Below are 55,583 nucleotides of genomic sequence, written 5' to 3'. Positions count from 1 at the left end.
ATTCCTGGTCATATAAAGACCGCGACATAAGTCGCGGTCTGGGGAAACGGAAAAACCGGTTCGATTAGGCCTTTTGAGCGGCCGCGATTTGGGCTGCAACTTCAGCAGCGAAATCGGTCTCTTGCTTCTCGATGCCTTCGCCCACTTCGAAACGGGTGAAGGAGACAACGTCAGCGCCTTCTTTCTTCAGCAGCTCGGCAACGGTCATGGAAGGATCTTTCACGAACGGTTGACCAGTCAGGGAAACCTCACCGGTGAACTTCTTCATGCGGCCTTCAACCATCTTCTCGGCGATCTCTTTCGGCTTGCCGGAGTTGATGGCGATGTCGATCTGGATTTCGCGCTCTTTGGCAACGACTTCAGCAGACACGTCTTCAGGCTTGACGAATTGCGGGCTGTTGGCAGCAACGTGCATGGCCAGATCTTTGGCCAGCTCGGCAGAACCACCGGTCAGCTTGGTGATAACACCAATGCGGGAACCGTGAACGTAGGTACCCAGGTTGTCACCTTCAACCAGCATCACGCGACGCAGGTTCATGTTCTCACCGATCTTGGCGATCAGGTTGGTGATGGTCAGCTCGACGGATTCGCCGTTACCGAAGTCAGCGGCTTTCAGCGCGTCAACGTCAGCAATTTTCTGGGTCGCAGCGATGTCAGCGATCTTCTGGCCCATTGCCATGAAGCTGGCATCTTTGGCGACGAAGTCGGTTTCGCTGTTCAGCTCGATCATGACGGCAACGTTGCCTTCGGTGCGAGCAAAGATAACGCCTTCAGCGGCGATACGGCCCGCTTTCTTGGCGGCTTTGGCCTGACCGGATTTGCGCATGTTCTCAATTGCCAGCTCGATATCACCAGCAGCTTCTTCCAGTGCTTTTTTGCAATCCATCATGCCAGCGGCAGTGCGCTCGCGCAGTTCTTTTACCAGGGCGGCAGTAACGTTAGCCATGTCCAGTATCCTCGGTCTTGAATTGACAAGAAACAGGGGCCACAAGGGCCCCTGCTAACCAATTACATCAGCTTGGTTAATAAGGGCTTTACAGTCCTTATCAATTACTCAGCTTCAACGAAGCCATCTTGTTCAGCTTGAACAACGATGTCCTGTTCGCGAGCTTCCAGTACGGTGTCAGCAGCAGCATTCAGGTACAGCTGTACGGCACGGATAGCGTCGTCGTTACCCGGGATGACATAGTCAACGCCGTCCGGGTTGGAGTTGGTATCAACGATGGAAACTACCGGGATACCCAGGTTATTGGCTTCTTTGATAGCGATGTGCTCGTGGTCGGCATCGACAACGAACAGAACGTCAGGCAGGCCGCCCATGTTCTTGATACCACCCAGGCTCTTCTCCAGCTTTTCCATTTCGCGAGTACGCATCAGCGCCTCTTTCTTGGTCAGCTTTTCGAAGGTACCGTCTTGGCTCTGGGTTTCCAGATCTTTCAGGCGCTTGATAGACTGACGAACGGTTTTCCAGTTAGTCAGCATACCGCCCAGCCAGCGGTGGTTTACATAGAACTGGTCGCAACGCTCAGCGGCTTCTTTTACGGCTTCAGACGCGGCACGCTTGGTACCTACGAACAGTACCTTGCCTTTCTTGGCAGCTACGGAGCTGATGAAGTTCATGGCATCGTCAAACAACGGAACGGTTTTTTCCAGGTTGATGATGTGAACCTTGCTGCGGGCACCGAAGATGTAGGATTTCATTTTCGGGTTCCAGTAACGAGTCTGGTGACCGAAGTGAACGCCGGCTTGCAGCATGTCGCGCATAGAAACTTTAGCCATTTTATACCTCTGTATGGGGTTAGGCCTCCACACATCCCATATAACCGACCCGTTAAGGCACCCCGGTATATGTGTCGATGTGTGTGTGTTATTGATTAAGGGTGATGAAATGGTGGACGCAAGTTCCCCATTCCGGCGCGCTTTATACCATAACTTTGTTCAGGACACCACCGGCCGACACCCTAAACAGGTGTAAATATGGATCCCGCCAGAGGATGCTGCGACGCTGTTTTGACGTTGTGATGACAATCACACTGGAAGTACGCAGGGGTTGCGGATAAAATTTTGCCCTGATTGCAAACGCATCTATTTTTCATTACCTGTCCTGCCTGCCCTCGCAGGCCCAGCGGCAGGCCGCAAGAGAGATCCCATGTCCATTAAAATCAAGACACCGGAAGAGATTGAAAAGATGCGCGTTGCCGGCCAATTGGCCGCCGATGTGCTGGTCATGATTGCGCCCCATGTCAAAGCTGGCGTCACCACTGACGAACTGAACACCCTCTGCCACAACTATATTGTCGACGTACAACAGGCGGTTCCGGCTCCGCTGAACTACCACGGCTTCCCCAAATCCATCTGCACCTCGGTGAACGATGTGATCTGCCACGGTATCCCGAACCACAAGAAGCTGCGCGATGGCGATATCATCAACCTGGATATCACCGTCATCAAGGATGGCTACCACGGCGATACCTCGGCCATGTTCATCGTGGGTGAAACCACCCCGCTGCGCCGCCAGCTCTGCAAAGTTGCGCAAGAGAGCCTCTACGCCGCCATCAAGAAGGTGCGTCCGGGTGCCTGCATCACCGAGATTGGTGCCGTTATTCAGCCCATCGTCGAGAAGGCCGGTTTCTCCGTAGTGCGTGACTACTGCGGTCACGGCATCGGTGCCGAGTTCCACGAAGAGCCGCAGATCCTGCACTACCGCAACAGCGGCAAGCAGGAGCTGAAACCGGGCATGTGCTTCACCATCGAGCCCATGGTCAACAGCAAGAAGTATCACTGCAAGGTCAATCCGAAGGATGGCTGGACCGTGACCACCAAGGATGGCGGCGACTCCGCCCAGTGGGAGCACACTCTGCTGGTGACCGAAGATGGCTGCGAGGTGCTCACCCTGCGCCCCGATGACACTATCGACCGCTTCATCAAACACAGCTAACATCGAACCCCGGCCCTGACATCCCAAAGCGCCGGGGTTTTTACTTCCCGTTTCAGCCATTTGCCTGCCACTTGCGTGTGAGATGCCATGGACGCCAGCCTGCTTTCCCCCCATTTGTTACCCGATGATCAGCTCACCCGCGACAACTGCAAAGAGTACCTGAGCCGCTTTCTCGGCTGGCTGCACGCCCGGTTCGATGCCGGTGACAACATCATCGAGCTGGTCGCCACCCGCTCCGAGTACATGGATCAGCTGCTCTGCCGGCTGTGGCAAAAGTTCGGCTTCGACAAGAGCGATCTCACCCTGATCGCGGTGGGGGGCTACGGCCGCGGCGAGCTGCACCCCCACTCCGATATCGACCTGCTACTCCTCTATGACGGCGACGAGCTTGATGAAGTGCTGGGGCTGCGGATCGGCGAGTTCATCACCTTGCTGTGGGATCTCAAGCTGGAGGTGGGTCAGGCGGTGCGCAACGTGGCGGAGTGTCTCGAGCAGGGGCGCGCCGATATCACGGTGGCCACCAACCTGATCGAGGCCCGCTACATCACAGGTCGCAAAGAGGGCTTCCGGCAACTCAAGGAGGCGACTGGTCCCCAGCACTTCTGGCCAAGCGAGCAGTTCTTCAAGGCCAAGCGTGAAGAGCAGGCCCTGCGCCATCAGCAGTTTCTCGGCACCGCCTACAAGCTGGAGCCCGATCTCAAGAGCAATCCGGGCGGTCTGCGGGATATTCAGACCCTCGCCTGGGTCGCCCGCCGCCACTTTGGCGCCACCACACTGTTCGAGATGACCAGCCACGGCTTTCTCAACCGCGCCGAGTACCGCGAGCTGCTCGACTGCCAGAACTTCCTCTGGAAGGTGCGCTTTGCCCTGCACATGGCCATCAACAAGGGGGATAACCGGCTGTTGTTCGATCGCCAGCGCACCGTGGCCCAGATGTTGGGGTTCGAAGGGGAAGGCAACACCCCGGTCGAGCAGATGATGAAGCGCTTCTACCAGACGGTGCGGCGAGTCTCCGAGCTCAACGAGATGCTGCTGCAGCTGTTTGACGAGGCGATCCTCGGCAACACCGCCATGGATGTGCGCCGCCTCTCCGACGAGTTCCAGCTCCGTGGCCGCCTCATCGATGCGGTGGATGCGGAGCTGTTTACCCGTGAACCGGCCGCTATCTTGCGCCTCTTCTATCAGATGGCCCAGCATCCCGAGATAGCGGGTATCCACTCGGCCACCCTGCGCCAGCTGCGCGAAGCGCGCCGCAAACTCAACTGCTGGTTGCAGGACTTGCCCGACTGCCGTCGCCTGTTTATGGCGCTGCTGCGCCACCCCAACGGCATCGGCCTGCCGCTCACCCTGATGCACAAATACGGCATTCTGGCGGCCTATCTGCCCCAGTGGAACCTGATCGTCGGCCAGATGCAGTTCGACATGTTCCACGCCTACACGGTGGATGAGCACACCCACCGGCTGCTCAAGAACATTCATCAGTTCCCCAATCCGGCCAGTCGCCAGAGCCACCCGCTCTGCCACGAGGTGTTCACCCGGCTGCGCAAACCGGAGCTGCTCAGTATCGCCGCCCTGTTCCACGACATCGCCAAGGGGCGGCGCGGCGATCACTCGGAACTCGGCGCCGTCGACGCGCTGGAGTTCTGCCAGCTGCATGGTCTGGATCGCTACGAGAGTCGACTGGTCGCCTGGCTGGTGCGCCACCATCTGCTGATGTCGGTCACCGCCCAGCGCCGCGATATCTATGACCCCGACGTGGTCACCGATTTTGCCCAGAAGGTGCGCGACGAGCAGCATCTTGACCTGCTCTACTGCCTCACGGTGGCCGATATCTGCGCAACCAACGACACCCTGTGGAACGACTGGAAGGGCACCCTGCTGCGGGAGCTCTACTTCGCGACCCAGAAGGCGCTGCGCCAGGGGCTGGAAAACCCGCCCGACATGCGGCTGCGCATTCGCGAAAACCAGCGTCAGGCCAAACAATTCCTGGCACAGCGGGATGTGCCGGAAGAGGCGATCAACCAGCTCTGGGCCGATTTCAAGGCCGACTACTTCCTGCGCCACAGCCCGGAGCAGATCGCCTGGCACTGCCGCCACATCATCGAGCATGGCGACAACCCGGCGCCGCTGGTGATCATCGGCAAACACCCGACCCGCGGTGGCAGTGAGGTGTTTATCTACTGCCGCGATACTCCGAATCTGTTTGCCACCGTGGCCTCGGCGCTGGATCAGAAGAACCTCAACATCCACGACGCCCAGATCATGAACTCGCGCAGCAACTTCGTGCTCGATACCTTCGTGGTGCTGGAGCCGAGCGGCGAACCCATCAGCCCCAACCGCACCGCCACCATCAAGAAGGCGCTGGAGAAGGCGCTGCAGGAGCCGGGCAAGCTGGTGCTGCGCAACAAGCCGCTGTCGCGGCGCCACCGCCAGTTCAGCGTGCCGACCCGGGTAGTCTTCCTGCCTCATAAAGGGGAGAGCCGTCACACCCTGATGGAGCTGACCGCCCTCGATACTCCCGGCCTGCTGGCCCGGATCGGCGCGGTATTCCAGCAGTGCGGGCTGTCGCTGCACGCTGCAAAAATCGCTACTTTCGGCGAGCGGGTAGAGGACTTTTTCAGCCTGACCAGCCTCGATGGCGAGCCATTGACCGCCGTGCAGCAACAACAGCTGGAAGAGCGACTGGTGCACCAGCTCAATCCCCAGCAGTCGGTGCTGGATTAAGTGAAGCGTGATTCGAAAGAGGCTGTTTATCTGGCGTTTTTTGCCATGCCAAACAACTGGTTGGCGCACTCCGGATGAAGAAATAGCCGCTGGCCGGAAGAATTCCGGCCAACCCCTTAAAAACAGTCAGAAAAGTGTGATACAACAAACAGAATTTTTTAAAGGAAACCTGTCATGACCGAGTTGCAACAGATCATTGAAGCGGCCTTCGAGCGCCGCGACACCATTACTCCGGGCTCCGTGGATAGCGCCACCAAGTCCGCCATCCTGCAAGCCATCGACCTGCTGGACTCCGGCAAGGCGCGGGTTGCCGAGAAGATCGCCGGTGAGTGGGTTGTCCATCAGTGGTTGAAGAAAGCGGTACTGCTCTACTTCCGCATCAACGACAACGGCATCATCAAGGGCGACGATGCCCAGTACTACGACAAGGTTCCCCTCAAGTTCTCCAACTACACCGCCGAGCAGTTCAAGGAAGCGGGTGTGCGCGTGGTGCCGCCGGCAACGGCCCGCAAAGGCTCCTTTATCGCCCCCAACACCGTGCTGATGCCCTCCTATGTCAACATCGGCGCCTTCGTTGATGAAGGCACCATGGTCGATACCTGGGCCACCGTCGGCTCTTGCGCCCAGATCGGTAAAAACGTCCATCTCTCCGGCGGCGTCGGCATCGGCGGCGTACTGGAGCCGCTGCAGGCCAACCCGACCATCATCGAAGACAACTGCTTTATCGGTGCCCGCTCCGAAGTGGTTGAAGGGGTCATCGTCGAAGAAGGTTCCGTCATCTCCATGGGCGTCTTCATCGGCCAGTCCACCCGCATCTATGACCGTGAAACCGGCGAGATCCACTACGGCCGCGTACCGGCTGGCTCCGTGGTCGTTTCCGGCTCACTGCCCTCCAAGTGCGGCAAGTACAGCCTCTACGCAGCGGTGATCGTCAAGAAGGTCGATGCCAAGACCCGCGCCAAAGTCGGCATCAACGCCCTGCTGCGCTCCATCGACGAGTAATCAGCATTGCTTGATGAAAAGGGCGCCTGATGGCGCCCTTTTGATTTTGGCGCCCCTGTCACAGGCAAGCCATGAGGCATCGGTTAAGATAGATGGGACAGGATCGTTTCAAACCGAGGAAGCCCGATGTACGAGAATCTGAAGAGCCTGGGGATCCAGGATCCCGCCTCCGTCGACAGCTATACCCTGCGCCAGGAGGCCAACCACGACATCCTCAAGATCTACTTCAAGAAGCAGAAGGGCGAGTTCTTCGCCAAGAGTGTCAAATTCAAGTATCCCCGCCAGCGCAAAACCATGCTGGTCGACTCCGGTACCCATGAGTACAAGGATGTCACCGAGATCAACGCCAACCTCAAGTATGTTGTGGATGAGCTCGACAACCTGACCCAGGGCGTCCATCTGCAGGCCGACCCGGACATCAAGCAGAAGATCCTGCGCGACCTGCGCCATCTGGAAAAAGTGGTGCAGAACAAGATCAGCGAAATCGAGCGGGATCTGGAGAAACTCTAATCCCATTCCACTCAACAAAAGAGCGCCCAAGTGGCGCTCTTTTTTATTGGCTGGCGTTATCTGGCGATGGCGTGCGACAAGGTGAGCAAGGCACATCACCTTGTGCTGCTGGGTCACCATTGGGCACACCCCGTTACACATCGCCCCTTGGGCTGCCCCACTCATGCAGTAACCCGCCCCAGGTCGACTCGCACTCTCCTGAATACAAATAGCAAGAGGGAGGCTTTCGCCTCCCTCTTCAAACACGCTGATATTCAGGCAACAGGATTAGTTGCTCTTCATCCAGATGTCCATGTCGGTTTTCAGGTTGTCAGACTTGGTACCGAAGATGGCTTGTACGCCGGAACCAGCCACTACCACACCGGCAGCACCCAGTTTCTTCAGACCAGCCTGGTCAACTTTGGCAACATCTTTCACGCCAACACGCAGACGGGTGATGCAGGCATCCAGAGAAGCGATGTTCTCTTTACCACCGAAGGCGGCAACCAGAGCAGCGGACATCTCGTCTTTGCCGTGGCCAACAGTCTCTTCAGCAGTCTCGTCTTCACGACCCGGGGTTTTCAGGTTCATGGCACGGATTACGAAGCTGAACACTACGTAGTAGATAGCAGCGTAAACCAGACCCAGACCTACCAGCAGCAGCATGTTGTCGGCACGCGGTGATTGCACCACGAAGTCGATGAAGCCGTTGGAGAAGGTGTGACCGTGTACGATACCCAGAGAGTTGGTCAGCACATAAGCCAGACCAGCCAGTACAGCGTGGATTGCGTACAGAACCGGAGCGATGAACAGGAAGGAGAATTCAATCGGCTCGGTGATACCGGTCAGGAAAGAGGTCAGGGCAGCAGAGGCCATGATACCAACGATCTTGGCGCGGTTTTCCGGCTTGGCAGCGTGAGCAATGGCGAACGCAGCAGCAGGCAGACCGAACATTTTGAACAGGTAGCCACCAGCCAGCTGGCCGAAGCCGTTACCGGCAGCGCGGGACGCGTCATCAGCAGTCAGGAAGCAGGTCATGATACCGTGAACAGTCTCACCGGCGCCGTTGACGCAGGTACCAGCCTGATAGAAGAACGGTACGTTCCAGATGTGGTGCAGACCGAACGGGATCAGGGAGCGCTCAACCACGCCGTAGATACCGAAGGCCAGTACCGGGTTCTGGTTGGCAGCCCAGTCAGAGAAGGCACCGATGGCGCCACCTACTGGCGGCCAAATCACAGACAGGATCACACCCAGACCGATGGAAAGGAAACCGGTGATGATGGGTACGGCACGCTTGCCGGCGAAGAAGCCCAGATACTCTGGCAGCTGGATCTTGTAGAAACGGTTGAACGCCCAGGCAGCGATACCACCGGCCAGGATACCACCCAGCACGCCGGTTTCGATGGTTTCAACACCCATCACAGGAGCCATGACCTTCAGGGTAGCGGTCATGATGCCGTAGCCAACGATGGCTGACAGACCGGACACACCGTCGTTATTGGTAAAGCCGAGGGCCACACCCACTGCGAACAGCAGAGCCATCTGACCAAATACGGAACCACCAGCTTGCTCCATCAGTTGGGAGACAATTTCTGGCAACCAGCTGAAGTGGGCTGCACCCACCCCCAGCAGAATACCTGCGACTGGCAAGACTGATACTGGCAGCATCAGCGCCTTACCAACCTTTTGCAGATTAGAGAAAGCATTTTTGAACATTGTGTGCGCTCCTGAATGGATTGTCTTCCCTGAACGATCTATCTGGATGAAATAACCACTGATTCATCCAGATATCTTCGAGTCGGGCTTGTTTATTTTGACCATCAGAATATAACCCAGCGAGTCGTAAATTGCTGCTTTCGAAGAGGTCGGAATATTGAATTTGGAGGGAAGATCACAACTTGATTGGAGGCGGGGAAATCACATTAATATTAAATAATAATCTGCATTATCACTCTATTACAAAGATATATAAATTGCAGTTTCACATTGTATTTTAATAATGCCATATGCATCACCTAGAAACTAAATGTAACACAACGTAACCACATCGTTTTTATTTATTTCAGTTTACCGATTAAAAAGGCCTCCAACAAGGGAGGCCTTAATAAATATATCTGACCAGCAAAGGCTGGCATTACTCTATTTTTGCGAGCGTTTTACCGCATCGACGAACACCGCTTTAGCCTTGGTTGAACCGGCACGCTCGGCCTCGTTAACCAGCTTCATTGCCTTGTCGATATCGCCCGCCTTGACCGCTTTTTCGATCTGGCTCTGATAGAAGGCTTCGGTTTCACTCAGCATGGCCGGGGCGGGTTTGGCCGCGACAGTGGCTGTTGCAGTCGTCGTGACGGCTGCGGTCGCTATCCCGGCGACCTGCTGGCCTTGGCTCATGGCAACCTTGTCGGCATATTCGGGTTTGAATACCGCTTCAAGGCCGCTCCCCTGGGCCATATCTTTCACTTTGATCTGTACCAAACCCCACGGGGAGTGCGGGATCACCGGATCCTTGATGTCTGGCTCGACGGTACCATTAGCCCGGGCGAAGGCTTTTGATGGGTGCAGGATTGTGGTACTGCCAGAGAGCTGATCCGCTGGTGTATAGACGATCATGTATGTTTCGCTGGCCGGGTTGCCAGGCATGCTGCGGTCAACAAAGACACGCCCTTCGATGCGGTCGTTATCAAGCAAATGAGCAGGCTGATAACTGAATACCGACTCACCCAGTACGCGAGTCACCTTGAACTCGGCATCCAGCATAATGACCTTGGGCACCATCACGGTTTTGCTCACCTGTGATGCCAGGCTGATCGCCAGATTGCCGGTGTTGGTTGGCAGACGATAAGCCGCAAAGTAACTCATCCCCTCATCAAACCGAAAAGTGGGTTGCTTGCCATCAATGGCCAGCAAGGTCTCACCCTCAGGCAAGGAGGCATAGCTGAAATCTTTAAACGCCACACAGCAGCTTGAGGCCTTGGCCAGCGCTTGCTTGGCTTGATCTGCATCATTCAAGATCGAACCATGTTCTTGCAGAGGAACAACCATGTTTCCGGCACAACCGGTTAATAGCGCAGTGATTACGGCTGCAATAGACATCTTTACCCGTTTCATTTTTCTTATCTCCATAATCCGGTGGCCGTGATCCGGCGAAACAAAACTGCCCCCATAAGGGGGCAGTCACTAACTTAACTTAAACTTTTGCTTACCACCAAGCTTCTGCTTGAACACCAACTTGGTAGGTGTCTTTGGAGGTATTGCCTTCGAAGACTTTCTTGTCTTCGTCGTTAGCCAGGTAGGAGGCGAACACACGGATTTCCGGACGGGCCCAGAAGCTGGAGCCGGCAGACCAGGCTTGAGCCAGAGTCAGCTTGTAGCCAGCATCTTTGTCTTCGCTGCCATTGGTGGACTTGTTGTTGTCCTTGAAGTAGCCGCCTTCAAAGATGGTTTTGTTGAAGTCATCCCACTTGTACATCGGACGGATAACAGCAGACATGGTTTCGTACTTGTCGTTGCCATCCCACATTTCGTTGCCTACACCGTAGACCAGTTGGTGACCCATCTCCCAGGAGTTGCCCATCGGAACAACGCCCCAGTTGATGATACGGAAACCATCAGCACCATCTTTGGCTTCAGCACCGTACCAGGAACCATCACCGTAGAAAGCCATGTTTTTGGAATAGCCTTCGGTACCGTATTGCAGCACAGTCTTGTTAAAACCACCCAACACGCCTTGAGTCAGCTCAGCTGTCAACATGACACCATTTTTCGGGTCTTTTTTCAGCGCTTTCTGATCATTGGTTTCATTAACCAGTGCGTAATCTACACCCAATTCCAGAGAAGCTTCATTCCACAACGGGATGCCGGCATAACGCAGGTCCAGGGTGTTGACATTCAGATCTTCGTTCTTGGTATAAGTAGACTCTTCGATGTAATTACCAGTCTTATTACCATTGGCATCCAAAACATCTTTCTTGGTTACGCCGGTTTTGGTGTACTCACCGAATACATCTTTTGCACTGCGGTCGTTGCGAACCCAAGCGAAGGAGATCTTGCCAGGACCGGCCTGGATGCCTTCGATACCAGCGCCAGCGCCGGAGATGTTCCAGTAGTAGAAGTCGGAAATGTGGATGTCATGGCGTTGATAGTAACGCTTACCAGCCCACAGGGTTGCTTCAGGTGCAAAGTTCAGCAGGCCTTTAGCTTGTACGTTGAACTGACGCAGAGCGAAGTCGGAATCGCCATTGCACTGCTTGGCATCAAAGTTACAAACGGTACCGGTACCTTCCCAGTCATTGGAACCGTTGGAGGTCATGGCAAACATGGAGTCAACATAGAAAGTCTTGCCATCTTTGTTGAAGACTTCCTGACCCAGTTGTACTTCACCGTAGGTATCATTCTCGTTACCCAGACGGCCAACTTTATTGACGTTGTATTTCACCATGTCCCCGTCGCCGGAAACACCAACACCGGAACGCATATAACCGTGGAAATCTACGGCAAAGGCGGCTTGGGAAGCCAGGGCGGCAGTAACAGCTGCAGCAATCGGGAGCCACTTCATTTTCATTGTCATATTCCTTATTTCCCGCTGTGAGGAGTGTGATCCTGAATATTCAACTTCTTATCACCACGTAATCCTGTTGGTGATAACCGAGGTCGATTATAGGGAGCGTATTTCACGACAAATATGAAGCGACTCACAAAATGGCGACAAATCGCTCGGCAAGCAGCAAGCGCAACACAAGAAGACAAAAATACATAACAAACAGCAATAAAAAACCAAAAATAAGACAAAAAAAGCAAATACAACAAACTTGAAACCGTTATCAACAATTAATTCGCGATAGAACCAAAGTCGTTATTTTGCGTTCAGATGACAAAAACATGACTGAGATCGCTTTCAAGATTGAACTTTTATTTTGATGACGAGTCTGCGGGTCGCTTGAAACCATTACGACGCTGGCATGTAAAAAAGAGGAAATATCCCTCCGTTACAAAGAGAAATATGCTGGTTGCATGAGATGGTATTTGTGCAAATAACAATCCCCTGCCGGTTAAGGATCAGGGGATTGATATGGCTCTATTTCAGAGAATATTCAGGGCTGAATATCCCACTTTTGCAGCCAGGTGAGTGCCACCCGTTCGGGTTCATCGTGCACGGTGGCATCCAGCTCCAGCGGGGGAATCACTCGCGTGGCCCCCAGCTCTTGCAGCAGTCCGTCCAGCCGACGGCCCGCGCCACAAAAATGGTCATAGCTGCTGTCACCCATGGCAATCAGGGCATAACGCAGCCCCTTGAGCCAGGGTGCCTTGTCAGCCAGCTCGCTGGCAAAGGGCTGCAGATTGGGAGGAATATCCCCCTGCCCTGTGGTGGCACTGACCAGCAATAAAAAACGGCCGGGGTCGATGTCCGCCAGCCGTGCTTCTTCGTGCAAAGAACAGTGATGCCCCTTGCGTTCCAACTCATCTGCCAAGGTCTCGGCCACCAGCATGGCTGCGCCGTAGACACTCCCAACCACGATATCGATCTGCGCCATTCTCCCCTCCCTGCTTTAGTCACTTTTTTGAGCAACGCTCGTGAGCAACTCTATCAGCAAGCTGGCGTCAGATGCCACCCGTTCAGGGCCGAGGATCAGGCGCTTAGTAATCGCTCTCGCTGGCGGGCCAGCCCAGCTCGGCAAACAGGCGCAACACATCCTGACCGAGCGGCGCCTGGATCCGCATCGGCACCTTGAGCACCGGATGGGTAAAGCTCAGGGTGCGGGCCACCAGCAGCAGCCGTTCGCAGCCAAAGTGCTCGCGAAAGAAGCGGTTGTGACGGCCATCCCCGTGGGTGGTATCCCCGACGATGGGGTGGAACAGGTGATCCATATGGCGGCGCAGCTGATGCTTGCGGCCGGTCTTCGGGAACAATCTGACCAGACTGTAACGACTGGTGGGGTGCTTCTTGGAGACCGCGTGGGGCAGCTCGACCTGATGCAGGCGACGGAAGGTGGTGACGGCATCCTGCGCCGGACGATCCGGGTTGCTCATGGCATCGGCAATCTTGTCCAGCTGCTCCTTGAGGGGGTAGTCGATCACCCCCTGCTCGGGCGCCCAGCCCCGCACCAGCGCCAGATACTCCTTGTGCACCTGACGTTGGGTAAAGGCTTCGGTCAGTGCGCGGGCAATCACCGGATCGAGGGCAAACAGCAGCACGCCAGAGGTGGGCCGATCGAGGCGATGCACCGGATAGACATGGCGACCGCCGATGAGATCCCGGGTCATCTGCATGGCGAAGCGGGTCTCGGCCTTGTCGAGCCAACTGCGGTGCACCAGCAGACCGGACGGCTTGTTGACCGCCACCAGCCACTCATCCTGATAGAGCAGGGTCAGCTTCAGCTCACTCTCTTCTCGGGTTTGCTCTGGCATCATTGTTCGATCACTTTGCCGGAGAGCAGCAGGTCGAAGCGGGCGATCAGCCGCAGCAGGGCCGCCACCTCGGCCAGCTCCTCTTTGTAGACTTCGCTGGCCATGGGATAGAGGGAGACGCTGGTGGGCAACGGCGCCTGCAACATCACCAGCTGCTCCATGCGCGGTATCAGCACGAACTGCAGCCACTGATCAAAGCTCAGGGTATCGACACAAAAAGGCAGGGTGCTTGCCAGGGCTTCGTCACCGGGATGGTCAGCTTGCCAGCGCTCGAGGCGCTGCAACTCGGCGGTGAGTTCCCCCAACAGGCCAGCTACCAGCAAATATTGATTCATCTCGCTCTCTTCCTCATTGCCACAGATTGATCCGCTGATCCGACAGGGTCAGCCAGGATGCCGATAAATTCCGTCGCGCAGCACCGGCAGTTCAGCCGGGTCGTCGACATACACGGCAGCCAGCGCGGCCTGCCGCCGTTAAAAAAGGGCGATACTATACACCTCCCCCCGCATGGCTGCCATGTTGATATCTGCCGCAACGCGTGTCTGCTGCCACTGGCTATCCTCGGCAAGGGCCTTATAATCGGCCCGCATCACCATTAGCCGGATCTCACCATGTCTGCGACGCCTACTGCCATCAATACCTTGACCGAATTTCTGACTCAGGCTGGCACCCAGTTCCAGCTGTTTGACATGGGCCGCCAGGTGCGGCCACTGGCAAGCGATACCTTTGTCCGCATCGAACAGCAGCAGGAGCCCTACCCCTGGCCGCTGCAACAGCACGCCTGGCTGGGCGTTCACTTCTTCCAGCCGAGCGAGTCTCGCCACTACCTCTGGTTCCTCAAATTTGCCCTCGATGAGCGCGGCCTGCTGATGTCAAACGGTCCCAAGCTGTTCATGGATCAGGTGGTGGAGACCCTGGGCTACAAGCTCACCGGCGATCTGGATGAGGAAAAAGCCCAGCGCTTGGCTGACAATCCCTACACCTTCCGCCCGGCGGAGGCCAAAATGGCCAGTCTGCACGCCAAGCTGGCGCGCCAGCTGGAGCAGCCCCCTTCCGCCTATTACGATGCCCTCTGCCACTATCTGGCCGCCCCCAACAACACCGGTTGGCAGACGCTGGGGCTGCAGGGCTTTGCCGATCTGGCCGAACGGCTGCATGATGAGCGCAATCTGGCGCTGGTTTGCAAGGCGCTGCCCAAACTGCCGCAAGAGCCGCTCTACGCCCTCTGCCAGAGCCTTGAAAACGCCCCGCTGCCACCGGCAGTACAAGGGGCCTTGCTCGAGCGGATCGGCAAGGAGCAGGAGTGCGCCGCCCCCAACCCTGAGACCCTGGCCTACCTCTGCCGCGCCATGGCCTCCTGCCCCGGCAGCGCGCTGCGCAGCAACAAGCTGCTGACCCTGCTGCAAACCCAGCCGAGCCCGGCACTGCTGCTCGCCATCGCTGGCCGACTCTGGCCCGATCTGAAGGATGCCAGACTGCTCGGCGACTATCTGGAACAGCTCGCCCTGCAACCGACCCAGTTCTTCAATCAGGTTTTTGCCGAGTTGGTCACTTTACCGGCCCTGCGCAATGATATGCTGGCCAGACTGCGCGACCCCGACCGCAGCGAGGCGCTGGGCAAAGCCATCGGCCGTCTGTTTGCCTCGGCCTGATCCCTCGCCTCACCCTCACGCCACGAGACAACACGGCGGGAAATAGAAAAGGAGATCGGGAGTGCCGAGCAGGACTCCCGGTTATCGACATCACGATAAGGAAGCCCGCCTATGGGAGAGATGCTCGGAATTCTGTTGCTGATTGCCGTTGCCGGCCTGTTCTGGCTGCAACGCCAACAGGCAGAAGTGGCTTGGCAATATATGCGCCGCTACTGCCAGCACCATGATCTGCAACTGCTGTCGCTGGCTCGCCATCGGCGGGAGCTGGCGCGTCATCCCCTGCGGCTGCTGACCCACTATCAGTTTGAATTCTCCAGCGACGGCGAGAGCCACTATCAGGGCACCCTCAAGATGCAGGGGCTGCACGTCGTGGGCGTCGATCTGCCACCCCATCGCATGCCTGCCATCTGAATATCGCCATCTAACGCTTGTCATCTGACTGTCCCTGCCACGGCAGGGACACTGATCTCTCCCCCCTGTACCTGATACAACCTGACCGCTCAATCGTGACGGGATCGGACCTTGGCCTCCGGGGGCCACTGGGGGCGATAGCGCGCCGCTGATGAGGAGCCCCAGCTCGGTATAAGTTAAAATGTGGGCATTTGGCCAAACACCATAAATTATATTTATAGTGACCTGCAGACCTGCCAGACACCGCTCTCACCTGCTATCCAGCCTCAATCGCACCGCTTCCCCGCTGACGATAAAACCCCGACCGGACAAGGGGAGATGCCTGTCTATAATCTCAGGGATACGTAAAGGGAGAGACGAGATGGAACCCCTTGTCCACGATCTGCCAGCCCTGTTTGCCCAACTCGGAATGGCCAACGATGAGCTGAGCCTGCACCGCTTTGTGCACGACCATCACCTCGACAATGAAACCCTGTTGCCGGAGGCCAGTTTCTGGAGCGCCACCCAGGCCAGCTTTTTGCGCGACGCCCTGTGGCACGACTCCGACTGGTGCGAGGCGATCGACCTGCTCGATGTGATGTTGCGCCAGCCCCGCTGAGCTGCCCGCCCCTTTCCTCCCCTGCCGGCTTTGGTTAAGATCCCGCCCCGATATCGATCCCCCTTCTCATCCAGAGCATGCTTATGTCCGCCCACGAGATCATCCGAATTGCCAACGAGCTGGCCGCCAAGGGCCTGACGCCCACCACCGCCATGATCAAGGCCCGCCTCACCCAGCCGGTGCCGATGGCCGAGCTGCTGAAAGTGCTGAGCCAGTGGAAGCAGCAGCCCGTCGCGACCGCCGAGAGCGAGAGCCTGCCGGAGGCGGCGCCCCAGCCAGCGCCAGCGCTCACCCTGCAGCAACTCGCCGATCAGCTCGCACGCATCGAACAGAAGGTGGATCGGCTGACCGACCTGCTCATCCAGCAGGGGAAAAACTGAGCCATGTATATCGTCGAACTCTGCTTTGAGTGTTACCGCGACACCTCCCTCGGTGAAGCCGAGCGGGCCATCGTCAACTACCTCGACATGCTGCGCTATCAGGGCCAGATCCTCGGGCGGGAGTTCCCCACCAGCATGCACGAGGGCTATTTCGTCAGCCGGGTGGTCTGCCCGGAGCAGGATAGCCTGCACCCGGACAACCAGAGCGATCAGGTCAAACTGGCCGAACAGCAGCTCAATCAGGCCGGGCTGCTGGCACCGAAACTGCAGTTGCAGGGGGCGGATTTACTCTCTGACAGCACCGACCCTTGCGGCGAGCTGGGTGAGCGGCCGAGCTGGATGCTGCTTTACACCAGCTTTTTGCACACCTGCTCGCCGCTGCGCTGTGGCGACCACTTTGCCCCCATTCCGCTCTACCAACTGCCCGCCGTCGCCAATGGCGATCAGAAGCAGATCATCAAGTGGCAGGAGGATTGGGAGGCGTGCGATCAGTTGCAGATGAACGGCTCCATCGCCGAACATGCGGCGCTGCACGAAATCGGCGAGGTGGGCAGCCGCCTCTACCGGCGTGGCAGCGATCTGGCCAAACGGCTGGAAGTGCTGAGCGGCATCCCCACCTACTACTACCTCTACCGGGTGGGCGGGCTGAGCGCCGCCGAGGAGAAGGCGCGCCCCTGCCCCAGCTGTGGCGGTGAGTGGGCGCTGGCTGCGCCGCTGCACGAGATCTTCGACTTCAAGTGCGACAGCTGCCGACTGGTCTCCAACCTCTCTTGGGATTTCAAGGATTGAGCCTTCACTTGAAGGCTGCTTTCGCTAATTGAGATGGCAAATGTCCGATTACGCTTCGCTAATCGAACCTACCCCTTGCTCTCAACTCCTGCTGGATGGGGAGCTTATTGCGGCAATGTCTCCAGCCGTTCCAGAAACGCCGGCAGGGAGGGCGCCAGCGGCAAACGGCGGCCGGAGTCGAGCCACTCCAGCCACACCTGACCACTCTCGTTATCCAGCGAGATGAGCGTCATCTCGTTGCGGGTGGTGGCAATAAAGATGGAGGGGGTTCGCTTGAGCTTGCGCAGCATCAGCAGATGGCCGATGAGGTTCTCCCTGAGCAGGTCGAGATCCGCCTCGTTCCAAGGCAAGATCAGTTCAAGGCGCAGCCCCTTGAAGAGACAGGGGATGGGGCGGCTGAACCAGTGACCAAACAGGGCGATGGCACTGGGATGAATCGTCAGCTCGAGGGCATCGGCCATGGCCGCAAAATCGGCAGGCTCGGGACGATGGTGAGGACGCCAGGCCACCCGACCATCGGCGGGCTCACCAAGCTGGCACGGGGAACGCCAGTCCGCCTCCCATTCGCACAGGGGCAGGCCTCGTCTGGCCTCGCCATCCCGTTGCCAGCGGGCAAAAAAATGCTCCAGAGCAGACAAAACTTGATCCGACATCGAAAATCCCCACAATTGCTGGCAAAGTCCGCTATTGCACCACCAAACCCGGTGACAGACAAGGTTGCCAGCCGACCTTGCGACCCAAGACACCGACCGGGTGACTCCCAAGCCAAACGGCTGCAAACCTCTGGCCGTGCAATAACCCGGTTCATTCCACTCATCATGAGTACATTACGTGAGCAAACCTGTGAGCAAACAAGAGAGATATGCCGGGGCTAGTGCCCTGACCGGCCTGAGCCTTGGCCAGCAATCCGATTACATCAGCCAGTACACCCCTTCCCTGCTGCAACCGGTTCCCCGCAGCCTGAACCGGGATGACCTCCAGCTGGGCGATAACCTCCCCTTTACCGGTTGCGATGTCTGGACCCTCTACGAACTCTCCTGGCTCAACGCCAAGGGCAAGCCGATGGTAGCCGTTGGTGAGGTGACCATTCCGGCCACCAGTGCGAACCTGATCGAATCCAAATCCTTCAAGCTCTACCTCAACTCGTTCAACCAGACCCGCTGCGACTCCATCGAGGCGGTGGCCGCCATGCTGACCCAGGATCTGAGCGCCTGCGCTGGCGAAACCGTCAAGGTCACCCTGTTCTCCCTCGACCAGGCGCCGCACCAGATTGCCCTGCTGCCCGGCGAGTGCATCGACGAGCAGGATATCGACGTTGATCACTACGAATTTGATGCCACCCTGCTGCAAGGGGCTGCTGGCAGCGAGCAAGTAGAAGAGACCCTGCACAGCCACCTGCTCAAATCCAACTGTCTGGTCACCAGCCAGCCGGATTGGGGATCCGTGGTGATCCGCTACAAGGGGCCCAAGCTCGATCGGGAGAAGCTGCTGCGCTACCTCATCTCGTTCCGCCAGCACAACGAGTTCCACGAGCAGTGCATCGAGCGCATCTTTATCGACCTCAAGCACTTCTGCCAGCCTGAGCAGTTGACCGTCTATGCCCGCTATACCCGCCGCGGCGGCCTCGACATCAACCCGTTCCGTTCCGATTTCGAGGCTGTGCCCGCCAACCTGCGCCTGATCCGGCAGTAAGCAAAGAAGCGGCTAAAGGGTGGGGCACAATAGCAGCCCCACCATCAACAATCTCGCCCCCCCCATGCACGCAGCACGTCCATGCCGGAAAGGGCGTCGGATAACCCATCTTCTCTCAAGCCAGAGAGCCCTCAGTAAACGCTGGACTCGCAGGGGGAGGCTTGGATAACATGCCTTCACCTCTGCGCTGTCCTTAATCCAATGAATCAACTGTTTTTTCTGGCCATGATGATGTCCTCCCTGTCAGCTCCGAATCTGGATCTGGACAAGGAGCAACTCTCTATCGATCTGCAACAAGCTCAATCGCTGGTACTGACCGATCCTGCCAGATGTGTCCAGATCACCTCTGCTTTTCTGACGCGCGCGGCCAATAATCCCCAGCAAATCATCAGCAATCGCCAGGAGTTCGGTTATCGCGAACCCATTCTGAGTTACAGCACGGTGGCCCAGACCATAGGTGCGCACCTGCTCAAAGGGGAGTGTCTGCTGCAGTTGGGGCAGTATCAGCCCGCCCAGCAAGCACTCGACAAGGCGATGGCGCTGGCAGACAAAGAGCAGCAACCCGAGCTCAAGGCTCACGGACTCTATCTCAAGATCCGCAGTCAGGGGCTCAGACCCGACGGCCAAAACAGCAGCCGTACCCTGCTGGAACAGCTGGCAACCCAGCTGGCGCTCCCGGGTCTCAAGCAGAGTCAGTTGCAAATCTATAGCCGCCTGCAACACACCAGTTATGACATCGAAAATCAGCACTTTGACGATGCCAAGGCCCATCTGGCCGATGCACGGATCTGGGCAGCCAAAGCCGCCAATCCCCTTGCCAGTGCCTGGGTCAGCGCCATCAGCGGTGACCTTTACCGCGCCTTGCAACAGCCACAGCTGGCGCTGGGGGAGTATATCGATGCCCAGCAGCAGGCAAAAAGCCTCAACGACCCACTCTTTCTCGGCCTGCTGTCGAACCAGATAGTCAAACTCTATCAACAGGAGCAGGAGCCCCAGAAAGCGCTGCAATATGCCAATGAGGCGGCCAACTACTTCCACTCCATCGGCAACCCCGCCCTGCTCTGTGATTCCCTGATGGTGCTGGCGCGGCTCAACCGTGATCAGGGCGACCTCAACATGGCGCTGGTCTACTTCTTCAACGCGCTGGATCTGCTCAATGACGAGAGCAGCCGGCCACAGGCCTCCCTGCTCAAGTACGAGATCGGCAAGACCTACCTGCAAAGTGGCAATCTCTCGCTGGCCAGCAACTACCTCAATGCCGCGCGCCAATCCCATGAGCTGAACGATGCCAAAGAGCCGCTGATCGACACCCTGCTGCTGCTCGGCGAGCTCTATCTCCAGAAGCAGGAGGCGGCCATCGCCATCCTGCAGCTGGAAAATGCCCGGGCACTGGCCAACCAGATTGGCGATACCCGCCGTCAGTACGAGGTATTCCGCCTGCTCTCGCTGGCGTATGAACAAAAAGGGTACCTGCGCCAGGCGCTCGACAGTTACAAACGCTTCCACCGTCTGGGGGAGGAGGTCCGGCAGCAGGAGATCGCTCAGGAGCAGGCGGCAATCCGCGACAACTATGTCCAGGTCGAGCGGGTGCAGCATATCAAGGAGCTGGAGCAGCGGCTCAGCAACAGCAAGCACCAGCAGGAGCGCTATCTCTGGTCGAGCATCACCACCAGCCTGCTGCTGGCGCTCTTTATCTATCTCTTCTTCACCCTCTGGCTCAAGTTGCGCACCGCCCGCCTGCAACTCAAGCGCACCGGTGAAGCCCTGCTGATCGAGCCCCGCTCCGGGCTGGCTAACTGGCAGCGGTTGATGAACCGCTGGCCGCGGGAGATGGCAAAACGTCAGCTGAAATCGGATCGCTGGTATCTCAGTGAACAACCCACCAGCGAATTTGATGACAAGCTGCACTACCTGCTGTTCCGGGTGCCCTTTTTGGTCAACACGCTGGAACGCCACGGTTATCAGGCCAGCAGCGATATCGAACAGGCTTTCGGCACCTATATCGATACCCTGACCCCGCAGGATGGCCGGATCTATGACTTGCGTGAAGGGCACATGCTCTATGTGGTGCCGCAACGCCACGTCACCAACCTGCATCAACTCGCAGGCGATCTGCTGACCGCCATCGCCGCATTCCCCTGCGCCTATCCGCTGGATCGCCGGATCAGCCTCGGGATTGTCAGTCACCCCTTCCTGCCCAAGGCGGCGACCGCGCTCGATCACAATGGCCTGTTTGACCTCTGCTATCTCGCCCTGTCGGGAGCCATTCAGCTCAGTGAAAAATGCCAGCAAAACGCCTGGCTGGAGCTCGCTGCGATCGATTGCCAACAAGCGGCATTTTTTAATGGGGATGTGTGGCAATGCGGCCTGATGGCAATTGACAAGGGGCTGGTAAAAGTCAATTCTTCTCATGAAAAGCAATGGGTTAATTGGCACAGCCTTGCAAGGATGCAAGTCGCGGATGACCAGTAGGCAATGTAGATAACAGACGAGGTTCGAAACCCGGTTCGACCACTGTTGCTATCCAACACCAAAAACAATAATGAGAACAGGGCGACCTGATAATGAATGACATCGCTGCCGTAGCAGGACAATTGGCAAGACTCAGGGAATCCCTTCAGCAGAAACAGCTGGAACTCGACGGTGTGCTCTCGTTCTCCGATGCAGAGCGTGCCCGCGGCATCCAGTTCATCAACAAATTGATGCTCTCCTGCCGCGGCTTTGACCGTGAGCTGGACAATCGTTTCGCCAAACTCAAGCAGAAACTGGATAACAATCCCGCATTCACCTCGCTGGATGCCGACCTGCTGGCCATTGAAAAACTGCTGCAGCAACACAGCAACGCCCTGGAAGAGTCGATAACCCTCACCCAGACTGCCATCGATCTTGGCTCCAAACAGCTGAAAACCATCAAGGGTTTCCCGGAAGAGACCCGCAAATCCCTCAAGGAATTTCTGGCCAGCCCAAGCGGTTACGGCATTGCCGATCACCAGAAAAAGGTGATCAAGCTGCTGGAGTTCTACCAGCAGGCGATCAAGATCCAGCTGCTACCAAGCCAGCCCCTGCTGGCGCAGCCAGGTGTCCCACCGCAAGATGGCAACCCCGCGGACAACGATGCTCAACCCGATGCTGACCCGTTTGATCTGAAGGATCACGCCCGCATTGCCGATGATCTGCAGCGGCTCATCACCGAACTCGATTTTGCCGGCGCCATCGGCGAAAGCCTGAGCGACATTCGCCGCCAATTGCTGATCGAGCTCAACCCGGCCATGCTGGCGGAAACCTGTCTGCAGGTGATCGAGCTCATCATCGAGGGCACCCGCGAGGAGCGCAAAGCCTCCCGCGCCTTCCTTAGCTCCCTCAACGAGAGCCTGTCAGCGGTGCATATCGGGTTTACCGAATCCCTCGATGAGGGGCGCGCGCTGCAAAACGAAACCAGAGAGACCCGCGAGGCGCTGGTCAACGAGCTGCAGGCCATCGATCACTCCCTGGCCAGCCACAACTCCCTCGATGCACTCAAGCGAGCCATCTCCAGCCATATGGGCGCCATCAACCTGCTGCTGCAAGAGCGTGACAGCACGGCGGCGCGGGAGCGCCACCTGCTCACCCGCCTCTCCACCATGGAGTCCAAGCTGCGCTTGATGAAGGAGGAGACCGCCGAATACAAGAAGCGGCTGACCATTCAAAAGCACAAGCTGTTCCTCGACAGCCTGACCCAGGTACACAACCGCGCCGCCCTCGACGAACGGCTGGAGCAGGAGTACAAGCGTTGGCTTCGCTATCGTACCCCGCTCTGCATGGCGATCATCGACATCGATCACTTCAAGAACATCAATGACAACTACGGCCATATGGCGGGTGACAAGGCGCTGAAAGTGGTCGCCAAGGCGCTGCAGAGTGCGCTGCGTGACACTGATTTCATCGCCCGTTTCGGCGGCGAGGAGTTTGTGGTGCTGCTGCCCAACATCAACCCGGAGAAGTTCCAGAAGCCGCTGGAGACCCTGCGTCAGACCATCAAGAGCATCCCGTTCCGTTTTCGCGATGCCAAGGTGGAGATCACCATCTCCATCGGTGCGACCCTGTTCAAAGAAGGGGACAGCCCCACCGATGTGTTCGAACGGGCGGACAAGGCACTCTACCAAGCCAAGAACACCGGCCGGGATCAAGTGACACTGGCCTGACTAGCGGCGAAAAAAACAGCGAACAGTCGCGCCCCTATTTCCCTCCCCCCTCTGTTACCACTACTATCGATCTCAGGGGATGCAACATGGCGTCCCCTTTTCTCCCCAGGGAAAAACACAACGATAACAAGTGAGTAAAGGGGAACCTATGATTACGCATATCAATCCCGTCGGCAGCATGGATTTGCTGTCACAGCTCGAGGTGGATCGCCTCAAGCAGACTGCCTCCAGCGATATCTATCAACTGTTTCGCAACTGCTCGCTGGCAGTGCTCAACTCAGGTAGCCATACCGACAGCTCCAAGGAGATCCTGGAGCGCTTCAAATCGTTTGATATTCATGTGATCCGGCGCGAGCGCGGGGTCAAGCTGGAACTGTTCAATGCCCCCGAGCATGCCTTCGTCGATGGCGAGATCATCCGCGGCATTCAGGAGCACCTCTTCTCGGTGCTGCGCGACATTCTCTATGTCTCCAATCAGCTCGAGTCCAACCGCCAGGTCAATCTGACCAACTCGACACACATCTCCAACGTGGTGTTCGCCATCCTGCGCAACGCCAAGGTGATCCTGCCCGGCGCCGATCCCAACCTGATCGTCTGCTGGGGTGGCCACTCCATCAACGCGATCGAGTACCAGTACACCCGCGCCGTGGGCAGCGAACTGGGCTTGCGCGAGCTGAACATCTGTACCGGCTGTGGTCCGGGCGCTATGGAGGGGCCGATGAAGGGGGCCGCCGTCGGCCATGCCAAACAGCGGGTACGAAACGGGCGCTATATTGGCCTCACCGAACCCTCCATCATCGCCGCCGAACCGCCCAACCCCATCGTCAACGAGCTGGTGATACTGCCGGATATCGAGAAGCGGCTGGAAGCCTTCGTGCGTCTGGGCCACGGCATCATCATCTTCCCGGGCGGGGTCGGCACCGCCGAAGAGCTGCTCTATCTGCTCGGCATCATGATGCACCCGGCCAACGAGCGGCAACCGATGCCCATCATTCTGACCGGTCCGAAAGAGAGTGCCGACTACTTCCGCGCCATCGATGACTTTATCAAGGCGACCCTGGGCGAGCCCGCCACCCGTCTCTACCGGATCATCGTCGGTGATGCACCGGAAGTAGCCCGGGTGATGAAAGAGGCGATGCCGAAAATTCGCGAATATCGCAAATCAGTCGGCGATGCTTACTCCTTCAACTGGTCGCTCAAGATTGAGCCGGAGTTCCAGCTCCCCTTCGAGCCGGATCACGCCAACATGGCCAGTCTGGATCTGCACCGCAACCAGCCGCCGCAACTGCTCGCGGCCAACCTGCGTCGTGCCTTCTCCGGCATCGTGGCTGGCAACGTCAAGGAAGGGGGCATTCGCGCCATCGAGAAGAAGGGCCCCTTCAAGTTGCACGGCGACAAAGAGCTGATGCACCTGATGGACAAACTGCTGGAGAGCTTCGTCAAGCAGCAGCGGATGAAGCTGCCGGGCAGCCAGTATGTTCCCTGCTACGAAATCGTGCGCTAACGCACGGAGGGTAAAATAATCGACAGAGGGGCGCATCGGCGCCCCTCTTTATTGGCTCTATCCTTCCCTTGATGCCATCAATCCCCCATCAGGCGAGCGGTTTGTTACAATGGGGCGTCCCGACCGCCAAGAGTGCCCCATGTCAACTATCCGGCCACACCTGCTCATCATCGATGCCCTCAACCTCATTCGCCGTCTGCACGCGGTACAGGCCCAGCAGGCACTGACCCCTGCCCAGGCGCTGGTTGCCACCCGTGCCAACCTCATCAATACCTGCCGCAAGCTGCTGGCCAATAGCGAACCGACCCATGTCATCGCCGTGTTTGATGGTGAGGTGCACAGTTGGCGCAAAGAGGTCTATCCGGCCTACAAGGAGGGGCGCACCCCCATGCCCCCCGAGCTGCGTGAGGGGCTGGCGACCCTGCAGGATGCCTTCTGGGAGTGCGGTGTCGATGCCCTGCTCTCCGAGACCGATGAAGCGGATGATCTCATCGCCACCCTCGCCAGCGGCATCGCCAGCCACGGCCATCAGGCGACCATCATCTCCACCGACAAGGGGTTCTGCCAGCTCATCTGCCCGCAGATCCAAATCCGCGACTATTTCAACAAACGCTGGCTGGATGCGGCCTTCGTCCAGCAGCAATATGGGGTAACCCCCGCGCAGCTGGTCGACTTCTGGGCTCTGACCGGCATCGGTGGCTCCAACATCAAGGGGGTACCCGGCATCGGCCCCAAGACCGCCACCCAGCTGCTGCTGCAGTATGACCATCTGGCAGCCATGCTAGAGGCCTGCCAGCAAGAGGATGCTGCCAAACCATTGCTAAAGCTGCGCCAGCATCGGGATGATGCCTTGCTGGCCCAGCGGCTGGTGCGCTTGCAGCAGGATATTCCGCTGGGATTCAACCTGCGGGACATCCGTTACCCACCCCAGCCGGAATAAATGGCCGAACAAAAATACAGGCAAGGGCGCGAACCATGACGAGACTCACCCTCGCTGTTGATGAAAATGAGTAGAATGTAAAGGAATGTGGTCGGTTTGCTGAGTAAATGCTATAAAGCAGCCCCATCCTCCCCTATACCCTGGAAGTGGAACCCTCTCATGTCCAAAAGAAAAATTACCGTGATCCCCGGCGACGGCATCGGCCCCAGCATCATCGAATCCGCCATTCAGATCCTGACCCACGCAGGCTGCGACTTTGAATACGAATATGCCGATGCAGGTCTGGTTGCCCTCGAAAAACATGGCGAGCTGCTGCCCCAGGCCACCCTGGATCTGATTGAGAAGAACAAGGTGAGCCTCAAAGGGCCATTGACCACGCCGGTCGGCGGCGGTTTTACCTCCATCAACGTCTCCCTGCGCAAGAAGTTCAACCTCTACGCCAACGTACGTCCGGTTATCTCCTTCAAGGGCACCAAGAGCCGTTACGAGAACATCGACATCATCACGGTGCGTGAAAACACCGAAGGGATGTACTCGGGTGCCGGCCAGAAGCGCAGCGATGACAACAAGAGCGCCGAGGCGATGAGCATCATCACCCGCGAAGGAGCCGAGCGCATCGTCAAGTTTGCTTTCGAGCTGGCCCGTCAGGAGGGTCGCAAGAAGGTCACCATCATCCACAAGGCGAACATCCTCAAATCGACCTCAGGCCTGTTCCTCGAAGTGGCCCGGGAAATCGCCAGCCACTACCCGGATATCCAGAGCGAAGAGATGATCGTCGATGCCGCCTGCATGAATCTGGTGATGTATCCGGAGCGCTTCGATGTGATGGTCACCACCAACCTGTTTGGCGACATTCTGTCGGATCTCTGTGCCGGTCTGGTTGGGGGTCTCGGCATGGCACCGGGTGCCAACATCGGCGATGGCGCGGCCATTTTCGAAGCGGTACATGGCTCCGCCCCCGACATCGCGGGCAAGAACATTGCCAACCCCACCTCGGTGATCCTTGCCTCCATCCAGATGCTGGAGTACCTCGGCATGCAGGATAAAGCAGAGCGGATCCGCGAGGCGGTCCGTGACACTATTGAATCCGGTGATCGGGTCACCCGCGATCTGGGCGGCAGCGCCTCCACCAGCGAATTCACCCAGGCCATCATCGATCGGCTATGAGTTAATCCATTGATTTAAAAAGGGAGCTTCGGCTCCCTTTTTATATTTCTGAAGACTTTCCCACTTTGTGCAGTGCAACTATGTTGTATAGACAAGGATAACAAGGAGAGTTGTTCATGAACGGGAGTTGGCGCTATCTGGTTCCAGTCTGTCTGCTGCTGAGCAACGCGGCTGGCGCATTCGAACTGTCTCAACCGAATCAAACGGCCAGGCTGCCACTGGAAGAGCAGCGCACGGCCACCGAGGTCTGGCGTTCTACTCTGGATACCAACGACCTGCTGAAGGCACCGCGACCTCTCTCGTTCGGGATCGAAGTCACCACCGACAACTATGGCAATCAGAAGGTCACCTCCTACCAGCAACTTAATCTGACCCCGGAAAAGAGCGTCAGCCTCTCGTTTGATCGCTACAAACCCAGAGTCAAATTCCGGGCTGGCAGCCTGAATACCGCCATCAAATTGAGAGGCGATGGCGTGAAGCTGCAGTTCAATCCGGTCGATAAAACCATTCCGTTGGAGATCGAGATCAAGGTGACCGATGACGAGTCATCCCTGCGCGTCGATTACCGTTTCTGATTTTTCGAGCCACCGAATAGCAAAAGACCGACAGGTTGCCCTGTCGGTCTTGGCATTTATCGTGCGGGTTGAGCGCTTACATCACGCCTTGGGCTCGAGTTTGGAGACCCAGTACTTGTTGTAAACATGCACGGTGATCTCTTCACGATCGTGATAGAGCTGCTTGGCCTGGATCACGAACGCGTTGTCGATCTCCTTGAGCATCTCGCGCAATACCTCGATGTTGTGCACCGATTCGGCATAACGCTTCTTCATCGGCAGCTTGAGGTTGAACATCGCCTCCTGGCAGTCGCTCTCACGGAACCAATCCGCAATCATGTGAACGACCCGCGCCGGTTTATCGACCATGTCGCACACCAGCCAGTAGGTGTTCTTCTTGCTCGGACGCCAGACAAAACCGTCATCCCGGATATGCTTGACCTGACCGGTATCCATCAAGGATTGGGCCATCATGCCGTTGTCGACCGCCGTCACCATCATGCCACGACGCACCAGCTGATAGGTCCAGCCACCCGGGCAGGCGCCCAGATCCACCGCCTTCAAGCCAGAACAGAGACGCACATCCCACTCTTCTCGCGGTACGAACACGTAAAACGCCTCTTCCAGCTTGAGGCTGGAGCGGCTCGGTGCATCGGCCGGGAAGCGCAGACGCGGGATCCCCATGTGGAATCCGGAGTTATTGAACGAGTAGGAGTAACCCAGCAGCACGTGATCATTGGCCATGAAGAAGGCGTGGAACACCGGACGGTTCGGCGTCTCCTTCTTGGTCAGTATCTCGTTGCTGCGCAGCGCCTGACGAAGCGGCACGGTGAACTTGCGGCAGAAGGCCGACAGCTCTTTCGCTTCGTTGGTATCCGCAGTCTCGACCCGCAGATCGCCACAAATGGTGTATTCGCGAACAGCGTCGATGATGGGGGAGATCCTGTCCGCGACATCCAGATCCTTCAGCTCGTGGGTGACCACCAGCATCTGACGGATAAAGATAAGCTCCCGGAACGGCAGCTTGCGAGCCAGCAGGTCCGCCTGCTCCTCGTCATACAGCTCGAATATCACATAACCGCTGTCGTCCTTGACCCGGGCGAAACCGTAGCACTGCATGTTACCGGCACGCTCGGTGATCTCTGCAGCCGCCTCTTTCTCAAAACCGGGGCGGCAATAAAGCAGCAGATTATTCATTTTTTCCTCCAAGACGACAGCCGGCCCAGATCAGAGCCGCCCATCCCAACATAAAACAGAGGCCACCGGCCGGGGTAATCAGCCCCAACCCCTTGCTGCCAAGCAGCACCATGGCGTAAATACTGCCGGAGAATCCGATGATCCCCAGCACAAATGCGCTGCCAGCGAAGGTGATCACCTTGCTGCGCACACCACACCAGCCCAAAACCAGCAGGGCCAATGCGTGAAAAAACTGATATTGCACGGCGGTATTGAACGCCGCCAGACGCTCGGGCGTAATGCCGGTCGCCGCCAATCCATGAGCGCCATAAGCCCCCAGCATGGTGGCCGTCAACCCGAAGAGACCGGCCAGTATCAGCCAATGTCGATGGATCTGCATCCTCACTCTCCCTCTCTCATCACGGCTGGCAACCAGGCCAACCCCCTCTTGCTATCCGTGCCGGGCGACAAAATGCCTGATGGCAGCCGCCCCATGCTGCATATTCTCCTGCTCACTCACACCACTGGCTTTACGCGGTTTGAAACCATGATCACCATCGGTCAACCAATGGACCGATACGGCGGGTGAGAAGGGGAAATCGGCCAGTTCGGCGCGACTACCGAAGGTGTCGCGCTCCCCCTGCAACAGCAGGGTTGGCACTGCAATATGCTTGAGTACCTCGCCTCGCCAACTGTCGGGCTTGGCCGGAGGGTGGAAAGGATACCCGAGAATGAGCAATCCTGCAGCATTCATCTCACCCTCACCTTCACGATACAGCTCCGCCGCCATCCGCCCCCCCATCGACTTGCCCGCCAGAAACAGCCGTGGATGGGCAAACTCACGGATCATGTCGTGCCAATGGGCAAGCAACACAGGCGCTCTGTCCGGCGGACGGCGCTTGCCATCCTGTGCTCGCTTGGTCATGTAGGGAAAGTTGAAACGCACCACTTCGATGTCGGAGCCAGCCAGCAGGCGTGAGAGCTCGGCAAGAAAAGCGTGATCCATCCCCGCGCCCGCACCGTGGGCCAGCAAAATGCGAACGGGGGCATCAACTGCCCCCTCGCGGATCACATCAGCCATCGGCGAGCCTTGCCCTGCGACGCGCCTCTTCCTGCTCCACCAGCTCCAGCATCCAGTCGCGGAAGGCAACGATCTTGCCCTGATCAGACTGTTGCTCCTGGCATACCAAATAGAAGGCATTTTTGCTCACCAGCACCTGCTCGAACGGGCAGATGAGGCGACCGGCTTCAATTTCGGGTTGCGCCAGCACGCTGTGACCCAGAGCCACCCCCTGACCGTGGATCGCCGCCTGGATCACCATGGTGGAGTGGCTGAAGATGGGACCCTGATTGACGTTGGGTGCATCAATATCAAGCTGGCGGAACCAGGCCTTCCAGTCGCGGCGGGAGGTATCGTGCAGCAGGGTATGAAGAGTCAAATCTTGCGGGGTACGCAGCGGTTTGGGCCCGGTCAGCAGCAAGGGGGAGCAGACCGGGATCAAGTATTCGGTATGCAGCTTGTCGCAACGCAGACCCGGCCAGTTGCCGCGCCCGTAATAGATGGCCACATCCACATCGTCGGTAAGCGACCCTTCGTCGAGATCGACCGCCTTGATCCGCACGTCGATATCGGGGTGGCGTTCGCTGAACTTGACCAGCCGCGGCACCAGCCACTGGATGGCGAAACTCGGCTGCAGACTGACGGTCAACGCCCCCTTGGCACTGCGGGCCAGCAACTTGTCGGTCGCCTCAGAGATGGAGGCAAAGATGTCCTTGATATCCAGGAAATAGCCCTGCCCCTCTTCGGTCAGCAACAAGGAGCGGTTTTTACGGCGGAACAGCTTGATGCCAAGATACTCCTCCAGCGCCTTGATCTGGTGACTGATGGCAGCCTGAGTGACAAACAACTCTTCTGCTGCGCGGGTAAAGCTTAAGTGGCGAGCCGCTGCTTCAAACGCCTTGAGGGCATTGAGCGGAGGTAAACGACGAGACATGACACCAGCCGACGATGAGTTTTTCTAATGGGGCGCATTATAATTTGTCGGTTGCGGGTCGACCAGTGAATAAACATAATTCGCCCGGCAATCAGTTGTCATATGGCTCACATTTTCTACTACATGTTGGTTTACATGTGTTTTTCGTGAGTCTTTCGACTGTGATTGTGGTGTTGTGTTTCTTCCTCTGCGGGAAGAGGGGCTCAAATCTGGTCGATTTGACCCAGTCTGTCATCTGAATGTGTTTGGCGCCTCCAGCTGGATGGCGCCTTTTTTCATCCCGTTACACCTTGAACTTGCCCACCAGTTGCTGCTGTTTGTCAGCCAGCGCAGAGAGTTCGCGACCATTTTCAGCGGACGTCGCCGCTTCAACCCGAATGGTGTGGCTTACTTCGCGAATATTGCTGACGTTGCGATTGATCTCGTTCGCCACCCGGCTCTGCTCCTGCGCCGCGCGTGCTATCTGCTCGTTCATCTGGTGGATGGTCGAAACCGACTGGATGATCTGCTCCAGCACCCGCACCGAGAGATCCACCTTGTCGAGCGTCAGGTCTCCCTGAGCATGACCGTCGCGGATCGCCTTGACCACGGCGCCGGTACCGGATTGCAGCTGACTGATCAGCGTCTGGATCTCGACGATGGCATTCTGGGTTCGGCCGGCCAGATTGCGCACCTCATCGGCTACGACCGCAAAGCCCCGGCCCTGTTCACCCGCCCGCGCCGCTTCGATGGCAGCATTGAGCGCCAGCAAATTGGTCTGCTCGGCAATCCCCTGAATGACGGTGAGGATGTCATTGATATTGTCGCTATTGGCAGAAAGCCGCTCCACCACAGGCTGGGCATCGTTGATGATGGCCATCAACTTGCGCATCGCCTCCTGGGTGTCAGCCACCACATATTTGCCCTCTTGCGCCGCAGCATCCGTCTCATTGGCAGCATGAGCCGCAGAGGCTGCATTGCCGGATACCTGCAACGACGTTGCGCTGAGCTCTTCAAACGCCGTCGCAACCAGATCGATCTCCTGATACTGGGACACCATACCGCTGCTGGTACGCTCGGCCACCTGTGCAGCCCGGTCGGCGCTGGTTCGGGTGCCGGCAACAGTGTCGATCACCTGACTGATGGTCGATTGCAACGTGCTGAGAAAACTGTTGAACCACTTGGCCAACTCGCCAATCTCGTCTTGCCGCAGGATATCGATACGCTGGGTCAAATCCCCTTCCCCACTGGCAATGTCCTTGAGGCGGGCGACCACCGCGCGAATAGGCGCCACGATTTGGCGGGCCATCAACCAGATAAAACTCAATGCAGCCAGTGAAATCAGCAAGCCAATCATCAGTTGCGTAACCACGCTGCGGTTGGCTTGTGCCACAAGTTCATCTTGCAACTGCTGGGCCGAGGCCAGCACTACAGCCCTTGGCAACTCGATATAAATGCCCCATTTGCGATCAGTTCCGCGCATGGATACGGGCACGAACGTTTGCAGCAGGGAGCCATCACTGCTCCAGCGACTGAGTTCCTGCCCCTGATTGAGCCACCCCTTCAGGTCTGTCGCCAACGCTTGGTACTTCTGATCCAGCCCTCGCCCCAGCGTCACATCAAACTGATCGGCACCCGCAACGCGCCCCTCATGGCTGACCAGCAATATTCTGCCTTTGCCATCATAGAGCTCCTTGTCCATGGCAGAGACCAGATTTTGCAAGGTGGTCAGGGAGATATCGACCCCTACCATCCCCAGCAACGTTCCCTGATCCAGCAAGGGCACGGAGACCGAGGTGATCAAGACTTTCTTGTCTCCAACATCGTCCATATAGGGCTCGAGCAAACATAACGCCCGGGTACGAATGCTGCAGCGATACCACTCGTTTTCTACACCACCGGTCGCAGTAGGGCGCTCATCGGCCAACACATCCTCATTCTGCACTTCCGGGACTATCTTGCCGTTGTCATAAGCCCAGTAACTGGAGAAGCGCCCCTTGTCGTTGGCGCCGAGATCGGTAGAGCCCTGATAATTGCTATCTTCCCCATCCAGTTGATCGGGCTCAAACACCGCATAAACACCGAGCAAGTTGGTCGATGAGGCGACGGCATCGTGCAACTGCTGGTTGAGGGCGCTACGCAGCGCTTCCGAATGGACAAAGTTGTCGGCCGCATTCTTGCGCTGGAACTGTACGTTCTCAGCCAGCAAGCTGGCCCGGAAATAGGCTTCATCGAGATAGCTGGTCACCTTGGCCGCCTGCTCTGAACCCATCGCCTTCATCCAGTTTTCGGCTGACTGCTGGGCCTCTCCCATCGTGGCGTACCGCACCTGCTCCTGCATCTGATTTGCATTGTAAATAGAGGAGGCAACCAGGGCTGCGGCTGTGACCAATAGACAGCAACCGGCAATCAGGGTAATCCGCCCCTGGACAGAAAGTGCGCTCATGCCAATATTCCTACGTCATACACAGAGAGATGGAGTGATTATCGACTTTATAAACAAAAACTTAACCATCTCAGAGCAAATTCAGCGAAAGTTGGTTAACTTCTCCCTCTTTCGGCAACCCGACCACCAGCCCCAGCAATCGAACCGACCGTCCTTGTGATCGTAGCAACCCTTCTTTGAGCATGGGGATAAATAAGCCCGCCTGATAGCCCCCCTGGCTGCGATAGACGGTGGTCTGATGGAAATCGGCAAATTTGAGTTTAATCCCTTGGCCCATCACCTGCTCGGCAGGGCAGACGATCTGAAAGCGCCGCTCCAGCTCCGGCAACAGCTGATTCAATACCGTCTGGCAGGCCTCCTCGTCACAGAGATCGCTCGCCAGCGTGGTCTCCACCCCGATGGTTTTACGGATCCGGTGTGCCTGCACCGGCTGCTCATCAAGTCCCCAAATCCGGTTAGTCAGCATCTCGCCCAGCTTGCCAAAGCGGCTTTGCAGCTCATCCGCCGACAACGCTCGTGCGTCCTCGCAGGTGTAAAGACCCTGCGCCTCGAGGCGCTCGGCCGTCTTGCGCCCGACCCCGGGCAGTTTGCCAAGGGGCAACTGACAGACAAACTCTGCCACTTCGTCGGGGCGAATGACAAACAGCCCATCCGGCTTGCGCTGTTCCGAGGCCAGCTTGGCGAGAAACTTGTTTGGTGCCACTCCGGCCGAGGCGGTCAAGCCCAGCTCGGTGACGATGGCTTGCCGGATCTCTTGCGCCATCAGGGTAGCGCTGCCGCCGCAACAGCGGCTTTGGGTCACATCGAGATAAGCCTCATCCAGCGACAGCGGCTCAACCTGATCGGTATAACGGAGGAAAATGGCCCTGAGCTGACGGGAGATATCCTTGTACACCGCCATCCGCCCCGGGATCAGTACCAGCGGCGGACAGAGTTTTTTCGCCAATCCGCTCGGCATAGCCGAACGCACCCCGAATCGACGCGCCACATAGTTGCAAGTCGAGATGACGCCGCGCCGCTCGGATGAACCACCTATCGCCAGCGGCACCTCCCGGAGCGCCGGGTTGTCCCGCATCTCCACCGCGGCAAAAAAGCAGTCCATGTCGATATGGATAATCTTGCGCATACCACTGTATAAATAAACAGACATGGCATCATCTTACCCCAAGGATGGACACAGCTCTATCTCTCTCGTTGCGGCTAAAATGATAGACTCCAAAGAGACCATGCATTCCACCAAAACAAGGAGCGTTCGGGATGAGATACATCTGGTTGGGACTCTGTTTGCTACCGCTGGCTGGCATCGGCAAGAACAACCCGACGGCAGAGTGCCGCTGGCTATACGACCGAATGGAGATACTGGAGCAGGCGATCAAAAGAGGGGACACGCTCGGCACTGAGCAAGAGTTGTCACGCTGGCGTGAAGAGTTTCGCAAGAAGGAGTGCAAGCAGTACGACTACTAAGCCGGGCAATTTCACCTAGCCGATAGCAACAGATAACAAACGGGCCCCGGTCAAGATGACCGGGGCCCGTTTTTGTGAGGCGTACTTTCAAGGTATAGCCCGCTAAAAAAGCAAAACACATCAACGATGTACGGTTAGGACAGCACCATAGGGCCTGCCACGGCGACAGCTACCTCATCCCCACGCAGAACCCGTACCAGTTCGAGAGCAAACTCGATGGCGCTGCCCGGTCCCTGACTGGTGATAAGGCGATGAACTTCATCCCTGACCACCCGTTCATGCGACAGTAAAGATGCCGGTAGTTGGGGCTGAAAGCCGGGATGACAGGTGACAGTGGCGCCATCCAGCAAGCCATGATGTTGCAGTACCACCACGGGGGCGGCGCAGATGGCTGCGCGCCAGCGGCCGAGTGAAGCCTGATCCTTCAGCAGATCGATGGCCAGAGGGGTATCACGGATCACTTCGCTGCCGGGCAAACCGCCGGGCACCACGATAGCTTCAAAGTCCCGACTGGTCAGCTCGTCGATGTGACAATCGGCCACCAGCCGTACCCCGCGAGATGCTGTCACCTGCCGGGAACCGGCAGGGCAGCAAGAGGCCAGCACCACCTCGATGCGGGCCCGCACCAAGGTATCGACAATGGCGACCGTCTCTATCTCTTCCGACCCGGGGGCCACCAGCACCAGTACACTCATCTCTGCCTCCTTGGCTACGATCCGTTGAATCAGAGCGCCTGACTCTTCTCTTTAATCGCCTGATAAAGCCCCTGATTGACCGGCACGGCAATGCCATGCTCCGCCGCCTTGGCCAGCAGGAAACCGGTGATGGCCTCAATTTCGGTCTCTCGTCCCTGCTCCATATCCTGATACATGGAGGAGTAATTATCGGCAGTCAGCTCCACCACCGTCATCACCCGACGTTGCAGCTCTTCAGCCGTAGTGGCCATGCCTTCGGCGCACATTACATCGGCCACTTCTACACATACCTGCTGCAGCGCATCGGCAAAACGGGGGCCTGCCAGCTCGCCATTTTTCAACTTGTAGAGCCCAGTAAGCGGGTTGATGGCGCAGTTGATGGCCAGTTTTTGCCACTGACGCAGCAAAATCTGCTCATCCCAGCCAGCTTGACCCAACGCCAGTGCCAGCTCATCCGCGAGAGCGGCATGGGCCTTGGCAGCTTCGTTGATCGGGCCGAGCCAGGTTTCACCCTTGCCAGTATGACGGAACACAAAATGGCCACACTGCATAGCACCATGGCTGGTCACGCCAGCAATCACCGGATTGTGCGGGAACATGGCGGCCACCTGTTCGGCAATGCCCATTCCGTTGTGCAACAGCACAATCGGCACACCCGCATCCAGCGCCCCCACCAGTGGCAGCAACGCCCCAAGCACCTGATTGGCCTTGGTCATCACCAGCAATCGCTTGATCTTGCCGGGTTTGCTGACAAATCCCCGGTCGATATTGAGCAGTTGAACGTGTCCTTCCAGCGAGGTGAAGTCGATCCCCGGATGGAGCGTGGACTGATGATGCTCGCGCAGCAACACGCGGGTTGATTGACCACTGATGGTCAGCAATGAGGCAAAAACGCCGCCGAGTGCGCCGCAACCCAACAGTGACCACTGTGGGATGACAGGCTGTCGGGAATTCTTTAATCCGCTTGGCATGGTGTGACTCTGTCAGGGTAAGGGTTGCAATCCTCTCAACCTGTTACCGGGGATAAGTGAAGATATAGTTGCTGGACACTAACGGGTCCACCCGTCCTGTGCGCAGGGGATTCTAGCAGAGCAGCCCCATCAAAATCAGCAAATTTGCCCGTTTTCTGGTAGATTTGCCCCCCAATAACGCAACATGAGGAGCTTCGGCTATGCCGTCATTCGATATTGTCTCTGAAGTCAAAATGAACGAGGTGTTGAACGCTGTCGACAACGCCAATCGTGAACTGGCCACCCGTTTCGATTTTCGTGGGGTAGAAGCCAGCTTCGAGTTGAACAAGGAAGAGGTGAAACTGGAAGCCGATGCCGATTTCCAGCTCAAGCAGATGGTCGAGATGCTGCGCGGCGCCCTGCTCAAGCGCAACATTGAAAACAGCTCCATGGAAGTGGGTGACTCCGTCCACTCCGGCAAGCGCTTCCACCTGACCGTCAAGTTCAAACAGGGGATCGAGAAAGAGATCGCCAAAAAGCTGGTCAAGCTGATCAAGGACTCCAAGATCAAGGTACAGGTCGCCATCCAGGGTGATGAAGTACGTGTCACCGGCAAGAAACGTGACGATCTGCAAGAGACCATGGCACTGGTCCGTGGCGCCGAACTGGGTCAACCGATGCAGTTCCAGAACTTCCGCGACTAATTTGTCCACTCAGCCGTGGCGCACTCAATGACTCGCGCCACGCTATAAGTCGCGGCCATAAAAAAACCGGAGCAAAGGCTCCGGTTTTTTGTACCTCAAGTTTTATTAGAACTTGTAGGTGACGTCGAAGTAGTGGCTGAAGCCAGAGCTCTTCCACGGTGTACCGTCGAATGCAGTGGAGCCATCTTTGTTGCCATAGGCATCCATGAAGTACTTCAGGCCATAACCGACAGCAAAGCGGTCAGAGTGCCAGTAGATACCGTGGAAAGTAGCCAGGTTATCAGTGGTACGATCGGCACGGTTATAGGTATCCAGATCGAACTGATAGTCCAGGTAGCCCTGGTAGGAGACGAAGCTGCCGTTGCCAAAGGTGTAGAAAGGTTTGAACCAGTTGATGGAGAACTGATAACCGTTCCAGGAATTCTCTTCTTGTGTGAAGAACTGGTTCTCGTTGGAGTAACGCGCGTACAGGTTCATGCCAACCTTGCCGAACCAGGGAACCATGACATCAGCACCCAGACCAATCTGGTTTTCCATCTGACCGTCAGCAATGTTGTTCAGGTTGGCAATGTAGAGCTCTTGCACCGGACCAAAGGAGAGGTCTTTACCAGTCAGGGCATCCAGAGACAGACGCGGAGCAAACTTCATGAACAGGTTCTGGCCGCCATGCTTGTCACTGTGCTTGTTGTCAAAAATATCGAAAATATCGACATAACCATACAGATCAAACATGCCGGAACGACCACCAAACTCCATTTCCAGATAGGTGTCGTTGTAATCTTTCTGGCCAGCAGTGAACGGGCGCTGGTCAATGGTATGCATTACGTTGAACTGCATCCACTTGAAGTCATTCTTGTGAATATCACCGCTGTAATCAGCAGCAAAGGCCGGGGTAGCGGCAGCAGCCAGCAGACCGGCAGCGATCAGAGTCTTGGTAAATTTGGCCATTATATTGGTCTCTTATATGTCTAGTTGAGGTTTTCCGAAGCCCGCCCACAAGGAGCGGAAAGAAGTGTAATCAAATAAAATATGGGGTGAAACAACTTCTCTGGAACTTTATCCGGAAGTGTGAATCTAATCACCCCCGACTATACGCAAACGCTTGCTATTTGTCAGCCGCTGAGAGCAACTCACTCCCCTTTCTGGCTACCAGCACAATCAACAACAACACGGGCAAGCCCAATAAACTGGTTCCGATAAAGAAGGCGCTGTAGCCAATTTGCTCCACGACCTGCCCGGAAAAACCGGCCAGCAATTTGGGCAACAGCAACATCACCGAGCTGAACAACGCGTACTGAGTCGCCGAAAACGCCACATTCGTCAGGCTGGAGAGATAGGTCACGAAGGCTGCGGTGGCGATACCGGCACTGAGGTTATCCAGCGAGATGATCAGGGTCAGCAGCTCCAGGTTATGGCCGACCTGATTGAGCAGGGCAAACAGCAGATTGGTGCTGGCGGTGAGCAGCGCCCCCAAGAACAGGATGCGCAGCGTACCGAAGCGCATCACCAGCACGCCCCCAAATGCAGCGCCGACCAGCGTCATGATGACGCCAAACACCTTGGTAATGGTGGCAACCTCGGTTTTGCTGAACTGCATATCCACATAGAAGCTGTTAGACATCACCCCCATCACCACATCGGCAACCCGATAGCAGGCGATAAGCAAAAGGATCAGCAGCGCCGAGCTGCCATAACGGCGAAAGAAGTCGGCAAACGGACACCAAACTGCCACATGACACCAGCTTAGGAGAGACGCAATAAACAGATTATGCCCACGTGATAACAAGGACATTTTATAGATAACTTGCTCTGTATTTTGTTCAGCGGTATCAATTTTCGGTTCATGGCAGAACAGGGTGGTGATCATCCCGAGTGACATCAGACCCGCCATCACCAGATAGGTGACCTGCCAGCCACGATAGTCATAGCCGCTGTTGCTGCCAAACCAGGCTGCCAACGCCAACGCACCGGCCCCCGCCATGATCATCGCCAGTCGGTAACCGGTCATGTAGGAGGCAGCCATCGCCGCCTGCAGCCGCTCGGGGGCGGATTCGATGCGATAGGCATCGATGACGATATCCTGCGTGGCGGAGGCAAAGGCCACCAGCAGGGCAAACAGCGCCAGCTGGGTCAAACCACTCTTGGGATCACAAAACGCCATGCCAACCAGCGCAGCGGCGATCAGCAGTTGGGAGAAGAACATCCAGCTGCGGCGACGCCCCAGCAGCGTGGAGAGCAACGGCAACGGCATGCGATCCACCAACGGCGACCACAACCATTTGAAACCGTAGGCAAGCGCAACCCAGCTCATGTAGCCGATATCGGTCAGGCTGACATCCGCTTCGCGCAACCAGTACGACAGGGTGCCAAATACCAGCAACAGTGGCAGACCCGATGAGAAACCCATGGCAAAGAGAATGAGCACTCGGGGTTCGAGATAAACGGCGAGGGATTCCCTCCAGCTCGGCTTTCGGATCATGTTCAACTACCTGACGACTTTGGAAAAGTGCGTCATTTTGGCAGGTTGATGGCAGATAGCCAAGGCAAGCAAAGAGATCGGCGCAAAGAAGCCCGGAGAGAGAAAAGGCCCATCCCGAACGGGATGAGCCTTGCATAGTGAAGTGACGAGATCGCGGTAACGCGCAACGCCCGGCGAGGGTTACTTGCCGGCTTTCTTGTCGACTTTCTTGTCCACCGGCGTTTCAGCCAGCAGAACCACCTTTTTCAGAATGATGGGGCTGGTCGGCACATCGTTGGCGCGCAGAATGGAGCTGTAACCGGTCTGCACCTGCGCCAGCTTGTCCAGCACCTCCATCCCCTGCACCACCTGGCCAAACACGGTATAACCGGCAGCGCCACTGGCGTTGAGGTTATTGTTGTCGACCAGATTGAAGTAGAACTGGCGAGTGGCGCTGTCGACCGCCTGGGTACGAGCCATGGCGATGGTGCCGCGCTTGTTGGGCAGACCTCCGCGAGATTCGTTGACCACCGGCTCATAGGTTGGCAGTTGCTGGAACTGCTGGTTGTAGCCGCCCCCCTGCACCACGAAGTCCTGGATCACCCGGTGAAACAGGCTGCCGTCATAACTACCATCGGCCACATAACGCAGGAAGTTCTTCACCGTTTGTGGCGCCTGCTTGGACGCCAGCTCCACCACGATATTGCCGTGGTTGGTCTCCATTCTGACTTTCGGGCCCGCGAACGCCAGCGGGGCGATCAACATGGCCAACAACCAGAGTTTTTTCATCATCAAACCCCTGCACCGTTCGGTTGACCTTTCAGATAACCACGCAGCGCGTCATCCGCCATGATCTGCTGCAGTACGCTACCCAGTTGCAGGTTCAGGGTGGACTCCAGATCGGCCATGCCAGGCTCGCTCGGGCTCTCCTTGCTGGAGGACATGTTGAACTGCTTGGTCAGACGGTTGCCCTGGAAATCGGCGATCACCTGCAGACTGACGCGGGACTTGGTGACATAGGTGAAGGTCTTCTCTTCCACATTGATCGCTGCACTGGAGATCACCAGCGTCAGGTTGGTGGTGCCACTGTTGCCCACTTCCAGACCCTGGCTGCGCAGTCCTTCCGCCAGCCGCTCGGCCATCAGCAGATTGAGCGGGCGCTCGCTGTTCACCAGCACCGGAGCCTTCTCCTTGTGCTTGATAGAGAAGACATAGGCAGCCTCACGCTTGTCTACCCCTTCCATGGTAATGCGATTACCAGAGTAGACTTGCTGGTTGGCGGGGATCACCTGAGGATTGAGCAGCGCCGTCTCCGGCCAATGAGTGGCACACCCGCCCAGCATCAGGGCGGCCAGCAGCAAGAGTGACTTTTTCATCATGATTTCCTTTGGCTTTAACGTTTGATGGCTTTCAAAATAACGAATTTGCTGTTTGACGCAACGACTTGTGCGTTGGCAAACAAGCGCTTGAGTTTGTTGTGATAGTCCAGATGACGGTTGCCTACTATCCAGAGTTCCCCCCCCTGAGGCAACACCCGGTGCGCATCGCTGAACATCTGCCAGGCGATATGATCGGTGATCGCCTGCAGCTGATGGAAAGGGGGATTACAGAGGATCCGATCCGCCGAGCCGACCTCAACCCCGTCGAGACAGTTGTTGACCATAAAGCGGGCCCGCGGCAATACATCGACCAGATTGTGCTCGATATTAAGCTGCGCCGAGGCGACCGCCATATAGGATTCGTCGATAAAGGTCACCTCGACCTCGCTGTCTTTAGCGAGCAGCGACAGCCCCAGCACCCCGTTGCCACAGCCCAAATCGATCACCTTCCGGGCACTGTGAATGGGCAGATTGTCCAGCATGAAGCGAGCACCGATATCGAGACTGGTACGCGAAAAGACATTGGCATGGTTGTGGATGAGCATGTCGGTGCCCTCCAGCGGCCAAACCGTCGGAAAGGGGTTGGCCAGCGCCGGCCGATCAGCCTGTGGCTCACAGTGAATGAGGCGCGCTTTTTTCCAGGCCAGCGAGGTGCGAGTCGGGCCCAGATACTTCTCGAACAGCTTGAGCGTGGAGGTATGGATATCCTTCGCCTTGCCCGCGGCGATGACGCGGGTCGCCGGTGTCACCACCGCACGCAGCGCCAGCAGTTGATGCTCCAGCAGCGCCTGATATTTGGAGACCTTGATCACCACCAGCGCAGGGGCATCAGGCAGCGGCGCCAAGGCATCCTGCAAAGTGATCCCGCCCGCATCCAGTCCGTTCTCGGCCAGATTGGCCAAGGTTGCCCGCTCGCTGATATAGGAGTCGGTGACGCAGCAGGGAGAGTGAGGATGCAGATAGGCTGCCAGCGCCCCGAAGCCGTCATTCATGATGATGACGGGGCCCGCCTGCTCGAGGGGGGACTCCGCCAGCGTGTTAATCAGATATTCGTCAGCCGCATCCCAGGCTTGCAGGGTCTCCTGACTCTGGCGCGGATAACGGTAGAGCGTGAGCTGGCAATGGGGAGTGTCGAGAAGGGTTTGCATAGGAAGAGTCCAACCTCGGCTTGATTCATTTAACGGGCGCCAGGGGCGACGCAAAGTGGCGCTATTCTAGCGAGGACAAGGAATTTCACCAGTTCGAAGCGCGCTATTGAGGCGACCAAAGGGGCAATTCCCCCCTTCCGGGGGCTTATTCCTGCGCGCGACTGCCGATAGAATGGCCCGACATTCACTCTGGAAGCCGATCCGATGACCATCCAACAACTGATTGAAGCCAAGCTGACCGCCGCCCTCTCCCCCACCGTGCTGGAGGTGATCAACGAGAGCCACATGCACCGTGTGGAGCCCGGTTCCGAAAGTCACTTCAAGGTGGTGATCGTCAGCGAGCAATTTGCAGGGCAGCGGCTGCTGGCCCGTCATCGTCAGGTCAACGCCGTGCTGGCCGACGAGCTGGCCGGTGCAGTCCATGCACTGGCCCTGCATACCTACACAGAGACCGAGTGGCAAGAGAAGGGCCATGCCCCGCGCACCCCAAGCTGCGTTGGCAAACCGTCACTCTCCTGATCCCCTCGTCCCTCGCTCATCCTTCATGGGTGTTCTGTACACAAAAATTAAACAAACCTCTCCTATTACCCCCCAAAAAACTACATCAAGGGGGGTATTTTCAAGGATTGCGGGTACTTCTTAACAGTCGCGTCAACAACGAATACCTCTATAGAGGTACCAAAATAAAAAAACCTTTAAAACCACAACTTACAAGGGGTTCTGGCGTTATTCATTGCAGGTTAATTTTGTGATGACACGGGGATTTTGCCCATTTGGCATGGAAAAAAATGCACCTTAAGTGGTAAACTCAGGCGCTTTTGAGTGACCTAGCATGTTGAATTATTGTTGGGCCGGACCATCAGGCACAACCACAACATCGACTCATTCAACCACCCGTCGTGATGTATTTCTCGGCGCTAACCAACCTCTCCCGTAACGGTAGTGCAATTGAGTATGATTACAATCAAAAGAGGACTGGACATCCCCGTGCTGGGTGCGCCAGAGCAAGTAATCTACGATGGCCCCGCCATCACCCGTGTTGCGACACTGGGCGAGGAGTTTGTGGGGATGCGACCTACTATGTTCGTCAAAGTAGGTGATCGCGTCATCAAAGGTCAGGATCTCTTCGAAGACAAGAAGAATCCGGGCGTTAAATTCACAGCTCCCGCCACCGGCGTTGTTTCAGAGATCAACCGTGGTGCCAAACGTGTTCTCCAGTCCGTGGTCATCGACCTCGACGGCTCTGATGAACAGGTGACCTTTGAGCATTTTGCCTCTGCCGAGCTGGCCAAGCTCGAGCGCAGCAAGGTGCAAGAGATCCTGATCGCATCAGGCCAGTGGACCGCACTGCGCACCCGTCCATTCAGCAAAGTACCTGCAGTAGGCACAGCCCCGCGCGCCATCTTTGTGACCGCCATGGACACCAACCCGCTGGCAGCCAATGCCGAGCTGATTATCAAGGAACAGTCACAGACTTTCCTCGATGGTCTGGCCGTATTGACCCGCCTGACCGATGGCACCGTCTATGTCTGTAAAGGCGAAGGCAGCTTGCCCCACTCCTCTTTGGCTCAGGTCAAGGAAGAGATCTTTGTCGGTCCGCACCCTGCCGGTCTGCCGGGTACCCATATCCACTTCCTGGATCCGGTCAGCAGCACCAAGGTGCAGTGGCACATCAACTATCAGGATGTGATCGCTTTTGGCAAGCTGTTCACCACCGGTCAGATCTGCACCGACAAGGTGATCGCCCTGGCTGGCCCGAACGTGCTCAAGCCGCGTCTGCTGCGTACCCGCATGGGCGCCTGCATCAGCCAGCTCACCAACAACGAGCTGCGTGCCGACGAAAACCGTGTCATCTCCGGTTCTATCCTGAGTGGTGCCAAAGCCGAAGGGGTTCACGACTACCTGGGGCGCTACCACAATCAGGTCTGCGTGCTGGGTGAAGGTCGCGAGAAAGAGTTCCTGGGCTGGATCAACCCCAGTGCCAACAAGTTCTCCATCACCCGTACCACCCTCTCTCATCTGATGAAGGGCCGGCTTATCAACTTCACCACCACTACCAACGGTAGTGACCGTTCCATGGTGCCGATCGGTAGCTATGAGCGGGTGATGCCACTCGACATCCTGCCGACCCTGCTGCTGCGGGACATGGTCTCCGGCGATAGCGACGGTGCGCAAGCACTGGGCTGCCTGGAGCTGGATGAGGAAGATTTGGCGCTTTGTACCTTTGTCTGCCCCGGCAAGACTGAGTACGGCCCCATCTTGCGTGAGTGCCTGACCAAGATTGAACTGGAAGGTTAAGCGATGAGTTTCAAGCAACTTCTTGAAAATATGGAACATCACTTCGAGCCGGGCGGCAAGTACTCCAAGTACTACGCCCTGTTCGAAGCGGCGTACACCCTGTTCTACACCCCGGGTACCGTTACCCGCAATGCAGCTCACGTCCGTGATGCGCTCGATCTGAAGCGCATGATGATCATGGTGTGGCTGGCCGTGTTCCCGGCCATGTTCTGGGGCATGTTCAACGTCGGTAACCAGGCGATTGCCGCCATTGCCCACATGGGCTCGGCTGCTGGCGCCAGCAGCTGGCAATATGCGCTGGCAACCATGCTGGGTGCCTCCCTCGATCCGGCGGTTGCCGGTATCGGCAGCAAGATGCTGATCGGCGCCACCCACTTCTTCCCAATCTACCTGACCGCCTTCCTGGTCGGTGGCTTCTGGGAAGTGCTGTTCGCCATGGTGCGCAAACACGAGATCAACGAAGGCTTCTTCGTAACCTCCATCCTGTTTGCCCTGATCGTGCCGCCCGAGCTGCCCCTGTGGCAAGCTGCGCTGGGTATCACCTTCGGTGTGGTCATGGCCAAAGAGGTGTTCGGTGGTACCGGCAAGAACTTCCTGAACCCGGCGCTTGCTGGCCGTGCGTTCCTGTTCTTCGCCTACCCGGGCCAGATCTCCGGTGACGCCGTATGGGTTGCCGTTGACGGCTTCTCCGGCGCAACTGCCCTGAGCCAGTGGGCCCAAGGCGGCCAGATGGCACTGATCAACGGTGCAACCGGCCAGGCTATCAGCTGGATGGACGCTTTCCTGGGTAACCTGCCAGGTTCCATCGGTGAAGTCTCTACCCTGATGATCCTGCTGGGTGCAGCCATGATCGTCTACATGCGCATCGCCTCCTGGCGCATTATCGCCGGCGTGATGATCGGTATGATCGCCACCTCCCTGCTGTTCAACGTCATCGGTTCCGATACCAACCCCATGTTCAACATGCCGTGGCACTGGCATCTGGTACTGGGTGGCTTCGCCTTCGGTATGGCCTTCATGGCGACCGACCCTGTCTCCGCTGCCTTTACCAACAAGGGCAAGTGGTGGTATGGCGCCCTGATCGGCGTGATGGTCGTGCTGGTTCGCGTGGTCAACCCTGCGTTCCCGGAAGGCATGATGCTGGCCATTCTGTTTGCGAACCTGTTTGCTCCCCTGTTTGACCACTTCGTCGCTCAGGCAAACATCAAGCGGAGGATTGCTCGTGGCGTTTAATAAAGATTCAACCCTCGGCACCGTCAGCGTGGTCACCGGCCTCTGTCTGGCCTGTTCCATCGTGGTATCCGTTGCTGCCGTGGGCCTGCGTTCTACCCAGCAGGAAAACAAGGCACTCGACAAGCAGAGCAACATCCTCGCCGTAGCCGGTGTGGATGTGAGCGAAGTAGCCAAGCGCGATCTGGCCAAGCTGTACGGCGAGAAGATCGAAGCCCGTCTGGTGGATCTGGCGACCGGTGACTTTGTTGACGGCGATGCCGACAACTTCGACACCAAACTGGCAGCCAAAGATCCGGCACGCAGCATCCGCCTTGCCGCCGCTGACGACAAGGCCAGCCTGCGTCAGATCTCCAAGCAGATCCCGGTATTCTTCGCCAAGGATGCCGAAGGCAAGATCGACAGCATCATCCTACCCATCTACGGTCAGGGTCTGTGGTCGACCATGTATGCCTTCGTCGCCGTTGCCGCTGATGGCCAGACCATCAAGGGCATCACTTACTACGACCACGGTGAAACCCCGGGTCTGGGTGGCGAGATCGAAAACCCGGCCTGGCAGGCGCTGTTCAAGGACAAGAAACTGTTCGACCAGAATGGCATGCCGGCGCTGCGCGTCATCAAGGGCCATGCTCCGGAAGGTTCCGAGCATGATATCGACGGCCTGTCCGGCGCTACCCTGACCGGTAATGGCGTACAGCATACCTTCGACTTCTGGATGGGTCCCAAGGGCTTTGGTCCTTTCCTGGCCAAGGTTCGTGCAGGAGAAATCAACAATGGCTGACAAGAGCGAAATGAAGAAGTTGCTGTTGACGCCTGTGCTGGGCAACAACCCCATCGCCTTGCAGGTGCTGGGTGTCTGTTCTGCACTGGCGGTTACCAGCCAGATGAAAACTGCGTTTGTAATGACCCTCGCGGTCATGGCGGTCACCGCCTTCTCAAACCTGTTCATCTCCCTGATCCGCAACCAGATCCCGAACAGCGTCCGGATCATCGTGCAGATGGCGATCATCGCCTCACTGGTTATCGTGGTTGACCAGGTGCTCAAGGCGTACGCCTATGACATCTCCAAGCAACTGTCGGTCTTCGTGGGTCTGATCATCACCAACTGTATCGTAATGGGCCGCGCCGAAGCGTACGCCATGAAGAGCGCTCCGCTGCCCTCCTTCCTGGATGGTATCGGCAACGGTCTGGGCTATGGCGCCATTCTGCTGAGCGTTGCGACCGTGCGTGAACTGCTGGGCTCCGGCACCTGGTTCGGGTTCGAGCTGCTGCCACTGGTGAACAACGGTGGTTGGTATGTGCCCAACGGCCTGCTGCTGCTGCCGCCGAGTGCATTCTTCATCATTGGTCTGATCATTTGGGGCGTGCGCACCAAGGATCCCAAGCAGGTGGAGGCGAAGGATTAAGGTATGGAACACTATCTGAGTCTGTTGATTAAATCGATCTTCATCGAAAACCTGGCACTCTCCTTCTTCCTGGGGATGTGTACCTTCCTGGCGGTGTCCAAGAAGGTAAAGACCTCCATGGGTCTGGGTATTGCCGTTATTGTGGTGCAGACCATCGCGGTTCCTGCCAACAACCTGATCTACAACTACGTGCTTAAAGATGGCGCTCTGGTATCCGGTCTGGATCTGAGCTTCCTGAGCTTCATCACCTTCATCGGTGTGATTGCAGCACTGGTACAGATCCTGGAGATGGCGCTGGACAAGTACTTCCCGGCTCTCTACAACGCCCTGGGCATCTTCCTGCCGCTCATCACCGTGAACTGTGCCATCTTCGGTGGCGTCTCCTTCATGGTGCAGCGTGACTACAACTTCGTCGAGTCTGTGGTCTATGGCGTGGGTTCAGGGGCAGGCTGGATGCTGGCGATCGTTGCGCTGGCAGGTATCCGCGAGAAGATGAAGTACTCCGATGTTCCGGAAGGCCTGCGTGGTCTGGGCATCACCTTCATCACCGCCGGCCTGATGGCGCTGGGCTTCATGTCCTTCTCTGGTATCTCCCTGTAATCGGCTTTCCTGCAATCAGAAAGGAACGATAGATGGAAATTATTTTGGGTGTGGTCATGTTTACCGTGATCCTGCTGGCACTGGTGGCAGTCATTCTGTTCGCCAAGTCCAAGCTGGTGACCGCGGGCGACGTGACAATCAGCATCAACGGTGACCCGGCCAAGGCTGTGACCAGCCCGGCCGGTGGCAAGCTGCTCGGCGTGCTGGCCGGCAACGGTATCTTCATCTCCTCCGCGTGCGGTGGTGGTGGCTCCTGTGGCCAGTGCAAGGTACGAGTGAAATCCGGTGGCGGCGACATTCTGCCGACCGAACTGGATCACATCAGCAAGGGCGAAGCCCGTCACGGCGAGCGTCTGGCCTGTCAGGTCACCGTTCGATCCGACATGGATATCGAACTGCCGGAAGAGATCTTCGGGGTGAAGAAGTGGGAATGTACTGTTATCTCCAACGATAACAAGGCGACCTTCATCAAGGAGCTCAAGCTGCAGATCCCCGATGGCGAGAGCGTGCCGTTCCGCGCCGGTGGTTATATCCAGATCGAAGCCCCGGCTCACCACGTGCACTACAAGAACTTCGATATTCCCGAGGAGTATCGCGGTGACTGGGATCGCTTCAAGATCTTTGAGCTGGAGTCCAAGGTCGATGAGCCGATCATCCGTGCCTACTCCATGGCCAACTATCCGGAAGAGTTCGGCATCATCATGCTGAACGTGCGTATCGCGACCCCGCCCCCGAGCAACTGGACTGCCCCTCCGGGACAGATGTCCTCCTACATCTTCAGCCTGAAGGCTGGCGACAAGGTGACTATCTCCGGTCCGTTCGGTGAGTTCTTCGCCAAAGAGACCGATGCCGAAATGGTATTCATCGGTGGTGGTGCAGGTATGGCGCCGATGCGTTCCCATATCTTCGACCAGCTGCGTCGCCTGAAGTCCAAGCGCAAGATGAGCTTCTGGTACGGTGCCCGCTCCAAGCGCGAAATGTTCTATGTCGAAGACTTTGACATGCTCGCCGCCGAGAACGAGAACTTCACCTGGAACGTCGCCCTGTCTGATCCGCAACCGGAAGACAACTGGGACGGCTACACCGGCTTCATCCACAACGTGCTCTACGAGAACTATCTCAAGAACCACGAGGCACCGGAAGATTGCGAGTTCTACATGTGTGGACCTCCGGTGATGAACGCTGCCGTCATCAACATGCTCAAAGATCTGGGCGTTGAAGACGAAAACATCCTGTTGGATGACTTTGGTGGTTAATCCATGCACAGTGTTGTAAAGACCTGGCTAGCCTTCGGGCTAGCCTTTTTCTTGACTGGGTGCGGTCAGGAAACGGTCCAATCCAAACCGGAGATCCATATCACCGGTAGCACCATGGGCACTTACTACTCCATCAAGGTGGCGGACAGCGTCATCAGCGATCCGGCCAAATTGCAGGCCGAGGTCGATGTCTTGCTGGAGCGGGTCAACGATCAGATGTCGACCTATCGCCCCGATTCCGAACTGTCGCGCTTCAACCAGCATCGCAGTGCCACGCCGATCGTGGTGTCCCGTGACACCGCTCGGGTCGTCACAGAGGCCATTCACATTGGCCGTGAGAGCCAGGGGGCGCTGGACGTCACCGTTGGCCCCTTGGTCAATCTGTGGGGCTTTGGCCCGGACAAGAAGCCGACCAAGATCCCCTCCGACGAGCTGATCACTCAGACTCGCCAGAAGACCGGCCTGGGTAACCTGCACGTCATCACCTCGGTGGATGCCGACACCCTGCAAAAAGACATTCCGGATCTCTACGTCGATCTCTCCGCCATCGCCAAGGGCTTTGGTGTGGACAAGGTGGCCGAGTATCTGGAGTCCCTGGGTGCGCGCAACTATCTGGTCGAGATTGGCGGCGAGCTGCGGATCAATGGCGTCAACGGCAAGGGTCACCCCTGGCGCGTGGCCATCGAGAAGCCCACCGCGGGCACTGGCACTGTGCAAGAGGTGATCGTTCCCGGTGACAACGGGGTGGCCACTTCCGGCGATTACCGCAACTACTATGAACTGGATGGTCAGCGCTTCTCCCACACCATCGATCCGCGCAGCGGCAAGCCGATCCAGCACCGTCTGGTGTCGGTCACCGTGATCCACCCCTCCTGCATGACCGCAGACGGGCTGGCCACCGTGTTTATGGTGATGGGGACCGAGAAGAGCCTGGCCTATGCCAACGAGCGAGGCCTGGCGATCTTCGTGATCACCAAGACGGACAACGGCTTTGAAGAGGCCTACTCCGATGCCTTCAAGCCCTATCTGGTCAAGAAGTAAGAGGTAAAGATGCAGATTTTTCTGATCACCTTCGGGGTATTCATGCTGGTGATAGCCGCCATGGCTATCGGTTACATCTTCCAGAAGAAGACCATCTCCGGCTCCTGCGGCGGTCTGGGTAGCGTCGGCATCGAGAAAGAGTGCGATTGCCCTGAACCCTGCGACAACCGCAAGAAGAAGATGGCCAAGGAAGAGGCCCGTCGCAAGATGCTGGAAGATAACCGGATCATCTGATGACCCTGACCTTTCGGTAAACAAAAGCGCGCCCTCGGCGCGCTTTTTACTGGCTGTTATCTTGCATTAGCCGTCAGAGCTGACGTTCGATGTAGAGGATCACCTCCCCCAGATCGATGCCGAACTTGCTGATGGTGGCGCGGTTGATCAGGCGATCCTCATCCAGCAGATACATCCAGTCATCGAAGCTCACCCGCACCACCTCGCCATCCGGCAACGCCAGATCAAGCTGGTAACGCCAGTTGAGGGCAAACCCTTGGCTTTTACCCATCGCCTCCCCCACCACATCGGAAGCAGTACCGCGCCAATGACCATCATCGCCATTGCTCAGATACCAGGTACGGGTCTGCTGGCGGCCATCATCAAAGTAGAACTGCTCGAACAGCTCTCCCTTGCCGTCCTTCCAACGACCCACCATCTCGACCCGAAAGCGACTGGTCACTTCGCCGCTGCGGTCGGTCACCAGGCCGTGAGCCACCAGTTTGCCGTTGAAGAAACGGGCGAGATCCCAGTTCGGCCCCTGCCCACGATAGTCATCGAGACTGGCACCACAGCCACTCAGCAGCAAAAAGGGGAGCAACAGCAACAAGCGGTATGCACGATAAAAGGACATCAAAGACTCCATGTTCAGGGTTGGCCACGCAGGCGGCGGGTCAGGGCGGGATCGCGGCTGTTGTCAGCCAGCCAGATGGCGAGAAAAGCGGCCGAGAATTGTGGATCGGCCAGAGTGCCGAGGGGCTTATCCTGCCACCAGAAGTGGCCTGCTCCGCCCTTGTCGACATAGAAGGTGAGCCGGTCGCCCGCCTGCACATCAGGCCAGAGCGCAGCAAGTTGGCCGAGCCAGCGCTGACGCTCTGCATCAGTGCCAAGACCAAGCCGCTGCCACTCGGCGGCGGTGGCGCTCAGCAGATCTTCCCGCTCAATGGATCGGGCATAGGTGAGGGTCAGTGCCTGTGGATAGTGGCCGGGCTGATAGCGCCCGCTCACGCTGTAGAGGGTGGCATCGTAGAGCTTGAACCAGAGCCAGTTCATCTCCCCCTGCCCGACCGGGCGCAGCTGCTGCCAGGGGGCGGCAGAAGCCTGCACCGCGGTTGCAGCAAAGAGCGTAAACGCCAGCAGCAGCGGGTTAATTCCACCCCATATGCCAGTGGTTGGGGTCTTCCAGTTCATGCCAATCCATCTCCTGTTCCTGCAGGGTATTGATATCCTGCATCACCACCTGCACCAGCTGCCCCTGCGCATCCCGCTGGCAGGCAACCACCAGATAGAATCGATCAGTCAGCTCATGCTGGCTCTCTTTGGTCCATTTGGAAAAAAGCAACGAGTCGGTCGAAAAGGTGTTTGTCATGACTCACCCTCCAGCTTGACCATTACCCACAGGAGTACGGGTAACCACCACATCCAGATCACTGCCAGCAGCGCCGTACTGATCCAGATGCCCCAGGGTAAGTGTACTGCCCCCATGGCGGCCCCCGCCACATAGGAGGAGGCGCCGCCAAACACGCCAAACAGCGCCTGCTGCCAGCAAGGCAAGCGCAACAGCCAGCGCAATCCATGGGAGAGGGTGAGAGCAAAACCAAGCCAGAGCAGCACCAGCCAGAGGGGAAAACCGGAAGGAAACCGGAACAGGCCGAGCTGCCAGAGCAGGACATCCAGCAGACAGCCGGCAACCGCGATAGGGAGCAGCCGCCAGTCACGCTGGCGGCTGGGTGAGAAGAGAAAGTGCAGCAGCAACATTGCCAGCAGCGGGCCCGGCTGCTGCCACTTCACCGCCAGCAACCAGTAGAGGTTGAACCCCAGCAGGTGAGCCCACTGCCACATGGTCAGTGACCGCTTACTGGCACATCACCCGACCAGCCAGCGGGCCCCGGCTTGGCGGCCTCCAGCTGCACCAGACTGATGGTGCGCTCCCAGAATCCCCCCTCGCAATAGGCGAAGTAGAAGTGCCACAACCGGATGAAATCCTGGCTGTAACCGAGCTTGGGCAGCTCGGGCGCCAGCGCCAGAAAGCGATCGCACCAGTGAGCCAGGGTGCGGGCATAGTGATGGCCGTGATCGTGCAACCGCACCAGCTGCATGTCGGTCTCCCGCGCCAGCAAACCCGCCATCTGGGAGACACTCGGCAGGCAGCCACCGGGGAAGATGTAGCGCTGGATGAAATCAACCCCGCGCAGATACTGGGCATGGCGCTGATCGGCGATGGTGATGGCCTGGATGAGCAGGCGACCACCGGGCTTGAGCAGCCGTGACAACTGGCGGAAATAGTCGGGCAGGAAGGCGTGACCCACCGCCTCGATCATCTCGATGGAGACCAGCTTGTCATACGTCCCCTCCAGCTTGCGGTAATCCTCCAGCAGCAAGGTGATGCGATCCCCCAGCCCCTCCCGCGCAATCCACTCCTTGGCATAGTCATGTTGGGCCCGGGAGATAGTCGTGGTGGTCACCCGGCAGCCATAGTGGCGGGCGGCATAGACGGCGAGGCCGCCCCAGCCGGTGCCGATCTCCAGCAGATGGTCGTCAGGTCCCAGCGCCAGTCGCTCGCAGATGGTGCGCAGCTTGGCCTGCTGCCCCTCTTCCAGGGTGGCCTCGGCGCTCGGATAGATGGCGCTCGAGTACTGCATATGGCTGTCGAGAAAACCCTGATAGAGGGTATTGCCGAGATCGTAGTGGGCGGCGATGTTGGAGCGCGAACCGGTCAAGGTATTTCGATTGAGCCAGTGGCGCACCTTGTTGAAGGGAAAACTGAGCCAACCGAGGCGCCGTTCAAGGGAGTCGAGCAAAGTCAGATTGCGGGCCAGCAGCCGCACCAGCGCCACCGGATCCGGGCTGGTCCAGAGCCCCTCCACCCAGGTTTCTCCGGCGGCGATGCTGCCACCCAGCAGCAGGCGGCGATAGAAGGCCGGATCCTGCACCACCAGTTCAGCATGCAGATCGGTGCCCGCCACGCCAAAGCTGTGGCGCTCACCGCCATCCCGCAGCAGCAGCTGGCCATGTTCGAGGCGACCCAGCAGATTGAGCAGCAGTTGTCTTGCCCCCTTGTCGATGAAAGAGGCAGAGAGGGTTGATTGAGCAAGTTCCATTAGCGGCTCTCCGGATGGGTAAATATCGGTGTTCGTTTGATAAAAAGACGAAGGGCCTGCCAGTAGATCCCGAGCAGTACCTTCATGGTCATCCATGGCCAGCGGGCCAGCAGAGCCACCAGCCCCTTGCGCGACAGCGGTTCGCGCGTGAGCGCCAGGGTGGCGTCAAACAGCTTGGCTTCACCGGATACGGGATGACTCTCGATGTGGATCAGTGTCTCCTGCGCGGGCGGCCTGATGCGCCAGTGGTAACGCATCGCCAGCCCCATAAACGGGGAGACGTGAAAATCCTTGTCATGGGGGGCCAGCGCTGCCAGATCCAGCAGATAGTAGTGACGCTCGTTCCAGGGGGTGTTCGACACCTCCGCCAGCAGATAGCGCGCCTCTCCCTGCCGGTAGCAGAAGTAGAAGTTGACCGGGCTGAAGTAGAACCCCAGACAACGGACATTGCCGAGCAGCAGCACCCGCCCCTCGGGCTCGGCATCGCCACCCAGTTCGCTCACCTTCTGCCACACCGCCTGCTTGAGGCTCCCCTCGCTGCCTTTGAGATAGTCATGGCGATGAAACGAGAGCAGCCCCGCTCGCTCCACCCCGAACCAGCGCCCCTGATCAAGCTGCGGTAGCTCGTCGAGATCCAGTCCCAGCATAAAGAGGCTGTAGGAGAAGGCGTGGGCCCGCGGTGCAAAACGGCGGTGGCGCACCGATCCCTGCCAGATGGCACTGGTGACGCCAGCCAGTTCGTCGGCACGCTCATGTTCGGTGGCCACGGTGGCGCTGTTCATAGCTCGGCCCCGAAGCGCTGGGCGACGTCCAGCGCACTGCGCACCCCATCCTCGTGGAAGCCGTTGTACCAGTAGGCCCCGCAGAAGTGGGTATGCTGCTGGCCGCAGATCTCCGCGCGCCGCTGCTGGGCGGCGATGGAGGCCTGGTTGAACACCGGATGGTGGTAGACGAAGCGGCGCAGCACCTTGCTCTCATCCACCTTGCCCTTGGGATTGAGACTGACGCAGAAGGGCTCCGGCGAGTTCACCCCCTGCAGGATGTTCATGTTGTAGCTCACCAGCGGCCGCGCCTCGTCGTTGCCATCGAGCTGATAGTTCCAGCTGGCCCATGCCTTGCGGCGGGTTGGCAGGCAGCGCGCATCGGTATGGAGCCAGACATCGTTAGCCTGATAGGGCATGTCGCCGAGAATAGCCTGCTCCTGCTCGCCGGGATCCGCCAGCAGCGCCAGCGCCTGATCGCTGTGGCAGGCGAAGATCACCTCGTCAAACTGCTCCTCGCCGTAACTGCTCTGGATCACCACGCCGTCCGCGTCCCGCCGCACACTCTGCACCGGACAGGCGAGGCGGATCTGCGACTGCCAACCCGCCGTAAGGGGGCCGATATATTCCCGCGATCCACCCGGGATCACGTACCACTGGGGGCGATTGGCCACATCGAGCAGGCCGTGGTTGGCAAAAAAGCGCAGGAAGAAGCCAAGGGGGAACGCGCGCATATCGGCCAGGGTCGATGACCAGATCGCAGCTCCCATCGGCAAGATATAGTGGCGGGCGAAGTAGTCGCTAAACTCCCCCGCCAGCAGAAAGTCCCCCAGGGTCAGCTCGGGGCCAGCCCCCTGATGCTGACCATCCGCCAGCCAAGCCCGAGCCTCCCGGTTGAACCGCAAAATCTCGGCGACAAAGCCGTAAAAGCGCGGACTCAAGAGATTGCTGCGCTGGGCAAACAGGGTATCGAGGTTGTGGCCGTTGTACTCCAGCCCCTCCGGGCTCTTCACCGAGAAGCTCATCTCGGCCGGTTGCTGCGCCATGCCGATCCGCGCCAGCAACTTCAAGAAGTTGGGGTAGGTGCGATCGTTGAAGACGATAAAGCCGGTATCGATGGCATAGCTGCGGCCAGCCAGATTCACATCGACGGTGGCGGTGTGACCACCCAGCATCGGCGCCGCCTCGAACAGGGTAATGTCATGGAGTTTGTGGAGCAGAAAACCGGCGGTGAGCCCCGAGATCCCTGAACCGACGATGGCGATCTTTTTCTTCATGAATGGCTTCCTTTCGATACGAGTGCGCGGCCAAGGCGCAGCCAGAGCCCCACCGGCAGCGCGCCAAGCAGGCGCAGCAACCAGATGAAACGGCGGGGAAAGTGGATCTGGTGACGACCAGCGGTCAGCCCGTCCATGATGGCGCGAGAGGCCTCTTCCACCGTCACCAGACAAGGCATGGGAAAATCATTTTTGGCGGTAAGCGGCGTCTGGACAAAGCCGGGGCGGATCAGGGTCACCCCGATCCCTTTGCTGGCCAAATCGAGGCGCAAGGCATCCGCCAGATAGTCGAGGGCCGCCTTGGAGGCGCCATACGCCTCGGCCCGCGGCAGCGGCAGCCAGCTCACCGACGAGCTGACGATGGCCAGCCGGGATCCCGCCCCTAGCAGCGGCAAGAAGGCGGCCAGCGCATGACCGGTGGCGGTCAGATTGGTGTCGATCACCCGGGCAAACAGCTCGCTGTCAAACCCCTCGCCAACATCCATGTACTCGCAGTTGCCTGCGTTGAGGATCAGCAGATCGAGGGATGGCAGGGTGGCAGCCACCCCGCTCATTGCTGCCACATCCCGGGCATCGAA

General features: G+C 57.8%; 57 protein-coding genes. 27 read left to right on the top strand and 30 right to left on the bottom strand.

The features are described from left to right. Positions 1 to 64: 64 nt before the first annotated feature. Together tsf and rpsB are read right to left on the bottom strand one after the other, a co-directional pair. The gene (gene tsf / locus LD28_RS0116045; RefSeq protein WP_005338578.1) at positions 65 to 946 is read right to left on the bottom strand and encodes a translation elongation factor Ts; all 882 of its coding nucleotides are present in this window, start codon (positions 944 to 946) and stop codon (positions 65 to 67) included. 104 nt (positions 947 to 1,050) lie between these two features. Continuing rightward, the gene (gene rpsB / locus LD28_RS0116040) at positions 1,051 to 1,779 is read right to left on the bottom strand and encodes a 30S ribosomal protein S2 (protein WP_033137946.1); all 729 of its coding nucleotides are present in this window, start codon (positions 1,777 to 1,779) and stop codon (positions 1,051 to 1,053) included. Positions 1,780 to 2,149: 370 nt separating this feature from the next. Here rpsB and map point away from each other — a divergent pair, with 370 nt between their 5' ends. The 4 genes from map to LD28_RS0116020 all read left to right on the top strand — a co-directional run bounded on the left by map (position 2,150) and on the right by LD28_RS0116020 (position 7,174). Continuing rightward, on the top strand, positions 2,150 to 2,938 hold the full coding sequence (gene map / locus LD28_RS0116035; RefSeq protein WP_033137945.1) for a type I methionyl aminopeptidase: 789 nt from the start codon (positions 2,150 to 2,152) through the stop codon (positions 2,936 to 2,938). 87 nt (positions 2,939 to 3,025) lie between these two features. Next, the gene (gene glnD, locus LD28_RS0116030) at positions 3,026 to 5,662 is read left to right on the top strand and encodes a bifunctional uridylyltransferase/uridylyl-removing protein GlnD (RefSeq protein WP_033137944.1); all 2,637 of its coding nucleotides are present in this window, start codon (positions 3,026 to 3,028) and stop codon (positions 5,660 to 5,662) included. A gap of 174 nt (positions 5,663 to 5,836) precedes the next feature. Continuing rightward, a complete protein-coding gene (dapD, locus tag LD28_RS0116025; protein WP_005338581.1) occupies positions 5,837 to 6,664 on the top strand; it encodes a 2,3,4,5-tetrahydropyridine-2,6-dicarboxylate N-succinyltransferase in 828 nt (275 codons plus the stop codon). 126 nt (positions 6,665 to 6,790) lie between these two features. Then, complete coding sequence (locus LD28_RS0116020) at positions 6,791 to 7,174, top strand: DUF3461 family protein (protein ID WP_033137943.1); 384 nt, start codon at positions 6,791 to 6,793, stop codon at positions 7,172 to 7,174. Positions 7,175 to 7,441: 267 nt separating this feature from the next. Here the strand turns inward: LD28_RS0116020 and ptsG are convergent, their stop codons facing one another. The 6 genes from ptsG to LD28_RS0115990 form a co-directional block, all read right to left on the bottom strand. Beyond that, entirely contained in the window at positions 7,442 to 8,872 is a 1,431-nt protein-coding gene (gene ptsG / locus LD28_RS0116015) for a PTS glucose transporter subunit IIBC (RefSeq protein WP_033137942.1), read from the bottom strand. Between the two features lie 423 nt (positions 8,873 to 9,295). After that, the gene (locus LD28_RS0116010; protein ID WP_033137941.1) at positions 9,296 to 10,264 is read right to left on the bottom strand and encodes a MalM family protein; all 969 of its coding nucleotides are present in this window, start codon (positions 10,262 to 10,264) and stop codon (positions 9,296 to 9,298) included. A 91-nt stretch (positions 10,265 to 10,355) separates the two neighbouring features. After that, entirely contained in the window at positions 10,356 to 11,717 is a 1,362-nt protein-coding gene (locus LD28_RS0116005; RefSeq protein ID WP_033137940.1) for a maltoporin LamB, read from the bottom strand. A 529-nt stretch (positions 11,718 to 12,246) separates the two neighbouring features. Beyond that, complete coding sequence (locus LD28_RS0116000) at positions 12,247 to 12,687, bottom strand: flavodoxin (protein ID WP_033137939.1); 441 nt, start codon at positions 12,685 to 12,687, stop codon at positions 12,247 to 12,249. Positions 12,688 to 12,790: 103 nt separating this feature from the next. Beyond that, positions 12,791 to 13,564, bottom strand: coding sequence for a tRNA pseudouridine(65) synthase TruC (truC, locus tag LD28_RS0115995; protein ID WP_033137938.1), 774 nt, complete (start codon positions 13,562 to 13,564; stop codon positions 12,791 to 12,793). Next, entirely contained in the window at positions 13,561 to 13,896 is a 336-nt protein-coding gene (locus LD28_RS0115990; RefSeq protein WP_033137937.1) for a YqcC family protein, read from the bottom strand. Before LD28_RS0115990 ends, truC begins: the two co-directional genes overlap by 4 nt. Positions 13,897 to 14,172: 276 nt before the next feature. Here LD28_RS0115990 and LD28_RS0115985 point away from each other — a divergent pair, with 276 nt between their 5' ends. From LD28_RS0115985 to LD28_RS0115965, 5 genes are all read left to right on the top strand, one after another. Beyond that, positions 14,173 to 15,213 (top strand): DUF3549 family protein, encoded by a 1,041-nt coding sequence (locus LD28_RS0115985; RefSeq protein WP_033137936.1) that lies wholly within the window; start codon positions 14,173 to 14,175, stop codon positions 15,211 to 15,213. Between the two features lie 111 nt (positions 15,214 to 15,324). Further along, positions 15,325 to 15,624 (top strand): DUF3301 domain-containing protein, encoded by a 300-nt coding sequence (locus LD28_RS0115980; protein WP_033137935.1) that lies wholly within the window; start codon positions 15,325 to 15,327, stop codon positions 15,622 to 15,624. A gap of 361 nt (positions 15,625 to 15,985) precedes the next feature. Beyond that, positions 15,986 to 16,222 carry a DUF2789 family protein gene (locus LD28_RS0115975; protein ID WP_033137934.1) on the top strand — a complete coding sequence of 79 codons (237 nt, stop codon included), beginning with the start codon at positions 15,986 to 15,988 and terminating at the stop codon, positions 16,220 to 16,222. Between the two features lie 83 nt (positions 16,223 to 16,305). Further along, a complete protein-coding gene (locus LD28_RS0115970; protein ID WP_033137933.1) occupies positions 16,306 to 16,602 on the top strand; it encodes a DNA-binding protein in 297 nt (98 codons plus the stop codon). 3 nt (positions 16,603 to 16,605) lie between these two features. Further along, positions 16,606 to 17,391, top strand: a complete 786-nt coding sequence (locus LD28_RS0115965; RefSeq protein WP_033137932.1) for a Zn-ribbon-containing protein — start codon at positions 16,606 to 16,608, stop codon at positions 17,389 to 17,391. Between the two features lie 104 nt (positions 17,392 to 17,495). On the opposite strand, the gene syd is transcribed toward LD28_RS0115965, so the two are convergent. After that, positions 17,496 to 18,044, bottom strand: a complete 549-nt coding sequence (syd, locus tag LD28_RS0115960) for a SecY-interacting protein (RefSeq protein WP_033137931.1) — start codon at positions 18,042 to 18,044, stop codon at positions 17,496 to 17,498. Positions 18,045 to 18,234: 190 nt separating this feature from the next. Here syd and queF point away from each other — a divergent pair, with 190 nt between their 5' ends. From queF to LD28_RS0115925, 7 genes are all read left to right on the top strand, one after another. Beyond that, positions 18,235 to 19,083 carry an NADPH-dependent 7-cyano-7-deazaguanine reductase QueF gene (gene queF / locus LD28_RS0115955; protein ID WP_033137952.1) on the top strand — a complete coding sequence of 283 codons (849 nt, stop codon included), beginning with the start codon at positions 18,235 to 18,237 and terminating at the stop codon, positions 19,081 to 19,083. A gap of 201 nt (positions 19,084 to 19,284) precedes the next feature. After that, positions 19,285 to 21,555 carry a hypothetical protein gene (locus LD28_RS0115950; protein WP_033137930.1) on the top strand — a complete coding sequence of 757 codons (2,271 nt, stop codon included), beginning with the start codon at positions 19,285 to 19,287 and terminating at the stop codon, positions 21,553 to 21,555. A 92-nt stretch (positions 21,556 to 21,647) separates the two neighbouring features. Next, positions 21,648 to 23,264 carry a GGDEF domain-containing protein gene (locus LD28_RS0115945; protein ID WP_033137929.1) on the top strand — a complete coding sequence of 539 codons (1,617 nt, stop codon included), beginning with the start codon at positions 21,648 to 21,650 and terminating at the stop codon, positions 23,262 to 23,264. Positions 23,265 to 23,412: 148 nt separating this feature from the next. Then, complete coding sequence (gene ppnN / locus LD28_RS0115940; RefSeq protein WP_033137928.1) at positions 23,413 to 24,768, top strand: nucleotide 5'-monophosphate nucleosidase PpnN; 1,356 nt, start codon at positions 23,413 to 23,415, stop codon at positions 24,766 to 24,768. Between the two features lie 139 nt (positions 24,769 to 24,907). Further along, the gene (gene xni / locus LD28_RS0115935) at positions 24,908 to 25,708 is read left to right on the top strand and encodes a flap endonuclease Xni (protein ID WP_033137927.1); all 801 of its coding nucleotides are present in this window, start codon (positions 24,908 to 24,910) and stop codon (positions 25,706 to 25,708) included. Positions 25,709 to 25,867: 159 nt separating this feature from the next. Next, positions 25,868 to 26,875, top strand: coding sequence for an isocitrate dehydrogenase (locus LD28_RS0115930; protein WP_033137926.1), 1,008 nt, complete (start codon positions 25,868 to 25,870; stop codon positions 26,873 to 26,875). A 116-nt stretch (positions 26,876 to 26,991) separates the two neighbouring features. Then, positions 26,992 to 27,450 (top strand): hypothetical protein, encoded by a 459-nt coding sequence (locus tag LD28_RS0115925; RefSeq protein ID WP_033137925.1) that lies wholly within the window; start codon positions 26,992 to 26,994, stop codon positions 27,448 to 27,450. An 81-nt stretch (positions 27,451 to 27,531) separates the two neighbouring features. Here the strand turns inward: LD28_RS0115925 and rlmM are convergent, their stop codons facing one another. The 6 genes from rlmM to dinB form a co-directional block, all read right to left on the bottom strand. Further along, on the bottom strand, positions 27,532 to 28,626 hold the full coding sequence (gene rlmM / locus LD28_RS0115920; RefSeq protein WP_033137924.1) for a 23S rRNA (cytidine(2498)-2'-O)-methyltransferase RlmM: 1,095 nt from the start codon (positions 28,624 to 28,626) through the stop codon (positions 27,532 to 27,534). Next, on the bottom strand, positions 28,619 to 29,005 hold the full coding sequence (locus LD28_RS0115915; RefSeq protein WP_033137923.1) for a DUF423 domain-containing protein: 387 nt from the start codon (positions 29,003 to 29,005) through the stop codon (positions 28,619 to 28,621). The genes rlmM and LD28_RS0115915 overlap by 8 nt, the downstream gene beginning before the upstream one ends. A gap of 51 nt (positions 29,006 to 29,056) precedes the next feature. Further along, positions 29,057 to 29,686, bottom strand: a complete 630-nt coding sequence (locus LD28_RS0115910) for an alpha/beta family hydrolase (RefSeq protein WP_033137922.1) — start codon at positions 29,684 to 29,686, stop codon at positions 29,057 to 29,059. Next, positions 29,679 to 30,599, bottom strand: a complete 921-nt coding sequence (locus tag LD28_RS0115905; RefSeq protein ID WP_033137921.1) for a transcriptional regulator GcvA — start codon at positions 30,597 to 30,599, stop codon at positions 29,679 to 29,681. The genes LD28_RS0115910 and LD28_RS0115905 overlap by 8 nt, the downstream gene beginning before the upstream one ends. A gap of 283 nt (positions 30,600 to 30,882) precedes the next feature. Beyond that, complete coding sequence (locus LD28_RS0115900; protein WP_033137920.1) at positions 30,883 to 33,024, bottom strand: methyl-accepting chemotaxis protein; 2,142 nt, start codon at positions 33,022 to 33,024, stop codon at positions 30,883 to 30,885. A 70-nt stretch (positions 33,025 to 33,094) separates the two neighbouring features. Next, positions 33,095 to 34,150: a DNA polymerase IV gene (gene dinB / locus LD28_RS0115895; RefSeq protein ID WP_081959593.1), complete on the bottom strand. Its 1,056-nt coding sequence runs from the start codon at positions 34,148 to 34,150 to the stop codon at positions 33,095 to 33,097. A 131-nt stretch (positions 34,151 to 34,281) separates the two neighbouring features. Here dinB and LD28_RS0115890 point away from each other — a divergent pair, with 131 nt between their 5' ends. Further along, positions 34,282 to 34,488: a hypothetical protein gene (locus tag LD28_RS0115890; protein ID WP_033137918.1), complete on the top strand. Its 207-nt coding sequence runs from the start codon at positions 34,282 to 34,284 to the stop codon at positions 34,486 to 34,488. Positions 34,489 to 34,622: 134 nt separating this feature from the next. On the opposite strand, the gene LD28_RS0115885 is transcribed toward LD28_RS0115890, so the two are convergent. Next, positions 34,623 to 35,183, bottom strand: coding sequence for a DJ-1 family glyoxalase III (locus tag LD28_RS0115885; RefSeq protein ID WP_033137917.1), 561 nt, complete (start codon positions 35,181 to 35,183; stop codon positions 34,623 to 34,625). 29 nt (positions 35,184 to 35,212) lie between these two features. Beyond that, on the bottom strand, positions 35,213 to 36,154 hold the full coding sequence (locus LD28_RS0115880; RefSeq protein WP_033137916.1) for a ketopantoate reductase family protein: 942 nt from the start codon (positions 36,152 to 36,154) through the stop codon (positions 35,213 to 35,215). Between the two features lie 200 nt (positions 36,155 to 36,354). Between LD28_RS0115880 and LD28_RS0115875 the strand changes: the two genes are divergently transcribed. Next, positions 36,355 to 36,837 carry a YajQ family cyclic di-GMP-binding protein gene (locus tag LD28_RS0115875; protein ID WP_033137915.1) on the top strand — a complete coding sequence of 161 codons (483 nt, stop codon included), beginning with the start codon at positions 36,355 to 36,357 and terminating at the stop codon, positions 36,835 to 36,837. A 105-nt stretch (positions 36,838 to 36,942) separates the two neighbouring features. Here the strand turns inward: LD28_RS0115875 and LD28_RS0115870 are convergent, their stop codons facing one another. The 5 genes from LD28_RS0115870 to LD28_RS0115850 all read right to left on the bottom strand — a co-directional run bounded on the left by LD28_RS0115870 (position 36,943) and on the right by LD28_RS0115850 (position 41,822). Further along, complete coding sequence (locus LD28_RS0115870; protein ID WP_033137914.1) at positions 36,943 to 37,785, bottom strand: nucleoside-specific channel-forming Tsx family protein; 843 nt, start codon at positions 37,783 to 37,785, stop codon at positions 36,943 to 36,945. A 157-nt stretch (positions 37,786 to 37,942) separates the two neighbouring features. Continuing rightward, on the bottom strand, positions 37,943 to 39,322 hold the full coding sequence (locus LD28_RS0115865; RefSeq protein ID WP_033137913.1) for an AmpG family muropeptide MFS transporter: 1,380 nt from the start codon (positions 39,320 to 39,322) through the stop codon (positions 37,943 to 37,945). A gap of 174 nt (positions 39,323 to 39,496) precedes the next feature. Beyond that, positions 39,497 to 40,084 carry a peptidylprolyl isomerase gene (locus LD28_RS0115860; RefSeq protein ID WP_050514350.1) on the bottom strand — a complete coding sequence of 196 codons (588 nt, stop codon included), beginning with the start codon at positions 40,082 to 40,084 and terminating at the stop codon, positions 39,497 to 39,499. A 2-nt stretch (positions 40,085 to 40,086) separates the two neighbouring features. Then, positions 40,087 to 40,671, bottom strand: a complete 585-nt coding sequence (locus LD28_RS0115855) for a YajG family lipoprotein (RefSeq protein WP_033137911.1) — start codon at positions 40,669 to 40,671, stop codon at positions 40,087 to 40,089. Between the two features lie 17 nt (positions 40,672 to 40,688). Further along, positions 40,689 to 41,822 carry a methyltransferase gene (locus LD28_RS0115850; protein WP_033137910.1) on the bottom strand — a complete coding sequence of 378 codons (1,134 nt, stop codon included), beginning with the start codon at positions 41,820 to 41,822 and terminating at the stop codon, positions 40,689 to 40,691. 204 nt (positions 41,823 to 42,026) lie between these two features. On the opposite strand from LD28_RS0115850, the gene LD28_RS0115845 reads away from it, so the two are divergent. The 9 genes from LD28_RS0115845 to nqrM all read left to right on the top strand — a co-directional run bounded on the left by LD28_RS0115845 (position 42,027) and on the right by nqrM (position 49,887). Beyond that, positions 42,027 to 42,341 (top strand): BolA family protein, encoded by a 315-nt coding sequence (locus tag LD28_RS0115845; protein WP_005349687.1) that lies wholly within the window; start codon positions 42,027 to 42,029, stop codon positions 42,339 to 42,341. A 435-nt stretch (positions 42,342 to 42,776) separates the two neighbouring features. Further along, positions 42,777 to 44,120 carry a Na(+)-translocating NADH-quinone reductase subunit A gene (locus tag LD28_RS0115840; RefSeq protein ID WP_033137909.1) on the top strand — a complete coding sequence of 448 codons (1,344 nt, stop codon included), beginning with the start codon at positions 42,777 to 42,779 and terminating at the stop codon, positions 44,118 to 44,120. A gap of 3 nt (positions 44,121 to 44,123) precedes the next feature. Then, positions 44,124 to 45,353, top strand: a complete 1,230-nt coding sequence (locus LD28_RS0115835) for an NADH:ubiquinone reductase (Na(+)-transporting) subunit B (RefSeq protein ID WP_033137908.1) — start codon at positions 44,124 to 44,126, stop codon at positions 45,351 to 45,353. After that, positions 45,343 to 46,131, top strand: coding sequence for a Na(+)-translocating NADH-quinone reductase subunit C (locus tag LD28_RS0115830; protein ID WP_033137907.1), 789 nt, complete (start codon positions 45,343 to 45,345; stop codon positions 46,129 to 46,131). Before LD28_RS0115835 ends, LD28_RS0115830 begins: the two co-directional genes overlap by 11 nt. Further along, a complete protein-coding gene (locus LD28_RS0115825; protein ID WP_033137906.1) occupies positions 46,124 to 46,756 on the top strand; it encodes an NADH:ubiquinone reductase (Na(+)-transporting) subunit D in 633 nt (210 codons plus the stop codon). Before LD28_RS0115830 ends, LD28_RS0115825 begins: the two co-directional genes overlap by 8 nt. Positions 46,757 to 46,759: 3 nt before the next feature. Next, a complete protein-coding gene (gene nqrE, locus LD28_RS0115820; RefSeq protein ID WP_033137905.1) occupies positions 46,760 to 47,356 on the top strand; it encodes an NADH:ubiquinone reductase (Na(+)-transporting) subunit E in 597 nt (198 codons plus the stop codon). A gap of 32 nt (positions 47,357 to 47,388) precedes the next feature. After that, complete coding sequence (gene nqrF / locus LD28_RS0115815; RefSeq protein WP_033137904.1) at positions 47,389 to 48,612, top strand: NADH:ubiquinone reductase (Na(+)-transporting) subunit F; 1,224 nt, start codon at positions 47,389 to 47,391, stop codon at positions 48,610 to 48,612. Between the two features lie 3 nt (positions 48,613 to 48,615). After that, positions 48,616 to 49,653, top strand: a complete 1,038-nt coding sequence (locus LD28_RS0115810) for an FAD:protein FMN transferase (protein ID WP_033137903.1) — start codon at positions 48,616 to 48,618, stop codon at positions 49,651 to 49,653. 9 nt (positions 49,654 to 49,662) lie between these two features. Next, positions 49,663 to 49,887 carry a (Na+)-NQR maturation NqrM gene (gene nqrM, locus LD28_RS0115805; RefSeq protein WP_033137902.1) on the top strand — a complete coding sequence of 75 codons (225 nt, stop codon included), beginning with the start codon at positions 49,663 to 49,665 and terminating at the stop codon, positions 49,885 to 49,887. A 73-nt stretch (positions 49,888 to 49,960) separates the two neighbouring features. Here the strand turns inward: nqrM and LD28_RS0115800 are convergent, their stop codons facing one another. From LD28_RS0115800 to LD28_RS0115765, 8 genes are all read right to left on the bottom strand, one after another. Continuing rightward, positions 49,961 to 50,500 (bottom strand): DUF3833 domain-containing protein, encoded by a 540-nt coding sequence (locus LD28_RS0115800; protein ID WP_033137901.1) that lies wholly within the window; start codon positions 50,498 to 50,500, stop codon positions 49,961 to 49,963. A gap of 14 nt (positions 50,501 to 50,514) precedes the next feature. Continuing rightward, positions 50,515 to 51,057: a chalcone isomerase family protein gene (locus tag LD28_RS0115795; RefSeq protein WP_033137900.1), complete on the bottom strand. Its 543-nt coding sequence runs from the start codon at positions 51,055 to 51,057 to the stop codon at positions 50,515 to 50,517. Continuing rightward, positions 51,014 to 51,235 (bottom strand): TIGR02450 family Trp-rich protein, encoded by a 222-nt coding sequence (locus LD28_RS0115790; protein ID WP_005338671.1) that lies wholly within the window; start codon positions 51,233 to 51,235, stop codon positions 51,014 to 51,016. The genes LD28_RS0115795 and LD28_RS0115790 overlap by 44 nt, the downstream gene beginning before the upstream one ends. After that, on the bottom strand, positions 51,232 to 51,708 hold the full coding sequence (locus LD28_RS0115785) for a DUF2878 domain-containing protein (protein WP_033137899.1): 477 nt from the start codon (positions 51,706 to 51,708) through the stop codon (positions 51,232 to 51,234). The genes LD28_RS0115790 and LD28_RS0115785 overlap by 4 nt, the downstream gene beginning before the upstream one ends. Positions 51,709 to 51,710: 2 nt before the next feature. After that, positions 51,711 to 52,967: an SAM-dependent methyltransferase gene (locus tag LD28_RS0115780; RefSeq protein WP_021230329.1), complete on the bottom strand. Its 1,257-nt coding sequence runs from the start codon at positions 52,965 to 52,967 to the stop codon at positions 51,711 to 51,713. Further along, positions 52,967 to 53,749: a DUF1365 domain-containing protein gene (locus LD28_RS0115775; RefSeq protein WP_033137898.1), complete on the bottom strand. Its 783-nt coding sequence runs from the start codon at positions 53,747 to 53,749 to the stop codon at positions 52,967 to 52,969. Before LD28_RS0115775 ends, LD28_RS0115780 begins: the two co-directional genes overlap by 1 nt. Further along, positions 53,746 to 55,005 (bottom strand): NAD(P)/FAD-dependent oxidoreductase, encoded by a 1,260-nt coding sequence (locus LD28_RS0115770; RefSeq protein WP_033137897.1) that lies wholly within the window; start codon positions 55,003 to 55,005, stop codon positions 53,746 to 53,748. Before LD28_RS0115770 ends, LD28_RS0115775 begins: the two co-directional genes overlap by 4 nt. Further along, on the bottom strand, positions 55,002 to 55,583 hold a 582-nt coding region (locus tag LD28_RS0115765), incomplete at its 5' end, for an SDR family NAD(P)-dependent oxidoreductase (protein ID WP_033137896.1). The genes LD28_RS0115770 and LD28_RS0115765, both read right to left, overlap by 4 nt.

It is taken from the genome of Aeromonas finlandensis (genome assembly GCF_000764645.1).
Classification (GTDB): Bacteria; Pseudomonadota; Gammaproteobacteria; order Enterobacterales; family Aeromonadaceae; genus Aeromonas; species Aeromonas finlandensis.
This window is presented reverse-complemented; position numbering and strand designations above follow the sequence as displayed.

What these genes read in the sequence shown, in the direction of transcription:
- tsf (WP_005338578.1), bottom strand. Translation starts at nt 946, where the DNA reads ATGGCTAACGTTACTGCCGCCCTGGTAAAAGAACTGCGCGAGCGCACT.
- rpsB (WP_033137946.1), bottom strand. Translation starts at nt 1,779, where the DNA reads ATGGCTAAAGTTTCTATGCGCGACATGCTGCAAGCCGGCGTTCACTTC.
- map (WP_033137945.1), top strand. Translation starts at nt 2,150, where the DNA reads ATGTCCATTAAAATCAAGACACCGGAAGAGATTGAAAAGATGCGCGTT.
- glnD (WP_033137944.1), top strand. Translation starts at nt 3,026, where the DNA reads ATGGACGCCAGCCTGCTTTCCCCCCATTTGTTACCCGATGATCAGCTC.
- dapD (WP_005338581.1), top strand. Translation starts at nt 5,837, where the DNA reads ATGACCGAGTTGCAACAGATCATTGAAGCGGCCTTCGAGCGCCGCGAC.
- LD28_RS0116020 (WP_033137943.1), top strand. Translation starts at nt 6,791, where the DNA reads ATGTACGAGAATCTGAAGAGCCTGGGGATCCAGGATCCCGCCTCCGTC.
- ptsG (WP_033137942.1), bottom strand. Translation starts at nt 8,872, where the DNA reads ATGTTCAAAAATGCTTTCTCTAATCTGCAAAAGGTTGGTAAGGCGCTG.
- LD28_RS0116010 (WP_033137941.1), bottom strand. Translation starts at nt 10,264, where the DNA reads ATGAAACGGGTAAAGATGTCTATTGCAGCCGTAATCACTGCGCTATTA.
- LD28_RS0116005 (WP_033137940.1), bottom strand. Translation starts at nt 11,717, where the DNA reads ATGAAAATGAAGTGGCTCCCGATTGCTGCAGCTGTTACTGCCGCCCTG.
- LD28_RS0116000 (WP_033137939.1), bottom strand. Translation starts at nt 12,687, where the DNA reads ATGGCGCAGATCGATATCGTGGTTGGGAGTGTCTACGGCGCAGCCATG.
- truC (WP_033137938.1), bottom strand. Translation starts at nt 13,564, where the DNA reads ATGATGCCAGAGCAAACCCGAGAAGAGAGTGAGCTGAAGCTGACCCTG.
- LD28_RS0115990 (WP_033137937.1), bottom strand. Translation starts at nt 13,896, where the DNA reads ATGAATCAATATTTGCTGGTAGCTGGCCTGTTGGGGGAACTCACCGCC.
- LD28_RS0115985 (WP_033137936.1), top strand. Translation starts at nt 14,173, where the DNA reads ATGTCTGCGACGCCTACTGCCATCAATACCTTGACCGAATTTCTGACT.
- LD28_RS0115980 (WP_033137935.1), top strand. Translation starts at nt 15,325, where the DNA reads ATGGGAGAGATGCTCGGAATTCTGTTGCTGATTGCCGTTGCCGGCCTG.
- LD28_RS0115975 (WP_033137934.1), top strand. Translation starts at nt 15,986, where the DNA reads ATGGAACCCCTTGTCCACGATCTGCCAGCCCTGTTTGCCCAACTCGGA.
- LD28_RS0115970 (WP_033137933.1), top strand. Translation starts at nt 16,306, where the DNA reads ATGTCCGCCCACGAGATCATCCGAATTGCCAACGAGCTGGCCGCCAAG.
- LD28_RS0115965 (WP_033137932.1), top strand. Translation starts at nt 16,606, where the DNA reads ATGTATATCGTCGAACTCTGCTTTGAGTGTTACCGCGACACCTCCCTC.
- syd (WP_033137931.1), bottom strand. Translation starts at nt 18,044, where the DNA reads ATGTCGGATCAAGTTTTGTCTGCTCTGGAGCATTTTTTTGCCCGCTGG.
- LD28_RS0115950 (WP_033137930.1), top strand. Translation starts at nt 19,285, where the DNA reads ATGAATCAACTGTTTTTTCTGGCCATGATGATGTCCTCCCTGTCAGCT.
- LD28_RS0115945 (WP_033137929.1), top strand. Translation starts at nt 21,648, where the DNA reads ATGAATGACATCGCTGCCGTAGCAGGACAATTGGCAAGACTCAGGGAA.
- ppnN (WP_033137928.1), top strand. Translation starts at nt 23,413, where the DNA reads ATGATTACGCATATCAATCCCGTCGGCAGCATGGATTTGCTGTCACAG.
- xni (WP_033137927.1), top strand. Translation starts at nt 24,908, where the DNA reads ATGTCAACTATCCGGCCACACCTGCTCATCATCGATGCCCTCAACCTC.
- LD28_RS0115930 (WP_033137926.1), top strand. Translation starts at nt 25,868, where the DNA reads ATGTCCAAAAGAAAAATTACCGTGATCCCCGGCGACGGCATCGGCCCC.
- LD28_RS0115925 (WP_033137925.1), top strand. Translation starts at nt 26,992, where the DNA reads ATGAACGGGAGTTGGCGCTATCTGGTTCCAGTCTGTCTGCTGCTGAGC.
- rlmM (WP_033137924.1), bottom strand. Translation starts at nt 28,626, where the DNA reads ATGAATAATCTGCTGCTTTATTGCCGCCCCGGTTTTGAGAAAGAGGCG.
- LD28_RS0115915 (WP_033137923.1), bottom strand. Translation starts at nt 29,005, where the DNA reads ATGCAGATCCATCGACATTGGCTGATACTGGCCGGTCTCTTCGGGTTG.
- LD28_RS0115910 (WP_033137922.1), bottom strand. Translation starts at nt 29,686, where the DNA reads ATGGCTGATGTGATCCGCGAGGGGGCAGTTGATGCCCCCGTTCGCATT.
- LD28_RS0115905 (WP_033137921.1), bottom strand. Translation starts at nt 30,599, where the DNA reads ATGTCTCGTCGTTTACCTCCGCTCAATGCCCTCAAGGCGTTTGAAGCA.
- LD28_RS0115900 (WP_033137920.1), bottom strand. Translation starts at nt 33,024, where the DNA reads ATGAGCGCACTTTCTGTCCAGGGGCGGATTACCCTGATTGCCGGTTGC.
- dinB (WP_081959593.1), bottom strand. Translation starts at nt 34,150, where the DNA reads ATGCGCAAGATTATCCATATCGACATGGACTGCTTTTTTGCCGCGGTG.
- LD28_RS0115890 (WP_033137918.1), top strand. Translation starts at nt 34,282, where the DNA reads ATGAGATACATCTGGTTGGGACTCTGTTTGCTACCGCTGGCTGGCATC.
- LD28_RS0115885 (WP_033137917.1), bottom strand. Translation starts at nt 35,183, where the DNA reads ATGAGTGTACTGGTGCTGGTGGCCCCCGGGTCGGAAGAGATAGAGACG.
- LD28_RS0115880 (WP_033137916.1), bottom strand. Translation starts at nt 36,154, where the DNA reads ATGCCAAGCGGATTAAAGAATTCCCGACAGCCTGTCATCCCACAGTGG.
- LD28_RS0115875 (WP_033137915.1), top strand. Translation starts at nt 36,355, where the DNA reads ATGCCGTCATTCGATATTGTCTCTGAAGTCAAAATGAACGAGGTGTTG.
- LD28_RS0115870 (WP_033137914.1), bottom strand. Translation starts at nt 37,785, where the DNA reads ATGGCCAAATTTACCAAGACTCTGATCGCTGCCGGTCTGCTGGCTGCT.
- LD28_RS0115860 (WP_050514350.1), bottom strand. Translation starts at nt 40,084, where the DNA reads ATGAAAAAACTCTGGTTGTTGGCCATGTTGATCGCCCCGCTGGCGTTC.
- LD28_RS0115855 (WP_033137911.1), bottom strand. Translation starts at nt 40,671, where the DNA reads ATGAAAAAGTCACTCTTGCTGCTGGCCGCCCTGATGCTGGGCGGGTGT.
- LD28_RS0115850 (WP_033137910.1), bottom strand. Translation starts at nt 41,822, where the DNA reads ATGCAAACCCTTCTCGACACTCCCCATTGCCAGCTCACGCTCTACCGT.
- LD28_RS0115845 (WP_005349687.1), top strand. Translation starts at nt 42,027, where the DNA reads ATGACCATCCAACAACTGATTGAAGCCAAGCTGACCGCCGCCCTCTCC.
- LD28_RS0115840 (WP_033137909.1), top strand. Translation starts at nt 42,777, where the DNA reads ATGATTACAATCAAAAGAGGACTGGACATCCCCGTGCTGGGTGCGCCA.
- LD28_RS0115835 (WP_033137908.1), top strand. Translation starts at nt 44,124, where the DNA reads ATGAGTTTCAAGCAACTTCTTGAAAATATGGAACATCACTTCGAGCCG.
- LD28_RS0115825 (WP_033137906.1), top strand. Translation starts at nt 46,124, where the DNA reads ATGGCTGACAAGAGCGAAATGAAGAAGTTGCTGTTGACGCCTGTGCTG.
- nqrE (WP_033137905.1), top strand. Translation starts at nt 46,760, where the DNA reads ATGGAACACTATCTGAGTCTGTTGATTAAATCGATCTTCATCGAAAAC.
- nqrF (WP_033137904.1), top strand. Translation starts at nt 47,389, where the DNA reads ATGGAAATTATTTTGGGTGTGGTCATGTTTACCGTGATCCTGCTGGCA.
- LD28_RS0115810 (WP_033137903.1), top strand. Translation starts at nt 48,616, where the DNA reads ATGCACAGTGTTGTAAAGACCTGGCTAGCCTTCGGGCTAGCCTTTTTC.
- nqrM (WP_033137902.1), top strand. Translation starts at nt 49,663, where the DNA reads ATGCAGATTTTTCTGATCACCTTCGGGGTATTCATGCTGGTGATAGCC.
- LD28_RS0115800 (WP_033137901.1), bottom strand. Translation starts at nt 50,500, where the DNA reads ATGTCCTTTTATCGTGCATACCGCTTGTTGCTGTTGCTCCCCTTTTTG.
- LD28_RS0115795 (WP_033137900.1), bottom strand. Translation starts at nt 51,057, where the DNA reads ATGAACTGGAAGACCCCAACCACTGGCATATGGGGTGGAATTAACCCG.
- LD28_RS0115790 (WP_005338671.1), bottom strand. Translation starts at nt 51,235, where the DNA reads ATGACAAACACCTTTTCGACCGACTCGTTGCTTTTTTCCAAATGGACC.
- LD28_RS0115785 (WP_033137899.1), bottom strand. Translation starts at nt 51,708, where the DNA reads ATGTGGCAGTGGGCTCACCTGCTGGGGTTCAACCTCTACTGGTTGCTG.
- LD28_RS0115780 (WP_021230329.1), bottom strand. Translation starts at nt 52,967, where the DNA reads ATGGAACTTGCTCAATCAACCCTCTCTGCCTCTTTCATCGACAAGGGG.
- LD28_RS0115775 (WP_033137898.1), bottom strand. Translation starts at nt 53,749, where the DNA reads ATGAACAGCGCCACCGTGGCCACCGAACATGAGCGTGCCGACGAACTG.
- LD28_RS0115770 (WP_033137897.1), bottom strand. Translation starts at nt 55,005, where the DNA reads ATGAAGAAAAAGATCGCCATCGTCGGTTCAGGGATCTCGGGGCTCACC.